This window comes from Telluria sp. RB2R28 (genome assembly GCF_059685835.1).
Genome location: NZ_JCASIK010000004.1, coordinates 513,894 through 569,928, shown reverse-complemented (window position 1 = coordinate 569,928; position 56,035 = coordinate 513,894). Strand labels below are relative to the sequence as shown.

At 60.9% G+C, this 56,035-nt stretch carries 56 protein-coding genes and 3 tRNA genes (2 of these 59 only partly in view); 29 read left to right on the top strand and 30 right to left on the bottom strand.

What is annotated here, in order from left to right:
• The 4 genes from AC56LV_RS18125 to AC56LV_RS18110 all read left to right on the top strand — a co-directional run.
• On the top strand, nucleotides 1–604 hold the 3' portion of the coding sequence (locus tag AC56LV_RS18125; RefSeq protein WP_499559658.1) for a M48 family metallopeptidase. Its footprint begins 491 nt before the window's first position; the window shows 604 of its 1,095 coding nt (coding positions 492–1,095); the start codon falls outside the window, past its left edge; the stop codon is at nucleotides 602–604.
• 83 nt (nucleotides 605–687) lie between these two features.
• On the top strand, nucleotides 688–1,683 hold the full coding sequence (locus AC56LV_RS18120; protein WP_499559656.1) for an XdhC family protein: 996 nt from the start codon (nucleotides 688–690) through the stop codon (nucleotides 1,681–1,683).
• Between the two features lie 84 nt (nucleotides 1,684–1,767).
• The gene (locus AC56LV_RS18115; protein ID WP_499559654.1) at nucleotides 1,768–2,688 is read left to right on the top strand and encodes a DMT family transporter; all 921 of its coding nucleotides are present in this window, start codon (nucleotides 1,768–1,770) and stop codon (nucleotides 2,686–2,688) included.
• Entirely contained in the window at nucleotides 2,685–3,611 is a 927-nt protein-coding gene (locus AC56LV_RS18110; RefSeq protein WP_499559652.1) for a DNA-3-methyladenine glycosylase family protein, read from the top strand. Before AC56LV_RS18115 ends, AC56LV_RS18110 begins: the two co-directional genes overlap by 4 nt.
• On the opposite strand, the gene AC56LV_RS18105 is transcribed toward AC56LV_RS18110, so the two are convergent.
• A complete protein-coding gene (locus AC56LV_RS18105) occupies nucleotides 3,608–4,021 on the bottom strand; it encodes a T6SS immunity protein Tdi1 domain-containing protein (RefSeq protein ID WP_499503506.1) in 414 nt (137 codons plus the stop codon). The two genes, AC56LV_RS18110 and AC56LV_RS18105, sit on opposite strands and share 4 nt — an antisense overlap.
• 176 nt (nucleotides 4,022–4,197) lie before the next feature.
• A tRNA-Met gene (locus AC56LV_RS18100) sits at nucleotides 4,198–4,274 on the bottom strand.
• Nucleotides 4,275–4,456: 182 nt separating this feature from the next.
• Here AC56LV_RS18100 and AC56LV_RS18095 point away from each other — a divergent pair.
• The 4 genes from AC56LV_RS18095 (at nucleotide 4,457) to AC56LV_RS18080 (ending at nucleotide 7,720) form a co-directional block, all read left to right on the top strand.
• Entirely contained in the window at nucleotides 4,457–5,038 is a 582-nt protein-coding gene (locus AC56LV_RS18095) for an NUDIX hydrolase (protein ID WP_499559650.1), read from the top strand.
• 1 nt (nucleotide 5,039) lies between these two features.
• Complete coding sequence (gene aat, locus AC56LV_RS18090) at nucleotides 5,040–5,762, top strand: leucyl/phenylalanyl-tRNA--protein transferase (protein WP_499559648.1); 723 nt, start codon at nucleotides 5,040–5,042, stop codon at nucleotides 5,760–5,762.
• 65 nt (nucleotides 5,763–5,827) lie between these two features.
• On the top strand, nucleotides 5,828–6,556 hold the full coding sequence (locus AC56LV_RS18085) for an arginyltransferase (protein ID WP_499559646.1): 729 nt from the start codon (nucleotides 5,828–5,830) through the stop codon (nucleotides 6,554–6,556).
• A 114-nt stretch (nucleotides 6,557–6,670) separates the two neighbouring features.
• On the top strand, nucleotides 6,671–7,720 hold the full coding sequence (locus AC56LV_RS18080; RefSeq protein WP_499559645.1) for a quinone-dependent dihydroorotate dehydrogenase: 1,050 nt from the start codon (nucleotides 6,671–6,673) through the stop codon (nucleotides 7,718–7,720).
• A 48-nt stretch (nucleotides 7,721–7,768) separates the two neighbouring features.
• Here the strand turns inward: AC56LV_RS18080 and AC56LV_RS18075 are convergent, their stop codons facing one another.
• Genes AC56LV_RS18075 through cysT form a run of 4 tightly spaced genes read right to left on the bottom strand, consistent with a single transcriptional unit; the run spans nucleotide 7,769 to nucleotide 11,562 of the window.
• Nucleotides 7,769–8,698, bottom strand: a complete 930-nt coding sequence (locus AC56LV_RS18075; protein WP_499559643.1) for a CysB family HTH-type transcriptional regulator — start codon at nucleotides 8,696–8,698, stop codon at nucleotides 7,769–7,771.
• Nucleotides 8,695–9,768 (bottom strand): sulfate/molybdate ABC transporter ATP-binding protein, encoded by a 1,074-nt coding sequence (locus AC56LV_RS18070; protein WP_183555813.1) that lies wholly within the window; start codon nucleotides 9,766–9,768, stop codon nucleotides 8,695–8,697. Before AC56LV_RS18070 ends, AC56LV_RS18075 begins: the two co-directional genes overlap by 4 nt.
• A 19-nt stretch (nucleotides 9,769–9,787) precedes the next feature.
• Complete coding sequence (cysW, locus tag AC56LV_RS18065; RefSeq protein ID WP_499503512.1) at nucleotides 9,788–10,693, bottom strand: sulfate ABC transporter permease subunit CysW; 906 nt, start codon at nucleotides 10,691–10,693, stop codon at nucleotides 9,788–9,790.
• Nucleotides 10,690–11,562, bottom strand: a complete 873-nt coding sequence (gene cysT / locus AC56LV_RS18060; RefSeq protein WP_332532473.1) for a sulfate ABC transporter permease subunit CysT — start codon at nucleotides 11,560–11,562, stop codon at nucleotides 10,690–10,692. The genes cysW and cysT overlap by 4 nt, the downstream gene beginning before the upstream one ends.
• Nucleotides 11,563–11,812: 250 nt before the next feature.
• Here cysT and AC56LV_RS18055 point away from each other — a divergent pair, with 250 nt between their 5' ends.
• Nucleotides 11,813–12,781, top strand: coding sequence for an IS1595 family transposase (locus tag AC56LV_RS18055; protein WP_499559641.1), 969 nt, complete (start codon nucleotides 11,813–11,815; stop codon nucleotides 12,779–12,781).
• Nucleotides 12,782–12,850: 69 nt separating this feature from the next.
• Here AC56LV_RS18055 and AC56LV_RS18050 read toward each other — a convergent pair whose 3' ends face one another.
• On the bottom strand, nucleotides 12,851–13,489 hold the full coding sequence (locus AC56LV_RS18050; RefSeq protein WP_499559639.1) for a peroxiredoxin: 639 nt from the start codon (nucleotides 13,487–13,489) through the stop codon (nucleotides 12,851–12,853).
• Nucleotides 13,490–13,552: 63 nt separating this feature from the next.
• Entirely contained in the window at nucleotides 13,553–13,969 is a 417-nt protein-coding gene (locus AC56LV_RS18045; RefSeq protein WP_499559637.1) for a diacylglycerol kinase, read from the bottom strand.
• A 115-nt stretch (nucleotides 13,970–14,084) separates the two neighbouring features.
• Between AC56LV_RS18045 and AC56LV_RS18040 the strand changes: the two genes are divergently transcribed.
• Nucleotides 14,085–14,870 (top strand): IclR family transcriptional regulator, encoded by a 786-nt coding sequence (locus AC56LV_RS18040; protein ID WP_183555818.1) that lies wholly within the window; start codon nucleotides 14,085–14,087, stop codon nucleotides 14,868–14,870.
• A 34-nt stretch (nucleotides 14,871–14,904) separates the two neighbouring features.
• On the opposite strand, the gene pbpG is transcribed toward AC56LV_RS18040, so the two are convergent.
• The 3 genes from pbpG to AC56LV_RS18025 form a co-directional block, all read right to left on the bottom strand.
• Nucleotides 14,905–16,071 carry a D-alanyl-D-alanine endopeptidase gene (gene pbpG, locus AC56LV_RS18035; RefSeq protein WP_499559635.1) on the bottom strand — a complete coding sequence of 389 codons (1,167 nt, stop codon included), beginning with the start codon at nucleotides 16,069–16,071 and terminating at the stop codon, nucleotides 14,905–14,907.
• 166 nt (nucleotides 16,072–16,237) lie between these two features.
• Nucleotides 16,238–16,933: a nitroreductase gene (locus tag AC56LV_RS18030; protein WP_499559633.1), complete on the bottom strand. Its 696-nt coding sequence runs from the start codon at nucleotides 16,931–16,933 to the stop codon at nucleotides 16,238–16,240.
• Nucleotides 16,930–17,856: a DMT family transporter gene (locus AC56LV_RS18025; RefSeq protein WP_499559631.1), complete on the bottom strand. Its 927-nt coding sequence runs from the start codon at nucleotides 17,854–17,856 to the stop codon at nucleotides 16,930–16,932. The genes AC56LV_RS18030 and AC56LV_RS18025 overlap by 4 nt, the downstream gene beginning before the upstream one ends.
• A 323-nt stretch (nucleotides 17,857–18,179) precedes the next feature.
• Here AC56LV_RS18025 and AC56LV_RS18020 point away from each other — a divergent pair, with 323 nt between their 5' ends.
• A complete protein-coding gene (locus tag AC56LV_RS18020; RefSeq protein ID WP_499559629.1) occupies nucleotides 18,180–18,752 on the top strand; it encodes a phasin family protein in 573 nt (190 codons plus the stop codon).
• A gap of 75 nt (nucleotides 18,753–18,827) precedes the next feature.
• Here AC56LV_RS18020 and AC56LV_RS18015 read toward each other — a convergent pair whose 3' ends face one another.
• The 7 genes from AC56LV_RS18015 to ltrA form a co-directional block, all read right to left on the bottom strand.
• Nucleotides 18,828–19,574 (bottom strand): ABC transporter ATP-binding protein, encoded by a 747-nt coding sequence (locus AC56LV_RS18015; RefSeq protein ID WP_499559628.1) that lies wholly within the window; start codon nucleotides 19,572–19,574, stop codon nucleotides 18,828–18,830.
• Nucleotides 19,574–20,344: an ABC transporter ATP-binding protein gene (locus tag AC56LV_RS18010; protein ID WP_499455313.1), complete on the bottom strand. Its 771-nt coding sequence runs from the start codon at nucleotides 20,342–20,344 to the stop codon at nucleotides 19,574–19,576. Before AC56LV_RS18010 ends, AC56LV_RS18015 begins: the two co-directional genes overlap by 1 nt.
• A complete protein-coding gene (locus AC56LV_RS18005) occupies nucleotides 20,341–21,552 on the bottom strand; it encodes an ABC transporter permease subunit (RefSeq protein WP_183555825.1) in 1,212 nt (403 codons plus the stop codon). The genes AC56LV_RS18010 and AC56LV_RS18005 overlap by 4 nt, the downstream gene beginning before the upstream one ends.
• Before the next feature lie 12 nt (nucleotides 21,553–21,564).
• Entirely contained in the window at nucleotides 21,565–22,494 is a 930-nt protein-coding gene (locus tag AC56LV_RS18000) for a branched-chain amino acid ABC transporter permease (RefSeq protein ID WP_258835419.1), read from the bottom strand.
• Nucleotides 22,495–22,724: 230 nt separating this feature from the next.
• Nucleotides 22,725–23,684, bottom strand: coding sequence for a 4-hydroxy-3-methylbut-2-enyl diphosphate reductase (gene ispH / locus AC56LV_RS17995; protein ID WP_499559626.1), 960 nt, complete (start codon nucleotides 23,682–23,684; stop codon nucleotides 22,725–22,727).
• A 9-nt stretch (nucleotides 23,685–23,693) separates the two neighbouring features.
• Nucleotides 23,694–24,146, bottom strand: coding sequence for an FKBP-type peptidyl-prolyl cis-trans isomerase (locus AC56LV_RS17990; protein WP_258835421.1), 453 nt, complete (start codon nucleotides 24,144–24,146; stop codon nucleotides 23,694–23,696).
• Between the two features lie 137 nt (nucleotides 24,147–24,283).
• Complete coding sequence (gene ltrA / locus AC56LV_RS17985) at nucleotides 24,284–25,987, bottom strand: group II intron reverse transcriptase/maturase (protein WP_332532485.1); 1,704 nt, start codon at nucleotides 25,985–25,987, stop codon at nucleotides 24,284–24,286.
• A 1,174-nt stretch (nucleotides 25,988–27,161) separates the two neighbouring features.
• On the opposite strand from ltrA, the gene radC reads away from it, so the two are divergent.
• From radC to AC56LV_RS17965, 4 genes are all read left to right on the top strand, one after another.
• Nucleotides 27,162–27,833, top strand: coding sequence for a RadC family protein (radC, locus tag AC56LV_RS17980; RefSeq protein WP_499559624.1), 672 nt, complete (start codon nucleotides 27,162–27,164; stop codon nucleotides 27,831–27,833).
• A gap of 210 nt (nucleotides 27,834–28,043) precedes the next feature.
• Complete coding sequence (gene rpmB, locus AC56LV_RS17975; protein WP_183555830.1) at nucleotides 28,044–28,280, top strand: 50S ribosomal protein L28; 237 nt, start codon at nucleotides 28,044–28,046, stop codon at nucleotides 28,278–28,280.
• 13 nt (nucleotides 28,281–28,293) lie between these two features.
• Complete coding sequence (gene rpmG, locus AC56LV_RS17970; RefSeq protein WP_005665735.1) at nucleotides 28,294–28,461, top strand: 50S ribosomal protein L33; 168 nt, start codon at nucleotides 28,294–28,296, stop codon at nucleotides 28,459–28,461.
• Between the two features lie 86 nt (nucleotides 28,462–28,547).
• Nucleotides 28,548–30,146: a DUF418 domain-containing protein gene (locus AC56LV_RS17965; RefSeq protein WP_499559622.1), complete on the top strand. Its 1,599-nt coding sequence runs from the start codon at nucleotides 28,548–28,550 to the stop codon at nucleotides 30,144–30,146.
• A 211-nt stretch (nucleotides 30,147–30,357) separates the two neighbouring features.
• Here AC56LV_RS17965 and AC56LV_RS17960 read toward each other — a convergent pair whose 3' ends face one another.
• From AC56LV_RS17960 to AC56LV_RS17940, 5 genes are all read right to left on the bottom strand, one after another.
• Nucleotides 30,358–31,569 (bottom strand): DesA family fatty acid desaturase, encoded by a 1,212-nt coding sequence (locus AC56LV_RS17960; RefSeq protein WP_499455318.1) that lies wholly within the window; start codon nucleotides 31,567–31,569, stop codon nucleotides 30,358–30,360.
• A gap of 103 nt (nucleotides 31,570–31,672) precedes the next feature.
• Nucleotides 31,673–33,043 carry a mechanosensitive ion channel family protein gene (locus AC56LV_RS17955; RefSeq protein ID WP_499559620.1) on the bottom strand — a complete coding sequence of 457 codons (1,371 nt, stop codon included), beginning with the start codon at nucleotides 33,041–33,043 and terminating at the stop codon, nucleotides 31,673–31,675.
• Between the two features lie 12 nt (nucleotides 33,044–33,055).
• Nucleotides 33,056–34,381 (bottom strand): RsmB/NOP family class I SAM-dependent RNA methyltransferase, encoded by a 1,326-nt coding sequence (locus tag AC56LV_RS17950; RefSeq protein WP_499559618.1) that lies wholly within the window; start codon nucleotides 34,379–34,381, stop codon nucleotides 33,056–33,058.
• A 43-nt stretch (nucleotides 34,382–34,424) separates the two neighbouring features.
• Complete coding sequence (gene purN, locus AC56LV_RS17945) at nucleotides 34,425–35,054, bottom strand: phosphoribosylglycinamide formyltransferase (RefSeq protein ID WP_499559616.1); 630 nt, start codon at nucleotides 35,052–35,054, stop codon at nucleotides 34,425–34,427.
• A 64-nt stretch (nucleotides 35,055–35,118) separates the two neighbouring features.
• Entirely contained in the window at nucleotides 35,119–35,646 is a 528-nt protein-coding gene (locus AC56LV_RS17940) for a barstar family protein (RefSeq protein ID WP_229424794.1), read from the bottom strand.
• A gap of 274 nt (nucleotides 35,647–35,920) precedes the next feature.
• Here AC56LV_RS17940 and AC56LV_RS17935 point away from each other — a divergent pair, with 274 nt between their 5' ends.
• From AC56LV_RS17935 to AC56LV_RS17880, 12 genes are all read left to right on the top strand, one after another.
• On the top strand, nucleotides 35,921–36,466 hold the full coding sequence (locus tag AC56LV_RS17935) for a glycine zipper 2TM domain-containing protein (RefSeq protein WP_183555835.1): 546 nt from the start codon (nucleotides 35,921–35,923) through the stop codon (nucleotides 36,464–36,466).
• A gap of 128 nt (nucleotides 36,467–36,594) precedes the next feature.
• Nucleotides 36,595–37,377 (top strand): spermine/spermidine synthase domain-containing protein, encoded by a 783-nt coding sequence (locus AC56LV_RS17930; RefSeq protein WP_499559614.1) that lies wholly within the window; start codon nucleotides 36,595–36,597, stop codon nucleotides 37,375–37,377.
• 16 nt (nucleotides 37,378–37,393) lie between these two features.
• Entirely contained in the window at nucleotides 37,394–39,190 is a 1,797-nt protein-coding gene (gene tfpB / locus AC56LV_RS17925) for a type IV pilus assembly ATPase TfpB (protein WP_499559612.1), read from the top strand.
• Between the two features lie 72 nt (nucleotides 39,191–39,262).
• Nucleotides 39,263–39,338: transfer RNA gene (locus AC56LV_RS17920), tRNA-Lys, on the top strand.
• 792 nt (nucleotides 39,339–40,130) lie between these two features.
• Nucleotides 40,131–40,814, top strand: coding sequence for a hypothetical protein (locus tag AC56LV_RS17915; protein ID WP_499559610.1), 684 nt, complete (start codon nucleotides 40,131–40,133; stop codon nucleotides 40,812–40,814).
• A gap of 21 nt (nucleotides 40,815–40,835) precedes the next feature.
• Nucleotides 40,836–41,132, top strand: coding sequence for a putative phage abortive infection protein (locus AC56LV_RS17910; RefSeq protein WP_499559608.1), 297 nt, complete (start codon nucleotides 40,836–40,838; stop codon nucleotides 41,130–41,132).
• Nucleotides 41,129–42,400, top strand: coding sequence for a hypothetical protein (locus AC56LV_RS17905; protein WP_499559606.1), 1,272 nt, complete (start codon nucleotides 41,129–41,131; stop codon nucleotides 42,398–42,400). Before AC56LV_RS17910 ends, AC56LV_RS17905 begins: the two co-directional genes overlap by 4 nt.
• A 599-nt stretch (nucleotides 42,401–42,999) precedes the next feature.
• A complete protein-coding gene (locus AC56LV_RS17900) occupies nucleotides 43,000–43,320 on the top strand; it encodes a hypothetical protein (RefSeq protein WP_499559604.1) in 321 nt (106 codons plus the stop codon).
• Nucleotides 43,321–43,523: 203 nt separating this feature from the next.
• A complete protein-coding gene (locus AC56LV_RS17895; protein WP_499559602.1) occupies nucleotides 43,524–44,240 on the top strand; it encodes a hypothetical protein in 717 nt (238 codons plus the stop codon).
• A gap of 51 nt (nucleotides 44,241–44,291) precedes the next feature.
• Nucleotides 44,292–44,367, top strand: a tRNA-Lys gene (locus tag AC56LV_RS17890).
• 69 nt (nucleotides 44,368–44,436) lie between these two features.
• Nucleotides 44,437–45,045, top strand: coding sequence for an IMPACT family protein (locus tag AC56LV_RS17885; protein WP_499559601.1), 609 nt, complete (start codon nucleotides 44,437–44,439; stop codon nucleotides 45,043–45,045).
• 142 nt (nucleotides 45,046–45,187) lie between these two features.
• Entirely contained in the window at nucleotides 45,188–46,408 is a 1,221-nt protein-coding gene (locus AC56LV_RS17880; protein ID WP_499559599.1) for an MFS transporter, read from the top strand.
• A gap of 13 nt (nucleotides 46,409–46,421) precedes the next feature.
• Here AC56LV_RS17880 and AC56LV_RS17875 read toward each other — a convergent pair whose 3' ends face one another.
• From AC56LV_RS17875 to AC56LV_RS17845, 7 genes are all read right to left on the bottom strand, one after another.
• A complete protein-coding gene (locus AC56LV_RS17875) occupies nucleotides 46,422–47,333 on the bottom strand; it encodes a choice-of-anchor A family protein (protein WP_499559597.1) in 912 nt (303 codons plus the stop codon).
• Nucleotides 47,334–47,444: 111 nt separating this feature from the next.
• Nucleotides 47,445–48,284, bottom strand: coding sequence for an HDOD domain-containing protein (locus AC56LV_RS17870; protein ID WP_332532504.1), 840 nt, complete (start codon nucleotides 48,282–48,284; stop codon nucleotides 47,445–47,447).
• A 192-nt stretch (nucleotides 48,285–48,476) separates the two neighbouring features.
• A complete protein-coding gene (locus tag AC56LV_RS17865; RefSeq protein ID WP_258835449.1) occupies nucleotides 48,477–48,884 on the bottom strand; it encodes a cell envelope biogenesis protein TolA in 408 nt (135 codons plus the stop codon).
• A gap of 88 nt (nucleotides 48,885–48,972) precedes the next feature.
• Nucleotides 48,973–50,595 (bottom strand): methyl-accepting chemotaxis protein, encoded by a 1,623-nt coding sequence (locus AC56LV_RS17860; RefSeq protein WP_499559595.1) that lies wholly within the window; start codon nucleotides 50,593–50,595, stop codon nucleotides 48,973–48,975.
• Between the two features lie 174 nt (nucleotides 50,596–50,769).
• Complete coding sequence (locus AC56LV_RS17855) at nucleotides 50,770–52,212, bottom strand: efflux transporter outer membrane subunit (RefSeq protein WP_499559593.1); 1,443 nt, start codon at nucleotides 52,210–52,212, stop codon at nucleotides 50,770–50,772.
• A 27-nt stretch (nucleotides 52,213–52,239) separates the two neighbouring features.
• The gene (locus tag AC56LV_RS17850) at nucleotides 52,240–53,856 is read right to left on the bottom strand and encodes a DHA2 family efflux MFS transporter permease subunit (RefSeq protein WP_499559591.1); all 1,617 of its coding nucleotides are present in this window, start codon (nucleotides 53,854–53,856) and stop codon (nucleotides 52,240–52,242) included.
• A 7-nt stretch (nucleotides 53,857–53,863) separates the two neighbouring features.
• The gene (locus AC56LV_RS17845; RefSeq protein WP_499559589.1) at nucleotides 53,864–55,003 is read right to left on the bottom strand and encodes an HlyD family secretion protein; all 1,140 of its coding nucleotides are present in this window, start codon (nucleotides 55,001–55,003) and stop codon (nucleotides 53,864–53,866) included.
• A gap of 114 nt (nucleotides 55,004–55,117) precedes the next feature.
• Between AC56LV_RS17845 and AC56LV_RS17840 the strand changes: the two genes are divergently transcribed.
• Together AC56LV_RS17840 and AC56LV_RS17835 are read left to right on the top strand one after the other, a co-directional pair.
• Nucleotides 55,118–55,765, top strand: coding sequence for a TetR/AcrR family transcriptional regulator (locus AC56LV_RS17840; protein ID WP_499559587.1), 648 nt, complete (start codon nucleotides 55,118–55,120; stop codon nucleotides 55,763–55,765).
• 136 nt (nucleotides 55,766–55,901) lie between these two features.
• Nucleotides 55,902–56,035, top strand: partial view of a hypothetical protein gene (locus AC56LV_RS17835; protein ID WP_499559585.1) — the 5' portion only. The gene runs 52 nt beyond the window's last position; only the first 134 of its 186 coding nucleotides appear in the window; its start codon is at nucleotides 55,902–55,904; the stop codon falls past the right edge of the window.

Here is a 56,035-nt window from a genome sequence, read left to right as displayed (position 1 = left end):
CGCCGTGTTCGGCCCGATCATGGCCAAGCAGGCCAGCCTGCCACTGTCGATCGAGCGCAGTGGCAAGCCGCGCGACCTGACCATTCCTGTCACGCGCGCCTGCGCCTTTGCCATTGAACTGGGCAACGCCGACAACATCAACGCGTACGCCGACGGCAGCCGCGTGATGGTCACGCGCGGCATGCTGGGTTTTGCGCAGAACGACGACGAACTGGCCTACGTGGTGGCGCGCACGATGGCGCACAATATGCTGGGCCACGCGGCCACGCAGCGCAATGCGGCCACCATCGGCAGCATCATCGACAACCTCACCGCCATCACGCCGGATACCTCGATGCTGATCGGCAGCGGTGGCATCAGGGCGATGCCGGCGGCCGACGACGTGGCGGCCGATCGTCTCGCGGTCTACCTGCTGGCGCGCGCCGGCTACCGCTACGAGGGTGCATCCGCATTCTGGAAGCGCCTGGCGGCGACCTACCCGGCCAAGGTCCTGAATGGCTACACGGCCAACCACCCGGCCACGCCGATGCGCATGGCGGCGATCGACAAGGCCGTGGCGGAAGTCAAGGCCAAGCAAAGCGCAAAGAAACCGCTGGTGCCTTGACGTCTGGCCTGCGCGCCGACACGTGCGGCGCTTTTTTTGTATGATTGTCCATCTTATTCACCCGCCCCGGCGACACGAACACCATGGACAGCATCGACCTCGACGTACTGAAAACCTGCGCCGCCTGGCTTGACGGCGGCCAGCGCTGCCAGCTGGTCACGGTCATCAAGACCTGGGGTTCCAGCCCACGCCCGGTGGGCGCCACGCTGGCCATCTGTGCAGACGGCCAGGTGGTCGGCTCGGTCTCCGGCGGCTGCATCGAGGACGACCTGATCGCCCGCGTGCGCGACAACGGCATCGAAATCACCCTCCCCGAAATCATCAGCTACGGCATCAGCGCCGACGAAGCGCACCGCTTCGGCCTGCCCTGCGGCGGCACCATCGAGCTGGCCATCGAACCACTGTCGGTCGACAGCGGCATCAAGGAGCTGCTCGCGCGTCTCGGCGAGGGTGAACTGGTCGAGCGCAGCGTGCAGCTGTCTACCGGCGCCGTCACGCTCGCCACGGCGCAGGCCACGGCCATCCAGCGCGTCGAGGATGGCGTGCTGCACACGCTGCACGGCCCGCGCTGGCGCCTGTACATCATCGGCGCCGGCCCGCTGTCGCGCTTCCTGGCGCAGATCGCCGCCGGCATGGATTACCGCGTCACCGTGTGCGACCCGCGCGAGGAATACCGCAGCGGCTTTCACATTCCTGGCGTGACGCTGGTGCATGCGATGCCCGACGATCTGGTGATCGACGCCAGGCTCGATGCACGCAGCGCCGTCGTGGCGCTCACGCACGACCCGAAGCTGGACGATCTGGCGCTGATGGAGGCGCTCAAGTCCGAGGCCTTCTACGTCGGCGCGATCGGCTCGCGCGCCAACAACGCCAAGCGGCGCGAGCGCCTCAAGCTGTTCGACCTGACGGACGTTGAACTGGCACGCCTGCATGGGCCGATCGGCCTGTACATCGGCAGCAAGACCCCGGCCGAAATCGCGGTGTCGATCATGGCCGAAATGACGGCCGTGAAGAACGCGGTGCCGCAAACGTTACTCATGCCGCATGCGGCCGCGCTGACGCTCGCCAGCGCCGCCTGATATCGATGGCAAGAAGCGGTTGGCACATTGCTGCCGGCCCTGCCACAATGGTCAGCTTAACAACTGGCCATTTTTTTCGACCTCATGAACACCGCGAACATGCTGCGCCTCGTTGCGCTGGCCGCCATCTGGGGCGGCTCCTTCCTCTTCATGCGCATCGCCGCGCCCGTGCTCGGTCCGGCCGTGCTGATCGAATACCGGCTCGCGCTGGCAGCCGTGTTTCTTGCGCTGGTGAGCTGGGTGCTGCATCTGCGCGGTCGCGGCGCGCCGCTGAACGTGCGGCGCCACTGGCAGCATTACCTGATTCTCGGCCTGTTCAACTCTGCCCTGCCTTTCCTGCTGTTCGCGTTTGCGGCGCGCACGCTGTCGGCGTCGGTGCTGGCGGTGCTCAACGCCACCGCGCCGATGTGGGGCGCGCTCGTCGGCGCCGTGTGGGCGCGCCAGCACGTCACGCGCCGCAGCGCTCTCGGCCTGCTGCTGGGCACCGCCGGCGTCGCGCTGCTGGTCGGCTTTGATCATGTGGCCGAACGGCCCGGCGCGGGCCTGGCCGTGGCCGCGGCGCTGATCGCCGCCTTCAGCTACAGCGTCGCCAGCCAGTACACGAAGTCGGCCGCCGCCAGCAAAGGCGGCGTGGCGCCGTTCGCCAATGCGCACGGCTCGATGTGGGCCTCGGCCCTGCTGGTGCTGCCGCTCGTCGCGTTCTTCCCGGCGCCGGGCGAGCCGACCGCTGGCATCATGGCCGCGGTGGTGACGCTGGGCGTGGTCTGCAGCGGCATCGCCTACATCGTCTATTTCAAGCTGATCGAAGACGTGGGCGCCACGTCGGCGCTGACGGTCACGTTCCTCAGCCCCGTGTTCGGCATCCTGTGGGGCGCGCTGTTCCTGCATGAGGTGATCGGCTGGCACACGATCGCCGGTTCGGCGATCGTCCTGCTCGGCACGGCGCTGGTGACCGGGTTCAAGCCGGCCTGGCGGCGCGTGCCAGCGCCAACGGGGCTGCGATGACCGCATCCCATGCGATTGCCCTGCCGCCCGGCTACCGCGTCGCCGACGTGCTGGCGTTCCATGGCCGCGATCCCGAGCGCGTGGCCGAGCAGGTCGACGCCGATGGCTTGCGCAAGGGCGTGCTGCTCGGTGGCGTGCCGACGCTGCTCGACATCCGGTTCGGGGACGGCGCAGCGCACTGCCGCGTGACGTTTGACGGGCCAGTCACGCCGGATGTCCAAGCACGGACGCACGAGGCGCTGCTGAACGTGCTGGGCTTACGGATCGACCCGGCTGCATTGGGCGCGGCCGTGCGGAATGACCCGTGGCTGGGGCCTGTCGTGGCGCGCCAGCCGGGGCTGCGCATCGTGCAGTCGGCCACAATCTTCGAGGCGCTGACCTGGGCCATCATCGGCCAGCAAATCAACCTGACATTTGCCATCGCACTGCGCCGCACGCTGACCCAACTGGCGGGCCGCGCGCATTCGTCAGGCTTGTGGTGCTATCCGGAGGCGCTAGATGTGGCCCGGCTCGACATCGGTGAACTCACGGGCCGCAAATTCTCGAACGCCAAGGCCGAGACGATCCTGCGCGTGGCGCGCATGGTGGTCGATGGCAGCCTGGTGCTCGAGCGACATGCTGGCGTGGAGGATATTTCCGGCTCGGCAAGCACCGATGTCAGCGAAAAACTGCTGGCGATCAAGGGCATCGGCCCCTGGACCGTCAATTACGTGCTGCTGCGCGGCTATGGCTATCCCGATTGCTCGCTGGAAGGCGACGTCGCGGTGCGCGCCGCGCTGCACAAGCTCTCGGGCAGCGCAGCCCGGCCAACGGTAGCGGAAGCCGAGCGCATGCTGGCACGCTACGCACCCCATCGCACGATGGCAGCGGCCTACCTGTGGGCGAGCCTGGCCGACACGCCAGCGGCAGACGAGCAGGCTTAGTTCCAGCGCGGCAAACCATCGAACTGCTGCGCCCCCTCGCCCGAAAACCGGATCAAGGCCGCCAGCGGCGCGATGGCCAGGTTATCGCACCCATACTTTCCGCCCAGCGCACTGGGAATTTTAAGGCAGTAGGTGCGCCCGTCGGTGAGCGGCCCCAGTGCGGCTTCGGCAAGGCATACGGCCTCGGGCATGTACCAGTCGTTGAGAAAATCCTGGTTGTACGACAGCGCATCGAGCGCAGCGCGATTGCTGGCGAGCGGCTCGCAACAGAGTTCGTGCGGGCGAAGGCACCAGAACCGGTCGTCCTCGTCGCGGATGATGAGATTGCCGAAGGCATTGGCACCGAGCACTTCCACCGCGCTCATGCCGACCCAGCCCCAGGATTGGTTGATGTCGTCTACATCGATCATGACTTGCCCCTGACTTGTCGTCCGTTGGAAGTTGGACCGGGCAAGCTGCCGTGCATTGCAGCAGAGGCGCATGACGTTGCGTTGGATCGAGGCCGTTACAGCCAAGCAAGAACCTCAATGACGAGACCAGAAAAACGAAAAGCCGCTGATTCTTTCGAATCAACGGCCTCTAATCTTGGTTGCGGGGACAGGATTTGAACCTGTGACCTTCGGGTTATGAGCCCGACGAGCTGCCAGACTGCTCCACCCCGCGTCTGTGAAATGAATTATACGCCCCCGTGCGTCATTTAGCAAATCCGATCCTCAATGCATGGCTTATTGAAGAAACTTATATCTCGGCCGAGCGCGGGAGCGCCCGCTGCGAACGCGCCCCCTGCCCCTACCGACGCCGCATTCGGTGTACAGTATTGCCACGACCAACCTGCCCTATTCACCATGAAATTCTGCTCCGAGTGCGCCCACCCTGTCGTGCTGGCCATTCCCGAAGGCGACAACCGGCCGCGCTACGTGTGCACGCACTGCAACACGATCCATTACCAGAACCCGAAGCTGGTCGTGGGTTCGATTCCCGTATGGGAACGCGATGGCGAACTCCAGATCCTGCTGTGCAAGCGCGCGATCGAGCCACGCTACGGGTACTGGACGCTGCCGGCCGGGTTCATGGAAAACGAAGAGACCACCGAACAGGCGGCGCAGCGCGAAACCGAAGAAGAAGCCGGTGCCAATGTCGAGCTTGGCCCGCTGTTTTCGCTGCTCAACGTCGCCCATGTGCATCAGGTCCACCTGTTCTACCTGGCACGCCTGCGCGACCTCGACTATGCAGCAGGCATTGAAAGCCTCGACGTCCAACTGTTTACCGAAGCTACTATCCCCTGGGATGACCTGGCTTTTCCCACGATCCGCACGACGCTGGAACTGTTCTTTGCCGACCGGATCAAAGTGCGCGAGGGTGGCGACTTCGGCTTTCACAGCGTGGCCGTGAACCGCCCCATGATGGCCCCACGCGAACCGGACTGACATGATTCCCTGGCTCGAGATCGACACGCCGTTCCCCGACGTCTCGAAGGCATTGACGGTTGAAGCGCCGGGCCTGCTTGCCGCCGGCGCCGACCTGTCGCCGGCGCGCCTGCTGCAGGCTTACCGCAACGGCATTTTCCCGTGGTTCTCCGAAGGCCAGCCGATCCTGTGGTGGAGCACCGATCCGCGCATGGTGCTCTATACCGACCAGTTCAAGGTCAGTAACAGCCTGGCGAAAACGCTGCGCAAGATCGAGCGCAGCCGTCTCGATGGCGGGCGCTGGGACGTGCGCTTCGACAGCGCGTTCGACGCCGTGATGCGTGCCTGCGCGGCGCCGCGGCGCGACGGGCCCGGCACCTGGATTTCGGATGAGATCATCGCCGGCTACACGGGGCTGCACGCGCTGGGTTACGCGCACTCGGCCGAAGTCTGGCTCAATGGCGAACTGGTGGGCGGCGCGTATGGCGTGTGCATCGGCCGCATGTTCTATGGCGAGTCGATGTTTGCGCGCGTGTCCGATGCATCCAAGGTCGCGCTGGCCTACCTGGTGGCGTTTCTGCAGCGCCATGGCGTCGAGATGGTCGATTGCCAGCAGGAAACCGGTCACCTGGCGTCGCTCGGCGCGGCGCCGATCCCGCGCAGCCGCTTTCTCGAGCACGTCCACCGCGCGACCGCCAGGCCGGGCATCGGGTCATGGAGAGTAGCGTCACCGTTGCCTGGCTAACGGAATCGCGGCGCGGTTTTCGCTAGAATAGGCGGCAACCCCACGTCGTCCCGAGAGCTCCTTGCATGACGCACCTACACGACCTGCCCTTTGCCACGCTGCAGTTCTACACCACGGCGCCCTACCCGTGCAGCTATCTCGACGCACGCCAGGCGCGCTCGCAGGTCGCGACGCCCTCGCACCTGATCAATGCCGATGTGTATTCCGAGCTGGTCAAGAATGGCTTCCGGCGCAGCGGCATCTTCACCTACCGCCCGTATTGCGACGGTTGCCAGGCCTGCATTCCGGTCCGCGTCCGGTGCGCCGATTTCACGCCCAACCGCACCCAGCGCCGCGCCTGGAAGCGCCATGGCAACCTGGTGGCGATGGTCGCCAACCTGGCGTTCTCGGACGAGCACTACGCACTCTACCTGCGCTACCAGACCACGCGCCATGTGGGCGGCGGGATGGACCAGGACAGCCGCGACCAGTATGCGCAGTTCCTGCTGCAAAGCCGCGTCAACACGCGCCTGGTTGAATTTCGCGAGCCCGATGGGACCTTGCGCATGGTGTCGATCATCGACGTGCTGTCCGACGGCCTGTCGTCGGTCTACACCTTCTTTGACCCGGATGTCGAGAACGCGTCGTATGGCACCTACAACATCCTGTGGCAGGTGAACCAGGCGCACGAGCTCGGGCTGTCGCACGTGTACCTGGGCTACTGGATCGCGCAAAGCCCCAAGATGGCCTACAAGATCAACTTCAGGCCGCTCGAAGCGCGCGTCGACGGGCAATGGGGCGTTCTGGACGCCTGAACCTGTTGCGTGCCGGGTCCCCGGACACAACCGCTAACAATTGCCTTGATACTTCGTTACGTATGTCCCCTCGCCGCACGTTAGAATGACGGGGATACGTCAACCGAGTACCCCATGCCAGACAAAATCCTGTATACCCTCGTTCGTCCCGCATTGTTCTCGCTCGATCCCGAAGCGGCGCACAACCTGACCTTGCCCATGCTGCGTCGCGCAGCAGCGCTTGGCCTGACAGGCGCGTTCCGGAAGCCACGGCCCGATCCGCGCACCGTCATGGGTATCACGTTTCCCAATCCTGTCGGCCTGGCCGCCGGGCTGGACAAGGATGGCGCGTATATCGATGGCCTGGCGGCGCTGGGCTTCGGGTCCATTGAAATCGGCACCGTCACGCCGCGTGGCCAGGCCGGCAACCCGAAACCGCGCATGTTCCGGCTGCCGCGCGCGCGCGGCATCATCAATCGCATGGGGTTCAACAATGGCGGCGTCGACGCGTTCGTGGCCAATGTGCAGGCGTCGCGCTTTTTCCAGGAAAAACAGGGCGTGCTGGGGCTGAACATCGGCAAGAACGCCGATACGCCGATCGAGCGCGCCGCCGACGACTATCTCGAGTGCCTGCGCAAGGTCTACCCATACGCCAGCTACGTGACGGTCAATATCTCGTCGCCGAACACGCAGAACCTGCGCCAGTTGCAGGGCGCGTCCGAACTCGACAGCCTGCTCTCGCAGCTCAAGCAGGAGCAGATGCGCCTGGCCGACCAGCACGGCCACTACGTGCCGCTCACGCTCAAGATCGCACCGGATGTCGACGGCGACCAGATCCGCGATATCGCCAGCGCCCTGCTGCGCCACAAGATCGACGGCGTGATTGCCACCAACACGACGCTCAACCGGCGCGATGTCGAGGGCATGAAGCATGCGCAGCAAGCGGGCGGCCTGTCGGGTGCGCCCGTGTTCGAGCAGTCCAACATCGTGATTCGGGCGCTCAAGACCGAGCTGCGCGATGACATCCCGATCATCGGCGTGGGCGGCATCATGCGCGGCGCCGATGCGCGCGCAAAGATCGCGGCCGGCGCCAAGCTGGTGCAGTTGTACAGCGGCTTGATCTACGCCGGGCCGGGCCTGGTGCGCGATTGCGCGGACGCGCTGCGCGAACAAAAGAAAAAGTAAGCAGCAAAGACTGCCGGCGCCTCAACCCGGGGTGCCGGCCGCGCCACCCTATTCTGCGGTCGCAATCGCCTTTTCGATATCGGCCCGCGTGTAGCCTTGCGCAAAGCGCTCGATGAAGTGAAACGCGTACGAGCGCAGGTACGACCCGCGCCGCACCGCCAGGCGCGTCACGTTCTGCGCGAACAGGTGCGATGCCTCGATCGCGCGCAGTCCCTTGTCGCGGCCCTGGTCGAACGCCATCGACGCCACGATTCCCACACCCATCCCCAGCGACACGTACTGCTTGATCACGTCCGAGTCCATCGCCGTGAGCACGATGTCCGGTGCCAGCCCGGCTTCGAGGAAGGCCGCATCGATATGGCTGCGGCCAGTAAAGCCCTGGTCATACGTGATGAGCGGATGCTCGGCCAGGTCTTCCAGGCGCAGCGGCGAGCTGCTCGCGAAGATCGGATGGCCTTCCGGCGCCACGATCAGGTGGCTCCAGCGGTAGCACGGGAACGACACCAGGTCGGGAAACGCCGACAGGCCTTCGGTCGCGATGCCGATATCGGCCTTGCCCGAGGCGACCCACTGTGCGATGTGTTCCGGCGCGCTTTGCTGCAAGGCGATGCGCACATTGGGGAAAGCGGCGCGAAACGATTGCACGACCTGCGGCAGCGCGTAACGGGCCTGCGTGTGGGTCACGGCCACCGTCAGCGTGCCGCTGTCCTGGCCGGCGAATTCGCGGCTGGCCTGCTGCAGGTTCTCGGCTTCGACCAGCAGCTTTTCGACGATGCGCAGGATGCCCTTGCCGGGTGGCGTGAGACCCGTCAGGCGCTTGCCATTGCGCTCGAAAATCACCACGCCAAGTTCATCTTCGAGTTCGCGGATCTGGCGCGATACGCCCGGCTGCGACGTGAACAGCGCGTTGGCCACGTCGGTCAGGTTGAAGTCGCGCCGGGCCGCTTCGCGCACCGAGCGCAGCTGCTGGAAGTTCATGCGGCGCTGCCCTGGTCGACAAACACTTCAATGCGGCGCGGGCGTACCACCAGCGTGTCACCCTCTTTCAGGCCCAGGCTGGCAAAACGTTCGTTCGGCAGCACTGCTTCGATCATCTGGCCATTGTCGGCGCGCTCCAGGTCGAGCTGGGCCAGCGGTCCGATCGCATGGGCGCGGCGCAGCTTGGCCACGACGCCCGCAGCGCCCGGGGTGTAGCGCTCGACATCGAGGTCGTGCGGGCGCACGTAGCCGATGCCGGCGCCATCGCGCACATCGATGTGCTGCGGCGCCTGGAAGTTGACGTCGCCGCTGGCCAGCACACCTTCGTGGATGCGGCCGTGGAACAGGTTGACGTTGCCCAAAAAGCCGTAGACGAACGGCGACGCCGGATGGTTGTAGACCTGGTCGGGGCTGCCCAGCTGCTCGACGCGGCCCTTGTTCATCAGGACCACCTGGTCGGCCACTTCGAGCGCTTCTTCCTGGTCGTGCGTGACGAAGATCGACGTCACGTGCAGGTCATCGTGCAGGCGGCGCAGCCAGCGCCGCAGTTCCTTGCGCACCTTGGCGTCGAGCGCGCCGAACGGCTCGTCGAGCAGCAGCACGCGCGGCTCCACGGCCAGTGCGCGCGCCAGGGCGATGCGCTGACGCTGGCCGCCCGACAGCTGCGGCGGGTAGCGGTCGGCGATCCAGTCGAGCTGCACCAGCTCGAGCAGCTTTTTCACCTTGTCGCGGATCTGGTCTTCGCTCGGGCGCTCGCTGCGCGGCTTCACGCGCAGGCCGAACGCGACGTTCTCGAACACGGTCATGTGCTTGAACAGCGCGTAGTGCTGGAACACGAAACCGACCTGGCGCTCGCGCACGTGGCGGTGCGACGAATCCTGGCCGTCGAGCAGCACGGTGCCCGAGTCCGGGTATTCGAGGCCCGCGATGATGCGCAGCAGCGTGGTCTTGCCGCAGCCCGACGGGCCGAGCAAGGCGGTCAGTTCACCGTCCGGGAACTGCAGCGACACGTCGTCGAGCGCCTTGAACTGGCCGAAATTTTTACGGATGTGTTGGACTTCAATCGTCATGCGTGGCTCCGGCGGAAATTCAGTGAGGGGCGTCCAGCGAGGCCGACTTGGCCTGGTGCAGACGCCATTCGATAAAGGACTTGATGGCCAGCGTCACCAGCGCGAGCAGCGCCAGCAGCGACGCCACAGCAAAGGCGGCCGTGAAGTTGTATTCGTTGTAGAGGATCTCGACGTGCAGCGGCATCGTGTTGGTCTCGCCGCGGATATGGCCCGAAACCACCGAGACGGCGCCGAACTCGCCCATCGCACGGGCGTTACACAGGATCACGCCATACAGCAGGCCCCATTTGATGTTTGGCATCGTTACGCGCCAGAAGGTCGACCAGCCCGATGCGCCCAGCACCAGCGCTGCTTCTTCTTCTTCGGTGCCCTGCTGCTGCATCAGCGGAATCAGCTCGCGCGCCACGAATGGGAACGTGATGAACACAGTGGCCAGCACGATGCCCGGCACGGCAAACAGGATCTTGATGTCGTGCTCGGCCAGCCAAGGACCGAACCAGCCCGAGGCGCCAAACAGCAGCACGTACATCAGGCCTGCGATCACGGGCGAGATCGAGAACGGCAGATCGATCAGCGTGAGCAGGATGCTCTTGCCGCGGAATTCGAACTTGGTGATGGCCCAGGCGGCGGCCACGCCGAACACGAGGTTCAGTGGCACCGAGATCACGGCGGCGATCAGCGTGAGCTTGATGGCCGAGATCGCATCCGGGTCGATGACCGACTCGACATACACTTCCCAGCCCTTCTTGAGCGCTTCGGTAAACACCGCCGCGAGCGGGATGAACAGAAACAGCGTGAGGAAGACCAGGGCAACGGCGATGAGCACGTAGCTGACCCAGCGCGGCTCGAGCACGCTCGTGTCGAGGCGCTTGCCGCGGGCCGCCGGTGGGCGCGGCGGCGTGACTTTATCCAGAACAGCGCTCATGATTTACCTGCCCGTTTGCGTGTCCAGGCCTGCAGCAGATTGATCGTCAGCAGCAGGATGAACGAGAACACCAGCATCACGACGGCAATCGCGGTGGCGCCGGCGTAATCGTACTGTTCGAGTTTGGAGATGATGAGCAGCGGCGTGATCTCGGACACCATCGGCAGGTTGCCAGCGATAAAGATAACGGAACCGTATTCACCGGTGGCGCGCGCAAAGGCCAGCGCAAAACCGGTCAGCAGCGCCGGCACGATCGTCGGCAGCACCACGCGGGTAAACGTCTGCAGCGGCGGCGCGCCCAGGCTGGCGGCTGCTTCTTCGAGTTCGCGTTCGGCTTCTTCGAGCACCGGCTGCACCGTGCGCACTACGAATGGCAGGCCGATGAAGGTCAGCGCCACCACGACGCCCAGCGGCGTGAAGGCCACCTTGATGCCCCACGTGGCCAGGTATTGGCCGATCCAGCCATTTTGCGCGTACAGGGCGGTCAGCGTGATGCCGGCCACGGCGGTAGGCAGCGCGAACGGCAAATCGACCAGCGCATCGATGAAGCGCTTGCCGGGAAATTTATAACGTACCAGGACCCAGGCGACGATACCGCCGAAGACGACGTTCAGGGCGGCTGCGATCAGCGACGCGCCAAAGCTGAGACGATACGACGCCATGACGCGCTCGGACGTGACAGTGGCCCAGAACTCGGCCCAGGTCATGCTGAAGGTATTGAGGAACACCGCCGACAGCGGGATGAGAACGATCAGCGCCAGGTAAAACAGCGTGAAGCCGAGCGAAATGCCAAAGCCGGGAATGACCCGGCCCGGTGCTTTCGACGACTTCGACGCTGCCGTGCTGCCTGGCATAGCAAGCGATGTCATGCGAGTCCTTATTACAAATTCTTCTATCGGACGCTAATATTCTCACGTGATCTTTATAACGCAAACGAAGCAATCCTTATTTGTATAGACACGAAACGCTATGTAGACATGCGGCGCTTGCATGGTGATATGCGGAAATCTTCGATAGCTGGACAAAAAAAATGGCGCAGTCAACGTTAAATAGAGACTCGCTTTGAACTGATGAGCAGTCCAGTGGTCCAACCCCTGTCCACAGCGTCAGGAGTCGATCATGAAAGCGCCACGTTTCAAGGGCTGGTTTGCAAAACTGCCTTCGCTGAACCAACCCCAGCGCCGGCAAGTGCTCGATGCCCTGCATCCTGCAGCCGGACTCGATCAGGTGGTCGCGCTCATCAGTGAGGTCAGAGCACCAGGCCGCTGTTGTCCCAGATGCAGCAACACACGCTGCTACCGGCACGGGTTTGCCAACGATTTGCAGCGCTACCGCTGCTGTGCCTGCGGCCGCACCTTCAACGACCTCACGGGCACGCCGCTGGCACGGCTCAGGCTCAAGGCCAAATGGCTCGCCTATTCGCATGTGCTGCTCGATTCACTGCCCGTGCGCAAGGCGGCAGACCGGGTCGGCGTACACCGCAACACGGCCTTTCGCTGGCGCCACCGCTTCCTGCACTGGGTCAAGCTCGACCGGCCCGCAGTCCTTAACGGCATCGTCGAGGCTGACGAAACATTCCTGCTCGAATCACAAAAAGGTTCGCGCACGCTCGATCGGCCACCGCGCCGCCGTGGCGGCCATGCGGTCAAACGGGGCATTTCTAGCGAACTCGACTGCATCCTGGTCGCGCGCGACCGCGAGGGACGCACGGTCGATGCCGTCACTGGCCGCGGGGCCCTCACGGCTGCGCAACTCGCCAGTGACTTGCTACCCAGGCTGGATCGGCAGGCGTTGCTGGTCAGTGACAGCCATCCCGCCTACCGCGCCTTTGCACGCAAGCACAGGATCGCGCATGAAACGGTCAATCTGCGCGCAGGTGTACGTGCGAGGCGTCTGGGCAGCCTTGCCATCCATGTGCAAAACGTGAACGCTTACCACTACCGCTTCAAGGCCTGGTTACAGGGCTTTCATGGCGTGGCGTCGCGCTACCTGCCCAATTACCTGGGTTGGCGCTGGGCGCTGGATGGCCAGCGGATCATTTCGCCAGAACAATTCCTCCGCATTGCTATCAGCGTCATCAACAGATAATGCTGACTGCGCCAAAAAAAATGGCCCAGGCATGTGCCTGGGCCATTTTTCTGGGCCGTACAACCTGAATTACTTGTTCGGTTGCGGCGTCATGCGCAAATACGGACGCGGCGCTTCGAAGCCCTTTGGATACTTTTGCTTGATCACGTCAGGATCGGTGACGGTCAGCGGAATGATGACGTCGTCGCCATCTTTCCAGTTGCCCGGCGTGGCGACCGTGTAGCCGTCGGTCAGCTGCAGGGCGTCGATTACGCGCAGCACTTCGTCGAAATTGCGGCCGGTGCTCATCGGGTAGGTGATGGTCAGGCGCACTTTCTTGTTCGGATCGATGATGAACAGCGAACGCACGGTGGCGGTGGCCGACTGTTCCGGGTGAATCATGTCGTACAGCGTCGAGACCGAGCGGTCGGCATCGGCGATGATCGGGAAGCCTACGACGGTTTGCTGGGTTTCTTCGATGTCGCGGATCCAGTCGCGGTGCTGTTCGGCCGCGTCGACCGACAGCGCGATCGCCTTCACATTGCGCTTGTCGAATTCAGGCTTGAGCTTGGCGGTAAGGCCGAGTTCGGTGGTGCAGACCGGCGTGAAGTCGGCCGGGTGCGAAAACAGCACGACCCACGAGTCGCCTGCCCATTCGTGGAAACGGATAGGGCCAACGCTGGATGCTTGCTCGAAGTCGGGGGCGGTATCGCCGAGGCGTAAGGTCATGGTCATCTCCTGTGATTGATCAAACTTGTTCGGGGCGCCATCCGGTACGAATGGCGCGTTGGTCTACATGAAGCGATTGTAGAGGACGACAGCCCAAGTCGCGAACGCCAGCAGCAGCGTCAGTGCGACGGCGGCGCTGCCGATGTCCTTGGCTGCTTTCGACAATGGATGGCGCTCGAGCGAAATACGGTCGACGACCGCCTCGATCGCCGAATTGATCAGCTCGACGACCAGCACCACGATCAGCACGCCGATCATGGCCAGGCGCTGGAAGCCGGAGACCGGCAACAGCAGTGCGATCACGCTGGCCACGACGATCAGCACCACTTCTTGCCGGAACGCCGCTTCACTGCGCCAGGCCCAGCGCAGGCCGTCCCAGGTGTTGCGGCACGCTGCGCCTACGCGCTCGAGGCCGCGCAAGGTCTTGAATTCGCTGATCGGGTTGTCCATCATTGTCCAGTGAGGATGCAGGAACATCATTATGCAGCCTCCCGATCAGCATGTGGCATGCAGGCCCACAATGCAAGGGTGGGTTTGCGCGAGCGTTTCACATCATGGTATAAAGAATGGGCCTACTGCACCGCACAACCATCATATGAAAATGGAAACGCCCCAACCTGCCAAGACCTCGATCCAGGTGATCGAACGCATGACCTCCCTTCTGGACGCCCTGGCCACCTATTCCGACCCGGTCAGCCTCAAGGAGCTGGCGCGCGTGTCGGGTCTGCACCCGTCCACGGCGCACCGGATCCTCAACGATATGGTGGTCACGCGCTTCGTCGACCGTGTCGAGCCGGGCACGTACCGGCTGGGCATGCGCCTGCTAGAACTGGGCAATGTGGTCAAGAGCCGGCTGTCGGTGCGCGAAGCGGCGCTCGACGCCATGCGCGCCCTGCACCGCAAGACGCAGCAGACGGTCAACCTGTCAGTGCGCCAGGGCGATGAGATCGTGTACATCGACCGGGCCTTCTCGGAGCGTTCCGGCATGCAGGTCGTGCGCGCCATCGGCGGACGCGGTCCGCTGCACCTGACCTCCACCGGCAAGCTGTTTCTGTCCGTGGACGACGTGAAAGCCACGCGCGCCTACGCGACCCGCACGGGCCTCTCCGGCCACACGCGCAATTCGATCACCGAGCTGGCGCGGCTGGAGCGCGAGCTGAGCCTGGTGCGCTCGCGCGGCTATGCGCGCGACAACGAAGAGCTGGAGCTGGGTGTGCGCTGCATGGCGGCAGGCATTCACGATGACAGTGGCAAACTGGTGGCGGGCTTGTCGATTTCGGCACCAGCCGACCGTTTGCAGGAAGACTGGCTCGATGACCTAGTGCAGACGGCGGCGCGCATTTCGGCGACGCTCGGGTATCGGCCGATGCCGACAGTATGAATAACAAGGGCAGGCACAAGGCCTGCCCCGTTTCTTAGCGCGCCAGACCTGGCGCGCTGGCAGTGATGGTCGATGGCCGGATCGCATCGACATCCATCCGGTCGGGCAGCGACTCGATCAGGCGGCGAATCCGGCCCGCATCGGCCGTGCGCGACATCTTGCCCTTCGAGTCCAGGAACACCATCACCACATTGCGGCCATGAATCATGGCCTGCATCACCAGGCAGCGCCCTGCTTCGTTGATGAAGCCGGTCTTTTGCAGGCCGATATTCCAGTCAGGCAGCGACACCAGGTAGTTGGTATTGCGATAGTGCATCGTGCGGCCGCTGGCCTGCACGGTGGAGTTGGGCGTGGTCGAGAATTCGCGCAGCACCGGGTCGCCATGCGCCGCCATGACAAGCTTGGCCAGGTCACGCCCGCTCGAGACGTTGCGGCTCGACAGGCCGCTGGAGTCGACGTAATGCGTGTCGCGCATGCCCAGTTGGCGCGCCTTGGCGTTCATCGCGGCGACGAAGGCGCTGATGCCGCCCGGATAGTTGCGGCCCAGCGCCGACGCGGCGCGGTTCTCGGAACTCATCAGGGCAATATGGAGCAATTCGCGGCGCGTCATGCTGGCGCCGACCGGCAGGCGTGAGCTGCTGAACTTGTGGCGGTCGACGTCGTCGTCGGTCACGCGCAACACCTCATCAAGGTCTTGCTTGGCGTCCATCACGACCATGCCTGTCATCAGCTTGGTCAGCGACGCAATCGGCAGTGCGACATTGGCGTTTTTCTCGAACAGCACTTCGGCGCTGTTCTGATCGACCACGTAAGCCACATTCGAGCGCAGCGCCAGCGGATCGACGGTGTTGTCGAGGCCAGCCATGTCGCCGACAGTCTTGGCAGCAACGCCGACCGCAACAGCAGCGGCAGCAGTGCGCACCGGCTGGTACGTGACAACGCGCTTGCCGCGCACTGTCTTGACACGGCGGATCATGCGCGGACGGTCGCCTGCGGCGGCGAGTTCCTGGCGTTTGGCTTTTTTGGTGCGTGTGGCCGCGGTTTTGCGCACGACCTTGCGTTTGACTTTTTTCTTGGCGGCAGACGATTTCTTCGCCTGCTCGGTGGCGCCCGCACCCGCGCCTGCGCCGGCACCGGCGGCCTGGACTGGGGAAAAGGCAAATAAAGCGGCAACCACGGCAGCCACAGCAAGTTTGAACATGATGAAGCCCCTGACCCGAACAGATGAGATACGTAGTGAAGTGTAGCGGAACGACGTCCGATCGCAAGCAAAATTCACATTCCGTGCGGCAATAAGCGACTTAATACAACAAGAAGCGCCCAACCATTTTCCTTTTGATATCAACAGGATATTGACGGTATTTACGTTACTCCATGAAGCGGGCGAAGCCATGGCTGGGTTCACGCTCGGTCACCAGCGTGTTCTCGACGCGCTCCGGGTCGGCCCAGCCCAGCGCCATGCCGCAGACCACCATCTCGCTGGCCGGAAGATCAAGTTCGGCACTGATGATCCGATGATACTGCGTGAACGCCGCCTGCGGGCAGGTGTCGAGGCCCCGTGCGCGCGCCGCCACCATGATGTTCTGTAAAAACATGCCATAGTCGAGCCACGAACCCTGCGCCATGATGCGGTCGATCGTGAAGATCAATCCCACCGGCGCGTCGAAGAACGCGTAGTTGCGGGCGTGCTGGGCCGCCATGCCGGTCTTGTTGTCGCGGCCCAGGCCCAGCAGGCTGTAGAGATCCCAGCCGACCTTGCGCCGGCGGTCGATATACGGCGACGTCCATTCGCGCGGGTAGTAAGCGTATTCCTCGGTATGCCCGCGCGCTTGTTCGGGATCGGCATTGACCGCCAGGATCGCATTCGACAGCCGCGCACGCGCGGCGCCAGTGAGCACATACACCTTCCACGGCTGCGTGTTGGTGCCGGACGGCGCTCGCGCGGCAACGTCGAGGATGCGCGCGATCTCGTCGCGTTCGACTGGCTTGTCGAGAAACGCGCGGACCGAGCGGCGCGACGTGATGGCGGCATCGACCGCTTCCTGGCTGGGACTGCTGATCATGGGGATTTTCCTGGTTTCTTGACGACGAAGGCGACGCCGGTCACGGCGACGAGCATCCCGACCAGGCCAAGCAGGCTGAACGATTCACCGAACAGCAGCCAGGCCATGATGGCGGTGGTGGGCGGCGTGAGGTACATCAGGCTCGTCACTTCCGTGGCCTGGCTGCGCCGGATCAGGGTAAACAACAGGAAGATGGCGCCGATCGACAGCGCCAGCACCGACCACACCAGCGCCAGGATGAAGTCGGCGCTCCAGGTGATGCGGCTGAACGCCGGATCAAGGTGTTCCAGCCAGATGGCCAGTGGAATCAGCGCCAGCACCGTGGCGCTGAACTGGATGACGGTGCCGGTACGCAGATCGAACTGGGGACAAAAACGGCGCTGGTACAGCGTGCCGGCCGTGATGCACAGCAGCGCGAACAGGCACAGGGCCAGCGCGACCGGCGACATGCCGGCAACGCCCAGCTTGGCATACACGACGAGGGCCACACCGGACAGGCCCAACAGCAAGCCAAGCCACTGCAGGCGCCGCACGCGTTCGCCGATCAGCGGCGCGGCCGCAGCGGTCAGGATGGGCTGCATGCCGACGATCAGCGCCGTCAGGCCGGCCGGCATGCCCAGGTTGATGGCAGCCCAGACGCCGCCCAGATACCCTGCCTGCAACAGCAAGCCAGCCAGTGCGACGTGCAGGATCTGCCCGCGCGGCCAGGGTGCACGCCAGATCAGCACGATCGGCAACAGCACGGCCAGTACGCCCAGGCAACGCACGATCAGGAAGGTCAGCGGCGGCGCGTAGGGCAGGCCAAATTTGGCGACGATGAAACCAGTGCTCCACAACAGGACAAAAAACAGTGGTACCGGTGACAGCCACGGGGCAGTCGGGACGGGAGCGGTAACCGGCGGCAAAATGGCAGGCTGTGACATGAACGCAGCAATTTCCCGAAAGAAATGACAGGATTAAGATAACGACAAGAGCCGAGTCTAGCACACCGTTTTGGCGCGATTAAACAGCGAAAAAGAATGTTCGTTTGCGGTAAATCAATTGAGCTTTCTCACAGCAAATGCATTCTTGTCACTTCCGTACCACGGATTGTGCATCGCATCAAAATCGCTTGACGCCTCAAACGAAGTGGCACAAAATCTGCCCTGTTGCGGTGCACAAAAGAAGAGTTTCATCGCGTTGCCGAAGAACCTGCCCCATCCCGAGCAATAGTCCATTCACGAAACGTAACATTTTGGAGAGACACATGTTTGCAATCCCTGAGCAGTTTTCGACCGCCACCAAGACCAGCCTGGAGTCGCAGTTCGCCCTGTTTTCGTCGCTGACGTCGAAGACGTTCGAGAGCATGGAAAAACTGGTCGCCCTGAACATCAGCACCGCACGCGCCAGCCTCGAAGAATCGTCGACGCTCACCAGCAAGCTGCTGAGCGCCAAGGATCCGCAAGAATTCTTCTCGCTGGCCGCCACCCAGGCACAGCCAAACGCTGAAAAAGCCATGGCATACAGCCGTCAGCTGGCGTCGATCGCCAGCGGCACCGGTGCTGAATTCTCGAAAGCAGCTGAAAGCCAGATCGTCGAAGCCAACCGCAAGGTGATTTCGCTGGTCGACGAAGTGAGCAAGAATGCACCGGCCGGTTCGGAGAACTTTGTCGCCGCCGTCAAGACCGCCATCAGCAACGCCAATGCCGGTTACGAGCAGTTCAGCAAGACCTCGAAGCAGGCTGTCGAAGCCATCGAAACCAATGTCAACGCTGCCGTGTCGCAATTCTCGGCCAATGCAGCCAAGGCCACCAACGCCGCAACAGCTGCTGCTGCGTAATACTGCAGCATCACCGATCGGTAAAAAAATGGCCGGGACGCGCAAGCGTCCCGGCCATTTTTAGGTGTAAATGGGTTATTCGCCCAGATACGCTGCCTGCACGCGCGGATCGGTCAACATGTCGCGCGCATTGCCGGTCATGGTGACCTCACCTGACTCCATCACATAGCCGCGGTGCGCAGCCTGCAACGCCAGCTTGGCGTTCTGCTCCACCAGCAAGATCGTGATGCCCTGCTGCGATACATCGCGGATCACCTCGAAGATCTTTTCGACCATGATCGGTGACAGGCCCATCGACGGCTCGTCGAGCAACAGCAACGTCGGATGGCACATCAGCGCGCGCGCCATTGCCAGCATCTGCTGCTCGCCGCCCGAGAGCGTCCCGGCCAGCTGGGCCGCGCGTTCCTTCAGGCGCGGGAACACGCTGTACCATTTCTCGATATCGGCGTTGATCCCGGCCTTGTCATTGCGCGTGTAGGCGCCCATCAACAGGTTTTCGTGAATCGACATGCGGGTGAACACGCCCCGCCCTTCCGGCACCATGGCCAGCTTTTGCTGGACCATGCGGAACGACTGCGTACCGCGCAGCGGTTGGCCGAGATAGCTGATGTCGCCTTCAACCTTGCATGGCGGCAGCGTGCCGGTGATGGCTTTGAGCGTCGTCGTCTTGCCGGCGCCATTCGCACCGATCAGCGTGACCAGTTCGCCCCGCGCCACCTGCAGGTCGATCCCCTTGAGCGCCTTGATGCCGCCGTACGCCACCTTCAGACCCGTAATCTGCAGGATCGTTTCGCTCTTCGTTACGTCCATCATTGCGTCCATCAGTGCGCACCTCCCAGATAGGCGTCGATCACGGCCTGGTTCTTCTGGATCTCGGCCGGCACACCTTCGGCGATCTGCTTGCCGTATTCGAGCACCGTGATGCGGTCGCACAAGCCCATCATCAGTTTGACGTCGTGCTCGATCAACAGCACGGTCTTGCCCTGCGCCTTGATCTTGACGAGCAGTTCGCGCAAGCCCAGTTTTTCGGTGGCGTTCATGCCGGCCGCCGGTTCATCGAGCGCCAGCAATTGCGGATCGGTCGCCAGCGCGCGCGCAATTTCCAGGCGGCGCTGGTCGCCGTACGACAAAAACTTTGCCGTGCGGTTGGCGAACTGGCCGATACCGACGAAATCGAGCAGTTCCTGGGCGCGCACACGGATCGCCCGTTCTTCTTCACGCGCCGCCTTGTGACGCAGGATCGCGCCAAGCACGCCCTGTCTGGTGCGCACGTGGCGTCCCACCATGACGTTTTCCAGCGCGCTCATCTCGCCGAACAGGCGGATGTTCTGGAACGTGCGCGCGATGCCGGCCCTGGCCACGTCGTGCGGGGCCGACGGCGAGTACGCCTTGCCGGCCAGCTCGAATGTGCCGCTATCCGGCTGATACAACCCCGTGATCACATTGAAGAACGTGGTCTTGCCGGCGCCGTTGGGGCCGATCAGGCCGTAGATCTGGCCCTGCATGATCCGGATACCGACATCGGTCAGCGCCTGCAGGCCGCCGAAGCGCTTGTTGACGCCAGCAATGTTCAGAATGACTTGTTCGCTCATGTGGTACTCGCTTCTTCGTCGTCACGCGCCAGCGCGGCGTTCGGCCGCTCTTCCTTGTTGGGCGATGGCCACAGGCCGGCCGGGCGCACCAGCATGATCAACACCAGCGCCAGGCCGTACAGCAACTGGCGCAGCACTTCGGCTTCGATGATCACCTTGCCGAACAACGCCTGCTGGGCCGGGTCGACCACGTGGCGCAACACTTCCGGCAGGGCCGCGAGCAGCACGCCGCCCAGCACCACGCCCGGGATGTGGCCAATACCGCCGAGCACGACCATGGCCAGCACGGCAATCGACTCGGTCAGCGAGAACGATTCCGGCGAAACAAAGCCTTGGAAGGCGCCAAACATTGCACCGGCCACGCCGCCGAACGAGGCGCCCATGGCAAAGGCGAGCAGCTTGACGTTGCGGGTATTGATGCCCATCGCCTTGGCCGCGATTTCGTCTTCGCGGATCGCCACCCAGGCGCGGCCCAGGCGCGAGTGCTGCAGGCGGCCCGTGATGAAGATCGACGCGATCACCAGCGCCAGGAACAGGAAGTAATAGGCGTTCACGGACGGCATCGCGTAGCTGCCGATGTGCACGGTGGCGTTGGACCCCGCCTCGCCCGCCAGCGACACCCCGAAGATGCGGATCGGGTCGATCATGTTGATCCCCTGCGGTCCGTTGGTGAAGTTGATCGGGTCATTCAGGTTGTTCATGAAGATGCGGATGATCTCGCCAAAGCCCAGCGTGACGATGGCGAGGTAGTCGCCGCGCAGTTTCAGGGTCGGGGCGCCCAGCAGCGCGCCGCACAGCGCGGCGGACAAGGCTGCCAGTGGCACGATCGCCCACAGCGACAGATGGATGCCGTTTTGCTGGATCTCTGGGCCGAAGAACGCAACGAGCGCTTCGCCGATGGCGGGCGAATAATAGATCACCGATTCCAGCAGCGCGGCGAACTGCGGCGACGAGAACAGGCCGACCAGGTAGGCGCCGACGGCAAAGAACGCGATATAACCCAGGTCGAGCAGGCCGGCAAAGCCCACCACGATGTTCAGGCCAAGCGCGAGCATGATGTACAGCAGCGCGATGTCGATGATGCGCACCCATGAGTTGCCAAATTGCGCGGCAAAGAACGGGAAGATCAAGAGCAGCACGAGCACGATCGCCATGCTGGTGTAGGCCTGGCGCGGCTTGTGCTGGGTGTCGAACGTCAGGAGTGCCATGGTGTGCTCCGGTTAAGCGCGGTCGGCCACGCGTTCGCCCATGATGCCGGACGGGCGCAGGGTCAACACGAGGATCAGCACCACGAAGGCGAAGATGTCCTGGTAGTGGCTGCCGAGGAAGCCACCGGTCAGGTCGCCGATATAGCCGGCGCCCAGCGCTTCGATGATGCCCAGTACGAGGCCACCGATCATGGCGCCATAGATATTGCCGATCCCACCCAGCACCGCGGCGCAGAATGCCTTCAGGCCCGGCAGCACGCCCATCGTGAACGTGATCGAGGCATAGTTGGCGCCCCACATTACGCCAGCGACGGCGGCGAGCGCGGCGCCGATGGCGAAGGTGGCGACGATCACGCGGTTCGTGTCGATGCCCATCAAACCCGCCACGCGCGGGTTTTCGGCGACGGCGCGCATCGCGCGGCCCATCCGCGTGCGCTCGACCAGCAGCACGAGGCTGCCCATCGCCAGCGCGGCCAGCACCAGCAGCAAGACCTGGGTCTGAGAAATCATGGCGCCGCCAATCATGATCGGTTCGGACGACAGCAGCTGCGGGAACGGCAACGGGCTGCGGCCCCAGATCATCATCGCGAAGGTTTGCAGCAGGATCGAGATGCCGATGGCCGTGATCAACGGCGCCAGGCGCGGCGCATTGCGCAGGCGCCGGTAGGCAATGCGTTCGATCAGAATATTGACCAGCATGGTGACGGGAATGGCGCCAAGGATCGCCAGCGCCAGCTGTACATAGCCAGGCAGGCCAGGCACATAAGCTTCAAGCAATTGCAGGATGGTCAGGCCGATCATTGCGCCGATCATCAACACGTCGCCGTGGGCGAAGTTGATCAGGTTAAGGACGCCGTACACCATCGTGTAGCCGAGCGCGACCAGCGCATACATACTGCCGAGCACGAGCCCGTTCAGTAGTTGTTGGATAAAGGTTTCCATCGTTCCGCCTGTTGTGCAATAACAAAAAACGGCACGCCGGGGTATCCCGACGTGCCGCTCAAGGTCTGAAGCTGCTGCTTTACCGTTGTCCGCGGTCCAACGACGCGCTGGTTAGCACATCGCTATGACAAATCCGAGCGCCGCCATCATAGCTTGGCTGCCGGAAAACTAACAACGGTAAATGGCGGCAGTAGCTAATTTTTGTTTTCTGCCAGAACGAAAAATAATGTTCAGCCTTCGGGGTTGAAGGCCACCTGCCGAACGCCATCCAGGCCTTTCGGCAGCGGGAAAGTGACATTCTCTTCCACGCCTTCGAGGGCGCGCACACTGGCCGCGCCCAGTTGCTTGAGGCGATCGATGACGGCTTGCACCAGCACCTCGGGCGCCGACGCGCCGGCGGTGACGCCAATGCGTTTCTTGCCGGCGATCCAGGTCGGATCGATGGCGGCGGCGTTGTCGACCATATACGCAGGCGTACCCATCTTGTCGGCCACTTCGCGCAGGCGGTTCGAATTCGAGCTGTTGGGGCTACCGACGACGATCACCACTTCGACCTGGGGCGCGAGGAACTTGACGGCTTCCTGGCGGTTGGTGGTGGCGTAGCAGATATCGCCCTTCTTCGGCTCGATGATGTTCGGGAAGCGCACCTTGAGCGCCTCGATGATGTCAGCCGTGTCGTCGACCGACAACGTGGTTTGCGACACATAGGCCAGCAGATCTGGATTGCGCACCTGCAGGTTGTCGACATCGGCAACCGTCTCGACCAGGTGCATGCCTTCTTCGGCCTGGCCCATCGTCCCTTCGACTTCCGGGTGGCCGTCGTGGCCGATCATGATGATCTCGGCGCCGAGTTTGCGCATCTTGGCCACTTCGACGTGCACCTTGGTGACCAGTGGGCAGGTCGCGTCGAAGATCGTCAGGCCGCGCGCTTCGGCGTCGGCCCGCACTGCTTTCGAGACACCATGGGCCGAGAACACCAGCGTGTTGCCAGGCGGGACATCTTCGAGCTGTTCGATGAAAATCGCGCCCTTGGTGCGCAGGTCGGCCACCACATAGGCGTTGTGGACGATCTCGTGGCGCACATAGATCGGGGCGCCGAATTGGGTCAGGGCGCGCTCGACGATTTCGATGGCGCGGTCCACGCCGGCGCAAAAGCCGCGCGGCTGGGCAAGCAGAATTTCGTTTTCCATAGTCTTCCTTTACAGCACCGAAATCAGTTTCACTTCGAACTGGAGCGCCCGGCCAGCCATCGGGTGGTTGAAGTCGAACAGGGCCGAGTCATCGCGCATGTCAAGCAGCACGCCGGCAAACCGGCCGCCCTTCGGCGCATTGAATTCGACCACTTCGCCGACCAGGTAGTCGGCGCCTGGCACCGAATTTTCTTCCAGGGTCGCTTTCGACACCGACTGGATCAGTTCGGGGTTACGTTCACCGAACGCTTCCTGCGCGCTGAGCTCGAAGGTCTGGTGCGTGCCTTCGGGCAGGCCGATCAGGCGCTCTTCAAGGAACGGCGCGAGCTGGCCCTGGCCGAGCAACAGCGTCGCCGGCGTGCCGTTGAAGGTGGTGATCACATCAGAACCACCGGCAACAGCCAGGCGGTAATGCAGTGTCAGGTACGAGGATTCATTGACGACAGGAGCAGCGTTGGCCATGTTCTTTGCGACGTTTCGTATGAGTGCGGGCAGCCCCGGTGGGGGAGGGTAGGAAGGGCCTGTTACCAGAACCCCTCCCCCCTAAGAACCGTGCTTGCGACTTTCACCGCACACGGCTCAAGCATAATAAAAAGTTCCTATGCAGGAACCGGCTTAACAACTTGCAAATTTCGGCTATGCACTTGGGCATGGCAATTCGGGTGCAATAATACGCGATTTCCAAGGGCCTCGGAGCCACCCGCCACACGGTACTCTATGTGGTGGTCGTGCCATCCAGTTTCCATGTCCATCTCATACCCACACAGGGCACAAGTGCCGCGTTGGTGCATGAACAACGTCGCCAACTCTTTCCGGTAGCGCATGTTCTTCAACATGCGTTCCTGGCGGAGGGTCTCGCCGTACACTTCCCATTGCGGATCATAGGGATGAAATTCCCCCTTTATTTTCTTATGACGCTCAATGGTTGTTCCCGCGAGCGAGTACAGTTCCATTACCGCTTTATTGCCGTCCTTCGTTTGAACGTCCGCAGCAAACACCCAGTTTCGATCACCGACTGACCGCCAATATTTCTTGCGAATCCAGTCGGCACTCTTGTTGGGATGTCTGCGCTTGGCCCACCGCATTAGCCGCCACCAGAGCAGTGACTCCATGCGCGAGAACGTTTCCTTGGCAACAACGGGACTATGGTACTGCGCCCAGCCCCGAAGCATCGGATTCAGCATTCGGATCAGATCCTGGTGCTTCACCATGAGATTTTCGCCGATGAACTTTGCTAGCTTTTCATAGAACGCTTTCACGTTCTTCTTACTTGGCTTGATGAGCAGTTTCCCCTCGTACTTCCGGAAATTCCACCCAAGGAAGTCAAAGCCTTGGTCAATGTGCACGATTTTGGTTTTGGCCAGAGACAGTCGCAGTCCTCGTGTTGCAAGGAAAGCTTCTATCCAAGGCCGGATTTCCGTGTCCAGCAATTCTTGCGAAATGCCGGTCACTACGAAATCGTCCGCGTATCGTACGACACCAACTTTCAGTTTTTCGGCTTTCGACTTACCGACCAGCGAAACGAGATGCTTAGTAAGTTCCGCCTCCAGTCCATTCAGCGTCCAGTTTGCCAATGCAGGGCTGATGATGCCACCCTGCGGAGTTCCTGCTGTGGTTGCCAATAATTGCGCCCGGTCTACTACCCCGGATTTCAACCACTTACGAAGGATCGTCTTGTCCATGCGGACGTTTCCGATCAGCCAGTCGTGATTGATATTGTCGAAGAAACCTTCGATATCCGCATCCAATACCCATTGTGCCGAGGCTTTCCGACACGTCTGGAGGAAGATTTGAGACATCGCGTCCGCAGTTGAGCGATTCTTCCTAAACCCATACGAGTTCGGGTCACTCACTGTTTCCAGGACTGGATCGAGTGCCAGCAGATGCAGCGCTTGCATAGCTCGATCCTTCATGGTGGGAATGCCCAGAGGACGCTCCTTTCCATTAGCCTTGGGAATATAGACCCTCCGTAGTGGCAAGGGCCGATACCGACGCTTCTCCAACTGCGCAATCGCTGCAAACTTCTGCAACGGCGTGTCCCATAACTGCCGATCCACGCCTGCGGTACGCTTGCCTTGATTCTCCGTCACTCGTTTAACTGCCAGCGCTTTCGCACTGAACGAGCGGGTCAGCCACCGTTGCAGGGATTTTACCCTGCGCCAGTTGCCTTCCTGTGTTGCCTTCGTTAGACGAATCTGCATGACTCTTACGTTTTTCTGGACACGTCGCCAGTCGATGGCGGCCCATTCAGAGGAAACGTCCAAGGGCGCAGAATCGACGGAATTGCGATCGATTACTTTCATTGCTGACCTCGTCGTAGTGGTACCCGTCGAGGACGCAATTCTCCCCGAAGGGAAAACTGCATCCCTTCGGGGTGTTGTAGAAAATAGAACTACTTTTTGTCTATGTAGGTCGCTAGCGACTATTACACCTGATGGAAGTCTGCACGCTTTCACGTCGGGACAAATCTTGAATCCCTATCCGATCCATTACAGACCGACCTTCGCTTTTTCCATCCTCCCATACCCGCTCCGTCATGGGCTCCCCTTCGGTCTCCCTTCGAGTTGCTTGCCTGCCTCGGAACTCTGAGACAGGCGGCGAATCGGGCTTACCACGTTCCCTGCGATATCCGCACGGCCTTACTGCACCGTACATGACTGTTTAGGGTCTGACTCTCCCCCGGTGGTTTGGCAACGACGTATCCCCAGTTTGCAGAGGGATATCCAACCACACACCGTTTTGGTTCAGGCCAACAGCAGCTTGGGCCTGTCAATAGTCACGAGGGTTCAAACGTCAGTTCACATTACATTACCCATGCAGCCTCACCTCGCCCCTGACCACCTCTCTGCTGGCAGTTCACGCTCTCGCACTCGCGTGGAGGACGTCATTCTCATGAGGGATACTTTTCCGTTGGAGCTTCAAATCGACCCCGTTACCGGGGAAGCATGTCCAAGTGGGTGACGGATGGTCGTACATCTGGTCACAGCCTTCCCCGTCCGGAGAAGGTGTGACAAGACATCGCAGAACTTGCACGATCACACTGACTCATCTTGCTAGATATGGCTGAATGCCAGCTTTCGATTCCTTAGGAGGAACTTGCTAAAACTTCTGATAAAATATTTCAGTAGTTGTCGCAGAGAAACAACACTCTATCCGCTTTTTGGGCAGAAATCTGGTCAGAGCGCATCCGAATCGTTCGATCCGAGTGTGTTCATCTCAGAATTCCAAGAATTGTTTTCTTTCGATTTTATCTCTAAATTGCGGACGCAATTAGGGTGCCCTCGGTGTTTAGATGCCAGTCCCGGGTGATTTAAGCATATAAATCAAGGACTTACCGAATGGCTTGCAGGGTGAGTACAGCTTCTACTATCTGCCGCAAAGGCGGCGATCGCGACCACGTGTCGCACGCAAACCGCTATTGTAAGCCACGCGCGCAGCTTGCGCCCGGGCTGCCTCTTTTTTTGGCGAGGAATCACGATGGGAATTTGTGACTGGCCCGAGCAGGACCGCCCCCGCGAGCGCTTGCTGCGCGACGGCCCGGGGGCATTGTCGGACACCGAATTGCTGGCGATCTTCCTGCGCGTGGGCGTGGCCGGGAAAAGCGCCGTGACGCTGGCCGGCGACACCCTCACCCACTTCGGCTCGCTGCAGCGGCTGCTGCATGCCGATGCCGGCGAGTTCGGGCGACTGCACGGGCTCGGGCCAGCCAAGTATGCGCAGCTCCAGGCGGCGCTCGAACTGGCACGGCGCGCGGTGGCCGAACAATTCCGGCGCGAGGCGCTGTGTTCGCCCGAGGCCGTGCGGCACTATCTGCGCAGCCACTTCGCGCTGCGCACGCATGAATCGTTCATCGTGCTGTTTCTGGATGTGAAGAATCGCCTGATCAATTGCGATGAAATGTTCAGGGGCACGCTCACACACACCAGTGTCTATCCCCGCGAAGTCGTCAAGGCGGCCCTGCGGCGCGATGCAGCGGCCGTGATCCTGGCGCACAACCATCCTTCAGGCGTGGCCGAACCCAGCGACGCGGATCTGCGGCTGACGAGCGCGCTTACGCAGGCGCTGTCACTGGTGGAGATCCGGGTGCTGGACCATTTTGTAGTGGCCGGCAGCCATGTGCATTCGTTCGCCGAGAATGGGCAGTTGTGACGGATTTGCCACCGGCGCCTGGCCTGGTCATTGGCATGAATTACATCGCGTAAACAGGGGCTTACCCGTGTAAATGTGCTCGAATCCTCGATTGTTAAATTTTTTTGTTAGATCAATTAACTATTGTTTTTCGCAAGTGATTGATTCCGCTTCATTTTTCGCGCTATACTCTCGTTTTTCCAGTCCTGGAACATATTTAAGGAGTGCACTATGGCACGTGTTTGCCAAGTAACCGGCAAGGGTGTGATGGTTGGTAACAACGTCTCCCACGCTAACAACAAAACGAAGCGTCGTTTCCTGCCGAACCTGCAGAATCGTCGTATCTACGTCGAATCGGAAAACCGCTGGGTTTCGCTGCGTTTGTCGAACGCCGGCCTGCGCCTGATTGACAAGCTCGGCATCGATGCCGTGCTGGTCGACATGCGTGCTCGTGGCGAAAAAGTTTAATTAGGGAGCTATCATGGCAAAAACTGGCCGCGACAAAATCAAGCTGGAATCGACTGCAGGCACGGGTCACTTCTACACCACCACCAAGAACAAGCGCACGATGCCGGCGAAAATGGAAATTACCAAATTCGACCCTAAGGCACGTAAGCACGTGATCTACAAAGAAACCAAGATCAAGTAATCGATCCTGTTGTCTTTCAAAAAGCCGCCGGCGCAAGCCTGGCGGCTTTTTTTATGGCCCGACACTGTCCGCGTTACCATGGCGGAATGACCAGCTCGTCCCTGCCCTCCCTATCTCCCGCCAACGACCGCCTCGACGCCCTCGATGTACTACGCGGCTTTGCGCTGATCGGCATCTGCATCGCCAACGTCGAATTTTTCAACCGGCCCGTGGTCGAATCCGGACAAGGCATCCCCGCCGGCCTGCACGGCCTCGACTGGCTCGTGGCATTCCTTGTCGCGTACCTGGTCAGCGGCAAGTTCTGGACGATCTTTTCGCTGCTGTTCGGCATGGGCTTCGCGCTGATGCTCGAGCGCGCCCGCGTGGCCGGGCGGCCATTCGCGCCAACCTACGCCCGCCGGGTCGGCGTGCTGCTGGCGATCGGCTTGTTGCACCACACCCTGCTGTGGAGCGGCGATATCCTCATCAGTTATGCGGCCGGCGCGCTCGCGCTGATGCTCGCCCTGCTGGCGCCGGCGCGGTTGCTCGTCATCGCCCTCATTGCCTGCATTGCGCTGTCCCAGGTTCCGGGGCTGGGCCTGCTGGGCTGGCTGCTCGCACCCGTCGTTCTGGCATCGCTGGTCGCGCTGTACCTGCGCGCGCGGCAAGCCTGGCTGTTTCCACTGGTGACGATCGGCACCGGTCTGCTGATGTTGCTGGCGGCACTGCTCGCCGCATCGGGCAGCAAGGGCGACGACACGACGATGCTGACCGCGGTGGGCGCCATTTTCACGGGCCTTGGCCTGCTCGCCTGCTGGCGCGGGCCGACAGAACAAAAGCCGCTACGCATCGGCGTCCAGATCGTGCTGCTGACCTATTGCCTGATTGCGGTGGAAGCCGGCATGCGGCACTTTGCGCCTGCCGTTGGACAGACGACAGTCGTGAGCAGCACCGGTAGCGTTAGCAGTGCTGATGACGAGTCGGTGCCCGCCGCCGATGGCCGCGTGTTGCGCTACCGGGAACAAATCGCACGCAGCACCGAAGAACGCGTCGTGCTGACGCAGGGCAGCTATCCGGATGCGGCAGTGATGCGGTTCAGGCAGCTCGACGAACGCATGGTGGACGAGGTCGGTTTTTCGGTGTTGCTGGTCGGGGTGTTCCTGATCGGCGTCTGGTTCGTGCGATCGGGTGTGATCGCACACGCAGCAGAGCACAAGCCGCTGTACCGACGACTGGTCATCGTTGGCATCCCGCTGGGCGTCGGGCTTGGCCTGCTTGGCAGCCTGATTGCGACGGGCCGGCCGCCTGGCATCGACGATGGTGGCCATGATCTTGCCCACGCCCTGCTGTCGCTGGGCAGTCTGCCGGCCGCGCTTGGCTATATTGGCGCCGTCATGCTGATGCTGCAAAGCCGTGGTGCCCTAGCACGGGTCCGCCTGCTGGCACCGTTCGGACGCATGGCACTGAGCAATTACCTGATGCAATCGCTCGTGTTTTCACTGTTGTTTTATGCCCACGGAATGGGACTCTGGGGCATAGCGCGGACGGCGCAGGTAGGCATCGCGCTGGGATTATGTGCGCTGCAGATCGGTTTGAGTTACTGGTGGCTGGCGCGTTTCCAGTACGGCCCGGTCGAATGGGTCTGGCGCGCGCTGACGTATCTGAGCTGGCCACCGATGCGCATGAAAAGCCGGGGTCAGGTCTGACATTCGGACACGATCTCGACAGTTAAATAGTCGGGTAGTCGAAAATAGCTGGAACTGCTACCTGCTAACGATGGGCGAGACACCACAAGAAGTGGCTAAGGCTGAGGTCGTGTCCGAATGTCAGACCTGACCCCAGCTGTGGTGTGCGGGAGCGGTCAAATGCAAAACGGCTCCCGAAGGAGCCGTTTCTTTTTAATCCGCTGATACCGAATCAGGCATAGGTACGCAGACGCAGTGAAAAGTCTTGCAGCGCCTTGATGCCCGACGCCTCGGCGCGGTTGCACCAGTCTTGCAACTGATGCAGCAACTGATCGCGGGTGTGATGCGAACGTTCCCAGATCGCGCCCAGTTCCACGCGCATATTGTGCATGGTTTCCAGTGCTTTGCTGTGCTGGAACAGCTCGACCAGTTGCTCTTTCTGCGACAGCTCCAGCTTGGCCGGTTCACGCTGCATTAGCTTGCGTGAGCTTTTCAGGAAGCGCGTTTCCAAGCCACTTGCATGCTTGCGCTGCTCGAATTCTTCATGGAACGCGTGACGCACCGATTTCGCATACTTGGCCATCACGTCGTAGCGGTTGGCGATCACCGATTGCAGCGTATCGAAGTCGGCCTGGTCCTTGTTCTTGGCCAGCTTCGGCTTCGGTGCCACTTTCTTGACCTTGGCCAGTCCGACCATTTCGAGCATGCGGATATAACCCCAGCCCAGGTCGAACTCGTACCACTTGCTCGACAGCTTGGCCGACGTGGCATACGTGTGGTGATTGTTATGCAGCTCTTCGCCGCCAATCAGAATGCCCCAAGGGAAGATGTTGGTCGCGGCGTCGCTGCAATCGAAATTGCGGTAGCCCCACCAGTGGCCGAGACCATTGATGATGCCGGCAGCAGTGATCGGAATCCACATCATCTGCACGGCCCACACCGACAAGCCGATGATGCCGAACAGCGCAATGTTAATCACCAGCATCGCGACCACACCCATCATGCTGCGGCCGGTGTACACGTGGCGCTCGATCCAGTCGTCCGGGGTGCCATGGCCATACTTGTCCATGGTTTCCTGAACCTTGCTCTCAGCGCGGTACAGCTCGGCGCCTTCGAACAGCACCTTGCGGATGCCGCGCGTTTGCGGGCTGTGCGGATCTTCTTCGGTGTCGCACTTGGCGTGGTGTTTACGGTGGATCGATGCCCACTCCTTGGTGACCTGACCAGTGGTCAGCCACAGCCAGAAGCGGAAGAAGTGACTTGGAATCGGATGCAGGTCAAGCGCGCGGTGCGCCTGATGGCGGTGCAGGTACACAGTGACGCTGATGATGGTGATGTGCGTGACCACCAGCGTGTACAGAACGACTTCCCATGCCGAAAAATCCAGCAGGCCGGTCGACAAGAACGACAGCACAGCGTGCAAAGTGTCGTTAAAGAAATTCATTCAGTCTCCAATGCAGGGCTTGTATGACGTCGATCAGGAAGATCGCACATGCATAACCCTTGCATTTTACGTGTTTCTACTGCCGCACGGCAGCAGCACGCCTTCAATTTTTGCCTAAATCCGCGCCAGTCTGTTTTACGCCACCTTCGGTAGCGTCTGACGCCCCCTCCGGGGTGCGCGCCATCATCGACGTGATGTGCGCATCGAGCAGGCGCGTGTCCATCGAAGGATGGCCGAGCTTGATGGCGCCCGTATGCACCAGCGCGTAAATCTTGCGGTTGACTTCCGAGATCGGCCCGCCCTGCCCGTTTTCCGGGTCGCCCAGGAAGAACCCGACTTCCAGCTCGTAGCCATCGGCGACAAAGGCAGTGAGCAATACATTCGGCGCGGGCGTCTCGAGCACGCGGTCAACGCCTCTCGGTTGCTCTTCCAGCAACGGCATCACGACCGCCAGATCGCTGTCGTACGACACGACCAGCTTGGTGACGGCGCGCACGTTCTTGTTCGTCACCGACTGGTTCAGCACCACGCCAGTGATCAGCATTTCGTTCGGCAACAGGGTCTGCGTACCGTCGGCGCTACGCAACACCGTGTAGCGCGTATTGATGCGCGAAACTTTGCCGGAATACTTGTCGAGCGTGATCGGATCGCCAATTGCCAGGCTGCGCTCGAACAGGATGATGAAACCAGACACATAATTACTGGCAATACGCTGCATGCCCAGACCCAGACCCACACCAAGCGCGCCACCGAACACCGACAGCACGGTCAGATCCAGCCCCGCCAGCGACAGACTGAACAACACAGCAACAAGGATCAGCGCAGCACGGCCCACGCGCGCCAACGCGACGCGCAGCGACGAGTGCATGCGCTCGACATGCATCAGCCGCTCTTCGAGCGCGGCGCCGGCCCACAGCGCCAGGATCATCAGCACGACGATCGACACGATGCCCTGCAACAGGTCGAGCAGCGAAGTTGATTTCGCCCCCACCGGCAGCATGGTCGTCTCGAGCGCACGCAACACGTCTGGCAGGATGCCGGTCAGGTGCAGCGCCACGATGATCCAGGCAGTGAAGGCGAACACGCGCTCGAACGTCTGCAGCGCCTCGCCCACCTGGCCACGGCGCGCAAATGCACGGCGCAGCAGGTAGAAGAAAGTGCGGATGACCGCCAGCGACACGAACAGCGGCAGCGCCACACGCAGCAGGTTCACGGTCTGGAAGTGTTCCAGGATGACCTTGCTCAGCGACAGCAGCGCCACAGTCAACAGCGGCCCAAGCACACGGGCAACGCCGCCCAGGCCGACACGCATCAAGCGACCCTGTTCGTCGCGGTTCTTGAGCAACGACCGCCCGATCAACCCTGCCAACCCCCATCCCGCCGCCACGCAGACGACAAGGGCAATCGCCTGCCACAACAGGGCCGGGTTGCGGATGTCGACAATCATGACATTCCAGAGGTCGGACAACGGCATCGCAGGGTTTCCTTATTCTTCGTCGGTGGCCGTCACATCGGCGTCAAGATCGGCGTCTGCCTTGACTGGTGCCGCCTTGACCAGCGCCTTGCGTTGCAGCACGGCGGCGAAGAAGCCATCGGTTTGGTGCTTGTGCGGCAAGAGCTTGAGGTACTTGTCCATCTCGAGTGGAATCTTTTGCTCGGCCAGCACCTGGCTCATCGGCACCAGATCGAAGTCCGGATGCGTTGCCAGGAAGCCTTCGACGATGACGTCGTTTTCTTCATTCAGCAGGCTGCAGGTGGCGTACACGAGGCGGCCACCGTTCTTGACCAGGCGCGCAGCACCGTCCAGAATCGCGGCTTGCTTTTCCTGCATCTCGGCGATGGCGCCCAGTTGCTGACGCCACTTGACGTCCGGATTGCGGCGCAAGGTGCCCAAGCCCGAGCATGGCGCATCGACCAGCACGCGGTCGATCTTGCCAGCCAGGCGCTTGACCTTGGCATCGCGCTCGTGCGCGATGAGCACCGGATGCACGTTCGACAAACCGCTGCGCGCCATACGCGGCTTCAGTTTGGCCAGGCGCTTTTCGGACACGTCGAACGCGTACAGGCGCCCGGTGTTGCGCATCAGTGCGCCCAGTGCCAGCGTCTTGCCGCCAGCGCCGGCGCAGAAGTCGACCACCATCTCGCCGCGGCGCGCGCCAACGATCTGCGACAGCACCTGGCTGCCCTCGTCCTGCACTTCGATCGCGCCTTCCTTGAACAGAGGCAGATTCTGCAGCGCAGGCTTTTGCTTGACGCGCAGCCCCAGCGGCGCATACGGCATCGGCTCGGCGACGATCGGCGCTTCGAGCAGCGTGGCGATGACGGCGTCGCGCTCGGCCTTGATCGAATTGACGCGCAGGTCGAGCGGCGCTGGCGTGTTGAGCACGGCGGCCAGTTCCAGGGCTTCGGCTTCGCCGAACTGGGCCACCAGCTTGTCGTACAGCCATTGCGGCAGATTGGCTTGCACCGGACCTGGCAGCAACGTGCGGTCGACTTCCTTGATACGGGTCAGGAAGTGGGTTTCATCTTCGGTCAGGCCACCGATCGAATCGATGCCAGCCGTTTCGGCCAGGCCCAGCAGCGCCAGGCGACGCATCGACGGCGTGCTGCCATGGCCGGCGAAATCGGTGAAGAACGACTTGTTACGCAGCACCGAATACACGGCTTCGGCAATCACGCCACGCTCACGGCCGCCAAAACGCGGATTGTCCTTGAAGAAACGCGACAGGGTGACGTCGGCTGGGGAGGTAAAACGGAGAATCTCGCGCAGGACTTCTTCAGTCTTGGCGACGATCGCTGGAGGCAATCTCATGTAAATCCTTGGGTTGTAAACTGCTTACTTAAAACAATGCGTTTTAAATACTAATGGCGTCAAAGCCAGGCTCGACGATGCGCACCGCACCGTTCTCGACGACCAGACGGTCTTCAACGAACAGGCGCACCGCGCGCGGATAAAGCTTGTGTTCTTCGACCAGCAGGCGGGTAGCCAGCGTGGCTTCGGTATCGCCCGGCAGGACGGGAATGCGTGCCTGCAAGACCGCCGGGCCGTGATCGAGTTCGGCCGTGACGAAGTGGACTGTCGCGCCATGCTCGGTACAACCGGCATCGAGCGCCTGCTGGTGCGTGTGCAATCCCGGAAACAGCGGCAGCAGCGACGGGTGGATATTGAGCATCCGGCCTGCATAATGCTCGACGAACGGCGCCGTCAGGATGCGCATGAAACCGGCCAGCACGACCAGGTCGGGCTCGAAGACGTCGATGGTTTGCTGCAGCTTGGCGTCGAATTCGGTGCGGGTGGCGAACGTCTTGCTGGGCACCACCGCAGTGGGAATGCCGCGCGCCTGCGCAAACGCCAGGCCGCCGGCTTCAGGTTTATTGCTGATGACGGCGGCGATACGGGCTGGCCAACCTTCGGCATCAAGCGCTCGCACGACCGCTTCCATATTGCTTCCGCGGCCCGAAATCAGGATCACGATATTTTTCATAGCCGGCATTGTACCGTAACGACGGGCACCAAATGCTGCCTGAAATGACGACCTTGGCCCTCGCTCAGGCGGTTGGCGGCACCGTCGCGAACGAGTAGAACACGCGGAACGGCACCTTCTTTTCGGCCCAGAATTCGGCCGCATCGCGAAATACGTCAAGCAGGTTTTCGCGCGCTTCCTTGTCGAACTTCTGGGCGCTTGGCAGCTGCTCCAGCACCACGATGAAGCCCGGCTGCGGGCCTGCTTCGTGGACGGTTTCGGTCAGGCATTTGCGCAGCGCATCGAAGTTCTTGCTGCAGGGCTTGGGGAAATAAAATTGTTCGCCGATGCGGGCGCAGACTTGTTGTTTGGTGAGCGTATTGGCGCAATGTGCGTACAGAAAATGATGTCCGAGTTGCCCCGCCTCCTGTTGCAGATCGCCAACGTTAAACGCGCGGATCGCTTGCACAATATTCGGCGCCACTCTCATCAACAAACTCATTTTTTCCTCAAGTTGACCTGTCAATAACGCGCCATCGCGCAACCTGTCGCGACGCCATGGGGCGTTGCTGCCGCTTACCTCGCTGTCGTTGCTATACGCCAATAAGTCCATGATTTGTGTAAGGGTAACGTTTTGTGGTATTGGAAGCAACCCAAATGTGCATTGCGAATAGTCATTTGTAAGAATCGGTACCACCTTGACTGCCTCAAAAACAAGGCAAATCCGGCTGATTCATTCTGGCGTGCCTCGATCGCCTCACCATCGGCTGTTACATTTTGTTGCCACGGGGACTCGATGCGTTTTTGCGATCGGCGTACTATCAAGACTTGAACGAAGACTGTATTTATTGTCTCAACCAACGTCGCACCACTGAACGAGGACCATCATGAAATTCCAAGCCAAACTGATCATCGCAGCCCTGGGTGTGGCCACCCTGCCGCTGGCACAGGCTGCCGACTTTGAAGATTTCGGCCGGGTGGTGCGCGTCGAGCCGCGCGTCGAACAAGTCCGCACCCCGCGCCAGGAGTGCCGTACCGAATACGTCCAAGTGCCGGTGCAGCAAGAGCGCAACGCGGGCGGCACGATCGTCGGCGGTATCGCCGGCGCGCTGCTCGGCAGCCAGATCGGCGGCGGCAACGGTAAAGTGGCCGCATCGGCCGCTGGCGCCATCGCCGGCGCCATGGTGGGCGACCGCGTCCAGAACAATGGCCGTCAGGGCAGCAGCGTGCAGGAACAAGCCGTGCAGCAATGCCGCACCGTGGAAGCCATCGAATCGCGCACTGCCGGCTACAACGTGACCTACGAATACCGTGGCCAGAATTACACGTCGCTGATGCGCAATGACCCGGGCAACCGCGTGCGCCTGCGTGTGTCGGTCCAGCCACTGGACAGCTACGACGACGGCCAGGCTTACAGCCAGTATCAGCGCTAAGATTCGTCATTCAGGAACGACAACGCGGCCCATGGCCGCGTTGTCGTATGCAGGGTGCGGATCGTGGACCGAGCTTGCGCTGTGGGAACGCAACCGCCGATAATAGGGCGATTCCATCAGGCAGTCTTATGCTCATCAAACGCAAATCCATCGAACAGGCCGAATCGTCGCGCCGCCCTTCCCGCAAACCCAAGTACGCGCCCGTCACGCTGTCCGAACAGGAGGGCGTGCGCTATCTGCATTTCGGCACCGAATGGGTCCAGGGCGCCATGCGCATCCGCAAGCCTGACTGGCCGGAACTCGAGTACGCGCAGCAGATGATGGCCTGGATGCTGTTCATCGAGTCGCCACGCGCCATCGTCCAGCTCGGTCTGGGCGCGGCGACGATGACCAAGTTCTGCTACCGCCAGTTTCCCGAGGCAACCGTCACCGCCATCGAACTGAACCCGTCGGTGATCGCCATCTGCAACTCGATGTTCAAGCTGCCGGGCCTGGACGAGCGCCTGACCGTGCTCGAGATGGATGCGCTGGACTTCGTCGAAGACCCGGAGCACCACAACGCATTCGACGTGTTCCAATGCGACCTCTACGACGCCACCGCGCGCGGCCCGGTGCTCGACACGCCCGAGTTCTACGTGGCCTGCGCCAATTGTCTGACCGACGACGGCATCATGACCGTCAACCTGTTTGGCGACCACCCGAGCTTTGCCAAGAACCTCAAGGCCATGAAGTTCGCCTTCGGCCACGTACTGTGCCTGCCCGAGGTGCACGATGGTAATGTGGTCGCGCTGTGCTTCAAGACCCGCCCCAAGCTCGACCAGGCCGCACTGACCGCGCGCGCGGCGCAGATCACCCTCCAGACCAAGCTGCCCGCCGCGTCCTGGGTCAAGGGATTGTTCGCCACCGATTGATTTGCCAAGGGCCACCGTGAACGCCATCCCGCAAAAACCCGCCAGTCTGCGCAAGCTCGACCTGCAATCGATTTTTTCGTGGCTGCTGGCCGACGGGATCGTCGCGAAGGACAACGTCAAGGCCCAATTCGCCCAGGCCCAGGGCATTCTCAAGAATGCACCCGGCTCGATGCACCCGCTCACGGCGGTGGCGCAATGCAAGCTGGTTTCGGAGCTGCCCCCCAATCGCCTGCTCACGCTGGATGTGCTGACCGAATGGTGCGCGGCCAAGGTCGGCCTGCCCTTCATCCGCATCGATCCGCTCAAGATCGATTTCACGAAAGTGGCCGATGTGATGTCGGCCGGCTACGCGGCGCGCTTCAATATCCTGCCGGTGGAAATGACGGCGACGACGCTGGTGGTGGCCACGGCCGATCCGGCGCTGACCGAATGGGAAGCCGAAATCGCGAAAGTCGCCCGGCGCCGTATCGAACTGGTGCTGGCCAACCCGCTCGACATCGCCCAGTATATTTCGCAATTTTTCGCGCTGGCCAAGTCGATTCGCGACGCCAACCGCAGCAGCGGGCAAGACGTCGCGATGCGCAACAACTTTGAGCAGCTGGTCGAAATGGGCAAGGCGAACAAGCAGTTCGACGCCAATGACCAGCACATCGTCAATATCGTCGACTGGCTGTGGGGTTACGCCTTCGAGCAGCGCGCTTCGGACATTCACCTGGAACCCAAACGTGAATTTGCTGTCGTACGGTTTCGCATCGACGGCGTGCTGCACCAGGTGTACCAAGTGCCGGCCGTGGTCATGATTGCGATGACGGCGCGGATCAAATTGCTGGGGCGGATGGACGTCATTGAAAAGCGCCGCCCGCAAGATGGCCGCATCAAAACCCGCACCGCCGGCGGCCAGGAAGTCGAATTGCGCCTGTCGACGATGCCCACCGCGTTCGGGGAAAAGCTCGTGATGCGTATTTTCGACCCTGAAGTCGTCGTCAAGACACTGCCCGAGCTGGGCTTTCCGGCTGACGACGCCCTGCGTTGGGATCGCCTGACCAAGCGCCCGCACGGCATCATCCTCGTGACCGGCCCGACCGGCTCGGGCAAGACGACGACGCTGTACACGACGCTCAAGGCGCTGGCGACGAGCGAAGTCAATGTCTGCACGGTGGAAGACCCGATCGAAATGGTCGAACCAGCCTTCAACCAGATGCAGGTGCAGCCGGGGATCGATCTGTCGTTCGCCGATGGCGTGCGCTCGCTGATGCGCCAGGACCCGGACATCATCATGGTCGGCGAGATCCGCGACCTGCCGACGGCAGAGATGGCGATCCAGGCCGCGCTCACCGGACACCTGGTGTTCTCGACGCTGCACACGAACGACGCGCCATCGGCGGTGATGCGCCTGATTGAACTGGGCGTGCCGGATTACCTGCTCGAGGCGACGTTGATCGGCGTGATGGCCCAGCGCCTGGTACGCACGCTCTGCCCTGCCTGCAAGACGCCCGGTGGCGAATTGAGCGACGATGTATGGGACAGCGTTGGCGGGGCGTGGAAGATTCCCAAGCCTGCGGTTGTGTACCGGCCGATTGGGTGTCCGGAATGCCGGCAGACCGGGTATAGGGGCCGGACCGGGATTTATGAGCTGTTGAGCGTGAGCGAGGGCTTTGGCAAGCTGATGCGGGGTGCGGGCGATCTGGTCGCGCTGCGCCAGCAGAGTGTTCTCGATGGCATGAAGCCACTGCGCATTGCCGGCGCCATGAAAGTGGCTGAAGGCGTGACCACGGCGGACGAGGTGCTGAAGGTGACGTCGGCGTTGTCTTGAGTAGTTCTTCGCAGAAATTTATGCGGTAGGCCTAGCGCGATGCCGGATCGCCCGCTATAATGCTGCCTCCTTGGGTCGTTAGCTCAGCTGGTAGAGCAGCGGACTTTTAATCCGTTGGTCGCAGGTTCGAATCCCGCACGGCCTACCAAGATATCGCAGAGAAGCCCACGAATTCACGTTCGTGGGCTTTTTTGTTTCTGGTCGCTTTCTGGTCGCGAACTGCAACATAGCCCCTCGTCTTCGATACTACAGCGGCGAGATGGCTGGCGTCAGGCTCTCGAAGTCGTCCAGCAAAGATAAAGGCGACGAGGCCGAGGACCTGTACTGGCAAGAAGACTACAGCGGAGCAATTAACAAAAAAAATCTGCTAATAGTCGTCTGCCCTACTGCTCCCTCACGGGTGATGGGTGCAGGGCGTGCAAAAATCGAATCGTTCTCAACTTGCCCATTATCATTGTGCAAAGTGCGCAGAAGGGAGCTGAGAAGCAGGATAGCCCAGAACGTTACGACACATTGCTATCGAAGCCCACCTATCAAGCATCGAAAATCAAAGAATTGTTAACGAGGCAGGTTCGAATCGGGCCGTCGCACAAAAAAAGGGCCACTTTTCCGGGCACTGGGACAAAATGTAGGGCCCCCGTGATCCAACGTAGCTTGCCCTTGCTTTTCCCCGGCTATGAATAATTCAAGCAAATGATCGTGGTGTTGTTATCCTGCTTGTAAATGCGCTATCGCAGCACAGCTAAGTGTAGCGTGTTCAGCCTAGTGAGATTTTGCGTATTTTTCGGGCAAGCAAGATGTTATCCTCCACGTTCCCCGGCCGATTTTATCGATACTGGTCGCTAAGCTCAACGGCTGTTGTACCGCTAATTGAGAAAATTCCGCGCGTCATAAAAAAGTTCACTCTGACGGTTTTGGAAAATCACCACTTAGGTACGTAATGCGTATTCAGATTTTTTCTTTTTTCTTTTTTCTTATCACCTCATCGCTCCTTCACGCGTCAGAGAATAAGATCGCGACGCCAAGAGATGCAGCACAGCCGCAGCGAGAAATCGAATTCCTCAGCTCACAGATCACGGACGCTATTCGAGACGTTGGTCCGCGATGCGCTGCCGCCGCTGTCCCAGCCTGCATGTCAGCAGTTGCGGCGTTGCCGCCCGCAGAAATGGACCAACGCACCATCGATGGTCTTCATGGCGATTATATGGGAGGTGTATTCGGTACGATTGTTTCAGTCGTTGCCATGTTCGCTTTATTTCTTGCATGGAATACATCACGTAAAACCGACTACACCTCGAAAACCTATCAAGTCTTTGCAGAGATGCTTCGCACCCATGAAGAAATTCTATCGTCGATTAAGGTCGGTGAGGCGAAGGGGCGTGATGCAATCGGTCATATACTTAGCGAATTTCATTTTATTTACAAGACAACGAAATCCGTAGCGGGAGCTTCGGGTTGGAATTTACTGCAACGGATAGATATCGCTTACACCTATACCTACTATGGGCCCAAATACCATACGATGAGGGTACTAAGTCAGTACGACAAGCAGTATCTTTCCCTTTTAAATAACGCAATTGCAGTCAAAGCGAGAACAATGAGTAAGCGAACGAAGGGGCGATAATTCACTGGCCATCAAAACCGATTGGCGCATTATTTCCGCAATCTCTATGCAGCTTATTCTTTCATTGAGTCATCCCAACTAACTGTAGAAGAAAAGATTGATCTTGGGAAGGTTTTTCGCTCAAAGCTATCTAATTATGAGCAAGCACTTTTGGTATTAAATATACGCTCTCACCTTGGAAAAAATTGGGAGGCTGGCAGGCTAATTAATTTCTACATGCCGATCAAAAATGTTCCGAAACACTTCTTCGAATTCGACAAAGATTTCGAAATGAAGAAGCAGTTTCCTCGAGTTACTTTTGAATGGGAACAAATATGAAATTTTCATTATTTCAGAAAAGAAACTCTACAAGCAAAAACATTAAAATATTAGCTCCAAAAAATGAAAAAATCGTTCACATAACCGATCTAAAAATGAATAAAATTCTTACCGAAGACGAAATCAAACTATACATTGATGACTATGCAAAATTTCTAAATTTTTTCGATGATAACGTATTTATAACAACTAGCAAATGGGATGGAAGCGATTTTCTGGCGCACCTAGCCTCAAGAATAGAAGCCGCAATAGACTATATTAAATCCTATGTTGGTCGCTCTAAATATATGGATTATTACTTAGAAATTTGCATTGAATATTATAAGAGCTTTCCAGAAATAGTTCGCCTTGCTTTAATGGGGCAACGTTCAAATGCATATTTAAAATTAACAAACGACGTTATCAAAAAAAATTCGGCTACATTCTATACGTTTCACGCATTAACTTATCACCATCTCACACCAAAAGAAAAAGGCGCAGTTTATAGAATGCGTGTAGGCTCGGACGTATACAATGTACCATATTCGACCAAAGACCTTTTTCATATCCCTTTCGAAAAAAGACATTTAATTGGAAATAACCGTTACAGCTTAACGGGTTTTCCATGCTTATATTTCGGAAATTCTGTTTATGGCTGCTGGGAAGAAATGGGAAGGCCGAACATTGAATCATGCTTCGTTGGAAAATTCGATTTAGAACGACATCGCTTCCTCGATTTAACTAGAACTCCTACGCAAGTGAACCACGCTCTACAGCATTGGCAAAGCACCGACGCGCTCATGGCGCCAATAAGCAATGAGCAAGCAAAGAATTTTGAATATCTCTTGTTCGACTATTTGCTTTTGTGGCCAATAATATTCTGTTGCTCAATAAAAGTACATTATCAAAGTGCTGTATTCAAACCTGAATATATTTTTCCACAACTAATGCTGGAATGGATTGTCTCCGATCAACTATCCGCATTTGATGGAATAAAATTCCAGTCTACAAAAGCATCAATGCTTGAAGGAAGCATAAAGGAGGATGTAAAGGATTTAATGGTAAATTACGTAGTACCAGCTCGCCAACTTAAAAGTCATGGATTCTGCTCGGAGAATATAGATAAAATAACCGCATCGGAGCCTATTAGCTACGGCATCACTAAGATTCTCCGTCCTAATCATCAGGCCGCGACTACGGCATCAGGCCCGGCACACTATAATGAAACTATCTTCGGTTTACTAGAAAAGGAACTCGATGGACTTCCTCTTATTCGCATAGTGCCGTGAGGATTCTGGTTATATATACGGATTTGACCGCTGATAATATACAGAATACAAGGCACCAATGAGCTAGAAATACCGATTCTATTATTCTTCTATCGCCACAACTTATTAAGGAGCAACCGCTCCAGTGAGTCGCATCGTGTGGGCGTCAATGACAGCGGCGATGTTGGACAGTATTCATTGGAACCCATTAAAATCTATCGCAGACAATCTGCATCTCATGCTTTACGCGGATCACAAATACAGCCCCTCTATCGGTCTCCGAAAAGGTACTGCTCGAAGTAGCTCTTGAACAAGGAAAATGCGTCGCACATACCTAAATGATCAAGCCAAGCGAATCCCAACTGATCGCGGATAGCAAGGAGGTCGATGAGGCCCTCTCCCGCTGGTCCGACAGAGTTCGATAGAGCATGGATTCAAATGCGATTTCCCTAGAATCAAGGATGCACTCTATCCTCTATCGTTTCGCACAGCTCAACTTCGTATATGAGGAAACCTACCGAACAGTAGCGAAGATTTGGTCCACCGATGAAGGGCTGAGGAAATTTCTTTTCGAGCGCGTAGAAGATAACCCTTTCGACACACTACACTAAGCCGACTTAGTGGAAGATGCGACGTTACTTGCAACAGCATTGAGAATTCCCGACTTAAGAATAAATACTCATGGCTTACGCGGTCGCTCGCCACACCAGAACATATTGCAGGAATCCAACACCAATCAACTCGCCTCAACGGTATTAAAAGAAGCAGCCAAAGCTAAAGAAATAGCGGTTTCAGCACGCGCTTCGTTCAATTCGCTATACAAATTTTACAAAACCACCACTTCTATAGATAGATTTGAAATGATGCGAATCGAGTACAACCACGCCGCCATATCCACGGAACCTCAGCTTTTGCTACACAGTCCTATCAGGATAGACTAATAACTCTCGAGAGCCACTCGCACAGCCAGTTCCGTAACATACACAATCTCCGCATAGATATTAATGTACTCCGGCGAACTCATATTCAGAATTCCTCCATCATCAGCAACAAATCGTGCGTCACATTAAACGTCATTGCAAATTTTTTATTAGAGCATACATACACGTCATCGTAATCCCGACCATGGCATACGAGTGTCACCATGCTTGTCGCGCAGACCAACAGTCCAATGTCGCACAACGTCCACACCCACCACCTCCTGAACATCGCCAACTCAGCCTTTACTGCTAAAGTCTCGCATCTTTACAACCACCGATCCCCCGTGAAAGCCATAACAAAACTCTTCGAACTCGGTTACGTGTTCATCGTCATCCTGTTCTTCGCCTGCGGCATCGGCCTTGTCGTGCTGGCTGGCGTCGAAATCTGGTCTGCCCTCAGCCCTTCCGCCGACACCGTTGCGCGCGAACGTTTCGACCTCATCCTCGAATGCATCGGCATGCTGACCATCGCCGTTGCCGCGCTCGGCCTTGGCCAGACCGTGCTGGAAGAAGAAATCCAACGCGAAGCCAACATCAGCTCGCCTACCCGCGTGCGCCGCTTCCTGTCGCGCTTCCTGATCGTGGTTGTCGTGTCCCTGTCGGTCGAGTGCCTGATCGGTGTGTTCCAGTTCGTCCATGGCAGCCCGGAATACTTGCCGCACGCTGCGTCGATTGGTGTTGCTGCTGCCGCCCTGCTTGCCACCTGGGGCCTGTTCGTCCGAATGAACGTCAGCGCCGAAGAACTTGAGCCGCACGCCATGCACGATGTGCAGGCTGAAGACAAGGTCATCGAAGGCGAAGATGTCTCGGAAGAAGGCGAACAACACGCCGAAGAACAAGGCGACGAGTACCACGCTGACATAGACAAAAAGAAAGAATGAGCGGAAGCACTTGGTAAATCTGCCAAGTGCCGCTATAATCTCGTCTTCTTCGGGTCGTTAGCTCAGCTGGTAGAGCAGCGGACTTTTAATCCGTTGGTCGCAGGTTCGAATCCCGCACGGCCTACCAAAGATTCAACGACAACGCCAACCTTCGGGTTGGCGTTGTCGTTTTCGTTGTCCTTTTACTGCGCGCCCCATGCCCCAGACCATTGCCAGCGCCGTCCACCACGAACTGATCATCAAGAAAAGCCGCTTCATCGCGTGCGTGCAGCCGATGGCTGACCGTGCTGGTGCGCAACAGGTCGTGGCGGCGCTGCGCGCGCAGCATCCTGGCGCGGCGCATGTGTGCTGGGCGTTGCTTGCCGGCGGCCAGTCGGCGGCGGTCGATGATGGCGAGCCGAGTGGCACTGCCGGGCGGCCGATGTTCGACGTGCTGCGCCATCAGGATCTCGATGGCGTGCTGGCCACGGTGGTGCGCTACTTCGGCGGCGTCAAGCTTGGCGCGGGCGGCCTCGTGCGGGCCTATACCGACAGCGTGGCGCAAGCGCTGCTCGGAGCGCCGAAGATCCCGATCATCAAGCTGCGCCAGCTGCGCTGCAGCGCGCCGTATGCGATGGAAGGAATGCTGCGGCGCGAGCTCGATGCGGCCGGCGCCACGCTCGATGATGTAGCGCATGGCAACGACGTGCAGTTCACGTTCAGCCTGCCGGTAAGCGACGCCGACGGCATCCGCGCGCGGTTGGGCGACGTGGGCCATGGCCGCATCGTGTGGCCGCCGGACGACAACGAATCGCTGCCCGCTTGAGCCGGCCCATTCGGGCGCCCTATACCTGTCATCACGACTCGTGAGCGGACGTTTGTTTCTGCAGCCGGTATAGTGACAGACCCAGCCGCAAATTCCTCCGTCGGCAGGGATCATTTTCCACCGCAGTACAACCACCTCCCCTGTGATCAAGAAAAGCCTACTCCCCCTCGCCCTTGGCGGCTTCGGCATTGGCATGACCGAATTCGTCATGATGGGTATCCTGCCCGATATCGCCCGTGGTCTGCAGATCACGATTCCACAAGCCGGCTACCTCATCACCGCCTACGCGCTCGGTGTCGTGGTCGGCGCGCCGACCCTCGTTACCATTGTCGCCGGCCGTCCGCCGCGCACCGTGCTGATCTGGTTCATGCTGATGTTTGCCGTATTCAATGCGATGTCGGCATTCGCGCCGAACTTCGAGACGATGATGGCGTCGCGCTTCCTGGCCGGCTTGCCGCATGGCGCTTTCTTTGGCGTGGGTGCGGTCGTGGCCAGCCGTCTGGCCGAGCCGGGCAAGACGGCGGCGGCGATGGCGATGATGTTTACGGGCCTGACGCTGGCCAACGTACTGGGCGTGCCGCTTGGTACCTGGATCGGCCATGCGTTCGACTGGCGCATGGTGTTCCTGATCGTTGCGGTCATTGGCTTGCTCACCATGTGGAGCCTGTATCAGTGGGTGCCGCCGATAGAGCCAAGCAAACGCACGGGCCTCATGCAAGACTTGCGCATCTTCCGGCACCTCGATCTGTGGCTGGCCCTGGGCATCGTCTCGATCGGCACCGGTGGCTTCTTCGCGTGGTTCAGCTATATCGCGCCGCTGCTGACCGATGTCACGGGCTTCAGCACGGGTGCGCTGCCGCTGATCATGACGGCGGTTGGTGTGGGCATGACGGTCGGCGTGCAGTTTGGCGGCTATCTGGCCGACAAGTTCCATCCGCTGCCAGCCTTGCTGATCCTGATGGTGTCGATGGTGGTGCTGCTGCTGTGCAACGGCCTGATGGCCGAGTCGAAAATTGCGATGGTGGTGCTGGCGTTCCTCACCGGCGCCAATGCGCTGGCCATTGGTCCGCCGGTGCAGGTGCTCCTGATCGAGCATTCGCGCGAAGCCGAGATGCTGGGCTCGTCGCTGGGCCAGGCGGGTTTTAATGTCGGCAATGCGCTGGGCGCCTTGCTGGGCGGGATTCCGCTGACGCTTGGCTTTGCCTACACGGCGCCGCAGTGGGTCGCGGCAGCGATGGCATTATGCGGTGTGGTCCTGACGGCGTTGATGCTGACGCGTCGCCGCTGGAAGGCACGCGAATTGGCCCGGACGGTCGAGCGCATGCTGGGCGAGGCACAGCCGGCGACCTCGCCGCCGGCATAACGGCCAGGTCGATTCAGGCGCGTGCTTCGCGCAGGCGACGCCTGCGCGAAGCGCCAACGCCAGCGACACCTGCGGCGCCGGCCAGCATCAATGCCAGCGTGCCCGGCTCGGACACCTCGTTCGGCGGCACGTTCTTGACGAGCTCGAAGCCCGCCACCTCGACCGACTTGAAATAATGGTTCGAGTTCACCTGGACGCTCGAGTTCCACGTATCGGCGATGACCTGGCCATTGATCACGCCCCAGCCGTTTTCGACGGTGGCATACGGCGCCAGCACGCTGCCGATGATGCCCTTGACGTTGACCGATTCGGCTTCATAGAAGTTGAACAGCACGTTGTAGCCGCTCAATGGGTCAAAGCCGATATTGCCGTCATTGAACCCGCCCTGCTTGCCACCGATATTGAAAATCAGCGTCTGCCCTGCACTCAGGCCAGTCAGCATCCAGTTATTGCCGCCGTTGAAAAAGTCGGCATTCACATTGAACACGTCGACCCCACCCTTGCCGCTGCCGGTGACCTTGTTGGCACTGTACTCGCGTGTGATCGTGCCGGTGGATGCGAGCATGCTCAGGCCGCTGGCAATGTCCCTGAACTGCTGGGCTGCAGCGGCAAAGTCGACAGGGCTGATGGTGGTAGCAGGCGTCTGCGCCGCGTTGTTCAGGGTGGTCGTTCCGCCGGCATAGGTCTTGCCATTGCTGATCGCGCCATTTTGCAGAAACAGATTGCCGCCCGCGGCCACCGCGTAGCCGCCATACGCAGCCTTGCCGTTCTGGTTGACCGCGTAACTAGCGATCGAGACATTGCCGCCCGAAACGATGGCGCCTTCGACGTCGCTTGAATTGGCCGTAAAACTGCCAGCGGTGAAGACATTCGCGCCGCCCATGACCGAACCGATATCGAGCACACCCGCGTGTGCACCGGTCATTGCCAGTAACGCCGTCAGACATACGCCAAGCTTGATCACGATAGTTCCACGTAGAAATTTGTAATGATCAATAGTATCATTTCCAGTCTCGTATTTACACGGAAAATCAGATTACACCAACGAGATGCCACCCATTGCGCGAGCGGTCTCGGCCGCTTCTTCCAGGATCTCGGCCAAGGTGGTTTCATCGAACACGAAGTCGATCGCGTTTTCACCATGCGGCGGCAAGGGCTCGCGCCGGCTATCGAGCGGCGATGGCACCGGTGCATATTGATTGGCCATCAGCAGCGTGTCGAGCAGCGTGCCGGGCGGCATATTGAGCCAGCCGCCGCGCATATCGGCGATGGCGTCGGAGACGGCCGGCGGAATCGACAGCTTCTTCATGACTTCTGCGCTGACCACATCCTCGCACAGCGCGCCCCAGTTGTCGGCATCATCGTCGAGCAGGCCGGGAAATTCGTCGGCCCGCGCCAGCAGGTAGAAAGCGCCCACCTCGTGCACGATGCCGGCAAACAATGCGGTGTCGGGATTGACGCCCGTCACACGCCGCGCCAGCGAATAGGCGATCGCGGCCATGTGGGTCGTGTGCTCCCACAATTGTTCCGCCTTGGCGCGCAGTTGCGGGTCGTTGATGCGGTTGCCGAACTGGCGCACCACCAGGCTCGCGACCAGCGCCTGCAGGCGGCGGTAGCCGATGCGCGTCACGGCGGTGCGGACATTGGTCACGGGCACCGAGCCACCGCCGCCGAATGCCGCTGTGTTGGCCAGGGCAACCGTGCGCGCAGCCAGTTGTGGTTCGGCCAGCACCAGCCTGATGGCCTCATCGATATGGCAATCGGGATTGTCGAGTGCCTGCTGCAGGCGCAGCACGGCATTGACGCTGGTGGGGAACGTGATTTCGCCGCGGACAGCTTGCGCGGCGATATATCCAAAGGCTTCGAGTTTATTCACCGGGCGATTATAGCGCCCGTCATCTGCCCCGCCGGGCGTGTCTGCGCCCGGCATGCCTGGCAGGTGCCAACTGTGGCGTCAAGACCACACGCGCGTCGAATGCAAAAACGTCGTCCGCAGAACCAGTCCGGGGACGACGTTTTCATGACAGGCGCCCGCCGCAGTGAGGTGCGGCCAGGGGCTGGTCAGGAATTACTTGGCCTTGTTGGCGTCGCGTGCTGCATCGCGGGTCGACTTGGCTTGCATTTCGCACTTGTCTTCTGCATCGCCTTTCAGGGCGTCGCATTTTTCGTCAGCCAGGTCGTACTCGGCTTCGATGACGTTACCGCGGGCTTTCATCACGTTGTTGCCGGTGTTGTCGAACTTCATCGCTGCATCGTGTTCGGCCTTTGCGCGCATCAGCTTGGCTTCATCTTCGCAGATGTCTTCTGCGTTGCCGCTCATGGCGTCGCATTTGTCTTTGGCGACTTTGTAGTCGGCCTTGGCCTTGTCCATGGCCGTTTTGTGCGCAGCCTTGTTGACGGTCTGGGCGGCTGCAGGTGCGATACCAACGGCGGCGAAGGCAGCGGCGGTGATCAAGGTGGCGATGAACGATTTCATGGTGAAGTCCCTTATTAGGTTGTTGGTGTAGCTATTAAACGCCATCCTCAACAACCGCTCTGTGCGACACCGTACACTTGCAAAAAAATCAATTAAGCAGCTGCGGTTGATAGCCTGCCGCCTTCGGTGCGGCGTGTGCACCGTCGTTCAGCCGGAAGATGCTTACCAGCTGTGCCAGGCGCTGCGATTCGTCCTCGAGCGTGGCCGCCGAACCGCTGGCCTGCTGCACCAGCGCCGCGTTCTGGCGCGTGGCTTCATCGATCTGCGCGATCGCGCCATTGACCTGCTCGATGCCGGCGTTCTGCTCGACCGTCGCATGGCTGATTTCGGCCATGATGTCGGTCACGCGTTTGACGCCCGTGACGATCTCGCCCATGGTCTCACCCGCGCGGTCGACCAGCACGGCGCCCGCGTCCACACGTTCGACCGAACTGCCGATCAGCACCTTGATTTCCTTCGCCGCTGCAGCCGAGCGCTGCGCCAGGTTGCGCACCTCGGTGGCGACGACGGCAAAGCCACGGCCCTGCTCGCCCGCACGCGCCGCTTCGACGGCGGCATTGAGCGCCAGGATATTCGTCTGGAACGCGATGCCATCGATGACGCCGATGATGTCTACGATCTTTTTCGACGATTCGTTGATCGACGCCATCGTGTCGACAACTTGTGCGACGACCTCGCCGCCGCGCAGCGCCACGGCCGATGCCGACTCGGCCAGGCTGTTGGCCTGGCGTGCATTTTCGGCGTTCTGGCGCACGATGCCGGTCAGTTGGGTGACCGACGTGGCGGTGGCGTGCAGCGTGCCGGTCTGGCGTTCGGTGCGGCTGGACAGGTCGCGGTTGCCGTCGGCGATTTCGGTGGACACGGCGCTGATTGCCAGCGTGCCGTTGCGCACCTGCGAGACGATGCGCACCAGGCTGTCACGCATGCCCTGCATCGCAAACAGCAGGCTCTTGTTGTCGCCCGGACGGATGACGATCGCCACGCCCAGGTCGCCACCGGCAATCGCCGAGGCGATCGACGCCGCGTAATCCGGCTGGCCGCCCAGTTGGCGCAGCAGGCCACGGGCCGTGTACCAGGCCGCCAGCGAACCGGCGGCAATCGCGCCCAGGCACAGCAGCGCCATCCAGCCGACGAAGCCCTTGGCCATCGCACGCGCATCGGCGGCCGCCTCGTTATTCAGTTTTTCTTCCAGGTCGATCAGGCGGTTGATGCTGGCGAGCCAACCGGTAAAGGCCGGTGCAGCCGATTGCGACAGCAGCGCGGCTGCCTCGGCGCCCTGGCCGGCGGCGTGCAGCGCGATCACGCGCTCGATCAGCGGCTTGGTGAGAGTTTCCTGCGCCTTGATGGCGGCCAGCGCGTCCTTCTCTTCGGCGAGCATGTCGGTGCGCTCGGCAAACAGAGCGTCCAGCGGGCCGGCTGAACGCGCGTAGTTGTCGTCCAGCGTCTTGATCAGCGCGATGGGGGTCGCGGCGCCGGCCGGGTCCGCTGCCAGCACCACGTCACGCAAGGCGATCGCGCGGTCATGCACGCTGCCGCGGAAATTGATCGCGTAGCGCTGTTTGACGCTGTTGACGTCATTGATGTAATTCAGCACATTTTCGATGCGCCCCACGCGGCTTGCGCCCAGCGCAACCAGGACAATCATCAGCAAAAAGACGACGCCATAGCCGAAAGCCAGCCGGGCACCGATCGTGAGGTTCTTGTTTTTCATGGGGGAGGTCGAGATCAGTGGGTCGCAAAGAAAACTGTCTGTTTTCTTTCAGCGAGCGCAAATATATCACCCGATATTGCCCATTGGAATCAAATCTGAATCGTGTGCACCTCGTGTGCACCGTTACGCAACACTTGCCCGTGGCCGGTCGTGACAACCACGGGTCGGCGCGTCTCAGCGCACCGTGGCCAGTGCCGCGCCCTGCTCCCAGCCACCGCCCAGGGCACGCGCCACCGCCACTGTTGCCAGCAAGCGCTGGGTGCGGATCTGCGCCGCAGCGCGATCGGCGGCCAGCGTGCTGCGCTGGGCGTCGGTCACGTCCAGGTAGGTCGATACGCCGCGGTCGTAGCGCGCCTGCGCCACCAGCAGCGCGCGCGCCGCCGCCTGCTGCGACTGGGCCTGCACATCGCCCTGCTTGTGGCGCTGTTCGACGTCCGACAGCGCATCTTCCACTTCGCGCAGCGCCGTCAGCAGGCGCGTGTCGTGATTCGCGCGGGCCTCGTCGTAGCGCGCCTGCGCCAGCGCCAGGTTGGCGCGGTTACGGCCACCGTCGAAGATTGGCAGCGACAGGGCCAGCGGCCCGGCCGAGAACTGGCGCGCACCACCGCTGGTCAGGTCGTTCAGGCTTTGCGACGCATAGCCGAAATTACCCGTCAGCGACAGCGCCGGATAGAACGCGCCTTCGGCCACGCCGATCTGCGCATTGGCCGCCTTCAGCTGCGCCACGCTGGCGGCCAGGTCGGGGCGCTGGCCCACGAGGCTGGCCGGCAGGCCCACCGGGATCGATGGTGGCTGCGGCAGTTCGCCCGCCGCCGTCTCGGGCAGCAGCGGCGTAGTGGGCGAAGCACCCACCAGCGTGGCCAGCGCATGTTCGACCAGGTTGCGCTGGCGCTGAACTTCGTGCAGGTCGGCTTCGGCGTTGGCGCGCTCGATGCGGGTGCGCGACACATCGAGCTCGTTCGACAGGCCGGCATTGAAGCGCGCTTCGATCAGGTCCTGTGATTCGCGCCGCGTGGCCAGCGCGTCGCGCAGGATCGCCAGCTCGGCGTCCAGCCCGCGCAACTGCCAGTAGTTCGACGCCACCTGGCCCGAGAGCATCAGCAGCACGCCGTCGCGGTCGATCTGCGCGGCCAGCGCCTGCGCGTCGCTGGCTTCAACGATGCGGCGCACGCGGCCCCACAGGTCGAGTTCATACGAGAACGACGCGGCTACGCTGTAGTTGTTGCCTTCGATCGAGCGGCCACCGAGGGCCAGGCCCTGCGACGTCTCGCTCGACGTGCGTGTGTTGGAGATGCCCGCGCCCACCGACACCGACGGCAGCTGCCCGGCGCGCACAACGCCCAGCTGGGCCTGCGCCTGCAGCAGGCGCTGGGCTGCCGCTTCGACGCCCGGGTTGTCGCGCAAGGCGCGCGTCTCCAGCGTATCGAGCGTCGCGTCGCCAAACACCTGCCACCAAGTGGCCGGCAGGCGCGCGCCGTTCGTGCTGGCGTCGACATGGCGGAATGCCGCATCGGCGGGCGCCGGCGGCGCCTTGAAATCCGGGCCCAGCGTGGTGCAGCCGGCGAACAGGGTGCTGATGGCGATCGCAAGGACGCCGTTAAGTACAGGCTTGAACATGGTTTGTCTCTTCAATTGAATGCGGGTTCAGTGGCCACCGCCGCCACCGCCGGGCGACTTGACCTTGTCGGCCATCCAGATCGCCGCGATGCAGCCGAGCAGGATCATGCCGATGATCCAAAAGCCGTCGTTGTAGGCCATCACGTACGATTCGCGCCGCACCAGGCGGTCGACCACGCCCAGCGCCTGGTTGGCCGCAGCCGCCGGGTCGATGCCCTTGGCGATGAAGGCCTGGGTCAGCATGTCGAGCCGCTCCTGCGTGGCTGGCGCATAGGTCGATACGGCCTCGCCCAGGCGCGCCGAGTGAAAGTGTTCGCGGTTGGTCAGCGTGGTGGCCAGCAGCGCGATGCCCACCGAGCCACCGAGATTGCGCGTCATGTTGAACAGGCTCGAGGCCGAGCCCATTTCGCGCGGCGGCAGGCCGGACATGGCGAAGTTCGACAGCGTCAGCATCACGAACGGCTGGCCGATGGCGCGCACGACCTGCGTCCACATCAGCTGGTCGTAGCCGGTGGTCGCATCCATGTACGAATTCATGATGCACGAGATGCCAAACATGAACAGGCCGAAGCTGCACAGGATGCGGTTGTCCACCTTGGACGACAGCTTGGCCGCGAACGGCATCACCAGCAGTTGCGGCAGGCCGACCCAGGCAATCACTTCGCCGATCTGCATCGGCGTGTAGCCGGCGATCTGGCCCAGGTACAGCGGCAGCAGGTAGGCCGAGCCATACAGGCCCATGCCGATGACTGCCGACAGCGTGGTCGCTACCAGGAAGTTGCGCTGGCCGTACAGCGCCAGGTTCACGAACGGATCGGGCCGCGTAAAGCTCAGCGCGATCCAGCCCAGGATGCCCGTCAGCGACAGCGCGGCGAAGGTCACGATGAAGCTGGAATCGAACCAGTCCTTCGAGTTGCCTTCTTCAAGGAAAATTGTCAGGCAGGCCAGGCCCATGGCCATCAGCCCGATGCCGAGCCAGTCGGCCTTGATCAGCGTGCGGACGTTGGACTTCTCCGAATCCATCCCCCACATCATGCCGGCGATGAGCAGCACGCCCGGCACCCAGTTGATGTAGAACACCGACGGCCAGCCATACAGCTCGGTCAGATACCCGCCCAGCGTCGGGCCCATGGCCGGCGCGAGCGTTGCGGTCAGGCCGAAGATGGCCATGCCGGTGGCGCGCTTGGAGGGCGGCAGGCGCGTCATCACGAGCATCATCGCCATCGGGATCAGCGCGCCGCCGGTAAAGCCCTGCAGCATGCGAAACACGATCATGCTGTCCAGGCTCCAGGCCGCGCCGCACAGCGTCGAGAACACGAGAAACAGTGCAGTGGTGCCCATCATGTAGTTGCGCAACCCGAACGCGCGCGTAAACAGCGCCGTCATCGGGATCACGACGATCTCGGCGCACAGGTAGGCGGTGGATATCCACGAGCCTTCTTCCTGCGTGGCCGACAACGTGCCAAGAATGTCACGCAGCGACGAATTGGTGATCTGGATGTCGAGCACCGCCATGAAGGCGCCCAGCATGCCGGCGGCGATCGCGACCCAGGTGCGCATGTCCACTGCAGCGCCATTCGCGGGCGCGCCCGGCATGCTGCTACCCATCGCGCCCGACGGGGCTGATTTGCTCAAGCTGGTCATGGTGTGCTTAGCGCGCGGCTGCGGTCTGCGTCGGTTTCACGTCCTGGCCCAGCTCGACCTCGGCCACCACCGACATGCCCGGCACCAGGCGGCCCGCGTACTTCTTCACATCCTGCGGATCGAGCGTGATCTTGACCGGCACGCGCTGGACGATCTTGGTGAAGTTGCCGGTCGCGTTATCGGCCGGCAGCAGCGCGAACTGGTTGCCCGACGCCGGCGAGAAGCTGTCCACGCGGCCGACCAGGTGATGGTCGGGCAGCGCATCGACTTCCAGGCTCACGGCCTGGCCCGGCGCAAGGCCACCCAGCTGCGTTTCCTTGAAGTTGGCGACGACCCAGACGTTGTCTTCGACCACTGCCAGCATCGCCTGGCCCGGCTGCACGCGCGCGCCGACTTCGACGCTGCGCCGGCCGATACGGCCCGCCACCGGCGCCACGATGCTGTTATAGGCCAGTTGCTGGCGCGCGTCTTTCAGCTGCGCCTGCAGCACCTTGATTTCGGCCTTGAGCACGTCGCGGCCCGCTTCGGCAGCGCCGATCTGTGCCTGCGCTGCAGCGGCGTTGTCGCGGCGCGCGGCCACATCGGCCACGGCGCCGGCGCGTGCTGCGCTCGACGCATCGACTTCGGATTTCGACACGGCTTTCATCGTGTCGTTGTAGAGCTGGCCGAAACGCTCGGCGTCCTGGCGGGCGCGCAGCAACTGGGCTTCGGCCTGGCGCACCTGGGCGCCGGCGGCGCCGGCCTGGGCGCGCACCTGCAGCAGCTGGGCGTCGGACTGCTTGACCTGCTGCTCCATGCTGGCGATCTGCGCCTGGATCTGCTCGACGCGCACGGCCTGGTCGGCCGGATCGAGCAGCGCCAGCACATCGCCTGCCTTGACCATCTGGTTGTCTTCCACCAGCACTTTTGTCACCACGCCCGCCACGCGCGACGAGACCTGGTGCATGCGGCCGGTGACGTAGGCGTTTTCGGTTTCCACGAAATGGGAGCTGCGATACCACATGCGCCCGCCGGCGCCGATGGCCAGCAGTGCAATCACGCCGACCACGACCAGCACGCGCTTGTTGGGCGGCTTCTTGGCGGCGGGCGCGTCCGCCTTCGGTTGCGCTGCGCTTGCCTGCCCTGCCGTGATGTCGTTCTCTGCCATGGTGCTGCTCCGAAATGAAATGAAATGGATTCGTCGCATTATTCGCCATCAATATGACGAAGTCAAGAAATGAAACGGTTGCATTTCATTTTATTTTGCTCTAGAGTCCAGCGTATGAACACAGCACCGACCTGCACCAAATCCGCCGGGCGTCCCAAGGCAGCCGACATCGAGACACGCAATCAGGAACTGATCGAGGCCGCCGGCCGCCTGTTCCTGAAAAACGGCTACACGCGTACCAGCCTGGAATCGATCGCGCGCGAAGCCCGGGTGGCCGTGCGCACCATCTATGTGAAGTTTGGCGGCAAGGCCGGCTTGCTCAAGGCCGTACTCGCCTCGCGGCGCGAACGCCTGTTTGCAAAGCGCAATATGGAACTCGATCCGCGCCCGCTGCGCACGATCCTGGATGAATTCTCGCGCGATTTTTATGCCTTGCTGGCGGAGCCCGACGCCATCGCACTGCAGCGGGTGGTGATCGCGGAGGCCGGCAGCAATCCGGAGCTGGCGGAAGCGTTTTATGAAGGCGGGCCACGGATGACGCGCGAGATGCTGGCGCGCTTTTTTGCGCGGCCCGATATACGGGTGCAGCTGCGCGATGACGTGCCGCCGTCAATCGTCCTCACGCACCTGCTCGGCTGCATCAACGGCGATCCGATCGGGCGCTTTCTGTTTCCGGATGCCGAGCCGTCGGGCGAGGAAGCCTGGCGCCAACTGGCGGCGCGGATGGAACTGTTTTACAGCAGCGCGCTCAAACCCGGCTGAGCTTTCAGCATGCAGCTTGGTGGAAATGTCGGTGAGCCATCGTACCGACGGTTACGATTAAACTGTGTCATTATGTAAATGTTCACAACGGGTGTCGTGAATTCAAATAAAAGCGGTGTGACCGCGAGGAGAAAGTATGAGCAAGTCGTCCAGATATGAATGGCGTGATCAGGCAGCTGCCCTGCAGGAGCGTATGAAGAGTTTTATTGAAAATCCGGGCGATGACCAGCTGGAAGCAGTCATCGCTGACATGCGTACCTACGCAGAAGC

Bases quoted from the DNA above. Each gene is read 5' to 3' on its own strand.
- AC56LV_RS18120 (WP_499559656.1), top strand. From the start codon at position 688: ATGGACAGCATCGACCTCGACGTACTGAAAACCTGCGCCGCCTGGCTT.
- AC56LV_RS18115 (WP_499559654.1), top strand. From the start codon at position 1,768: ATGAACACCGCGAACATGCTGCGCCTCGTTGCGCTGGCCGCCATCTGG.
- AC56LV_RS18110 (WP_499559652.1), top strand. From the start codon at position 2,685: ATGACCGCATCCCATGCGATTGCCCTGCCGCCCGGCTACCGCGTCGCC.
- AC56LV_RS18105 (WP_499503506.1), bottom strand. From the start codon at position 4,021: ATGATCGATGTAGACGACATCAACCAATCCTGGGGCTGGGTCGGCATG.
- AC56LV_RS18095 (WP_499559650.1), top strand. From the start codon at position 4,457: ATGAAATTCTGCTCCGAGTGCGCCCACCCTGTCGTGCTGGCCATTCCC.
- aat (WP_499559648.1), top strand. From the start codon at position 5,040: ATGATTCCCTGGCTCGAGATCGACACGCCGTTCCCCGACGTCTCGAAG.
- AC56LV_RS18085 (WP_499559646.1), top strand. From the start codon at position 5,828: ATGACGCACCTACACGACCTGCCCTTTGCCACGCTGCAGTTCTACACC.
- AC56LV_RS18080 (WP_499559645.1), top strand. From the start codon at position 6,671: ATGCCAGACAAAATCCTGTATACCCTCGTTCGTCCCGCATTGTTCTCG.
- AC56LV_RS18075 (WP_499559643.1), bottom strand. From the start codon at position 8,698: ATGAACTTCCAGCAGCTGCGCTCGGTGCGCGAAGCGGCCCGGCGCGAC.
- AC56LV_RS18070 (WP_183555813.1), bottom strand. From the start codon at position 9,768: ATGACGATTGAAGTCCAACACATCCGTAAAAATTTCGGCCAGTTCAAG.
- cysW (WP_499503512.1), bottom strand. From the start codon at position 10,693: ATGAGCGCTGTTCTGGATAAAGTCACGCCGCCGCGCCCACCGGCGGCC.
- cysT (WP_332532473.1), bottom strand. From the start codon at position 11,562: ATGACATCGCTTGCTATGCCAGGCAGCACGGCAGCGTCGAAGTCGTCG.
- AC56LV_RS18055 (WP_499559641.1), top strand. From the start codon at position 11,813: ATGAAAGCGCCACGTTTCAAGGGCTGGTTTGCAAAACTGCCTTCGCTG.
- AC56LV_RS18050 (WP_499559639.1), bottom strand. From the start codon at position 13,489: ATGACCTTACGCCTCGGCGATACCGCCCCCGACTTCGAGCAAGCATCC.
- AC56LV_RS18045 (WP_499559637.1), bottom strand. From the start codon at position 13,969: ATGATGTTCCTGCATCCTCACTGGACAATGATGGACAACCCGATCAGC.
- AC56LV_RS18040 (WP_183555818.1), top strand. From the start codon at position 14,085: ATGAAAATGGAAACGCCCCAACCTGCCAAGACCTCGATCCAGGTGATC.
- pbpG (WP_499559635.1), bottom strand. From the start codon at position 16,071: ATGTTCAAACTTGCTGTGGCTGCCGTGGTTGCCGCTTTATTTGCCTTT.
- AC56LV_RS18030 (WP_499559633.1), bottom strand. From the start codon at position 16,933: ATGATCAGCAGTCCCAGCCAGGAAGCGGTCGATGCCGCCATCACGTCG.
- AC56LV_RS18025 (WP_499559631.1), bottom strand. From the start codon at position 17,856: ATGTCACAGCCTGCCATTTTGCCGCCGGTTACCGCTCCCGTCCCGACT.
- AC56LV_RS18020 (WP_499559629.1), top strand. From the start codon at position 18,180: ATGTTTGCAATCCCTGAGCAGTTTTCGACCGCCACCAAGACCAGCCTG.
- AC56LV_RS18015 (WP_499559628.1), bottom strand. From the start codon at position 19,574: ATGGACGCAATGATGGACGTAACGAAGAGCGAAACGATCCTGCAGATT.
- AC56LV_RS18010 (WP_499455313.1), bottom strand. From the start codon at position 20,344: ATGAGCGAACAAGTCATTCTGAACATTGCTGGCGTCAACAAGCGCTTC.
- AC56LV_RS18005 (WP_183555825.1), bottom strand. From the start codon at position 21,552: ATGGCACTCCTGACGTTCGACACCCAGCACAAGCCGCGCCAGGCCTAC.
- AC56LV_RS18000 (WP_258835419.1), bottom strand. From the start codon at position 22,494: ATGGAAACCTTTATCCAACAACTACTGAACGGGCTCGTGCTCGGCAGT.
- ispH (WP_499559626.1), bottom strand. From the start codon at position 23,684: ATGGAAAACGAAATTCTGCTTGCCCAGCCGCGCGGCTTTTGCGCCGGC.
- AC56LV_RS17990 (WP_258835421.1), bottom strand. From the start codon at position 24,146: ATGGCCAACGCTGCTCCTGTCGTCAATGAATCCTCGTACCTGACACTG.
- ltrA (WP_332532485.1), bottom strand. From the start codon at position 25,987: ATGAAAGTAATCGATCGCAATTCCGTCGATTCTGCGCCCTTGGACGTT.
- radC (WP_499559624.1), top strand. From the start codon at position 27,162: ATGGGAATTTGTGACTGGCCCGAGCAGGACCGCCCCCGCGAGCGCTTG.
- rpmB (WP_183555830.1), top strand. From the start codon at position 28,044: ATGGCACGTGTTTGCCAAGTAACCGGCAAGGGTGTGATGGTTGGTAAC.
- rpmG (WP_005665735.1), top strand. From the start codon at position 28,294: ATGGCAAAAACTGGCCGCGACAAAATCAAGCTGGAATCGACTGCAGGC.
- AC56LV_RS17965 (WP_499559622.1), top strand. From the start codon at position 28,548: ATGACCAGCTCGTCCCTGCCCTCCCTATCTCCCGCCAACGACCGCCTC.
- AC56LV_RS17960 (WP_499455318.1), bottom strand. From the start codon at position 31,569: ATGAATTTCTTTAACGACACTTTGCACGCTGTGCTGTCGTTCTTGTCG.
- AC56LV_RS17955 (WP_499559620.1), bottom strand. From the start codon at position 33,043: ATGCCGTTGTCCGACCTCTGGAATGTCATGATTGTCGACATCCGCAAC.
- AC56LV_RS17950 (WP_499559618.1), bottom strand. From the start codon at position 34,381: ATGAGATTGCCTCCAGCGATCGTCGCCAAGACTGAAGAAGTCCTGCGC.
- purN (WP_499559616.1), bottom strand. From the start codon at position 35,054: ATGAAAAATATCGTGATCCTGATTTCGGGCCGCGGAAGCAATATGGAA.
- AC56LV_RS17940 (WP_229424794.1), bottom strand. From the start codon at position 35,646: ATGGACTTATTGGCGTATAGCAACGACAGCGAGGTAAGCGGCAGCAAC.
- AC56LV_RS17935 (WP_183555835.1), top strand. From the start codon at position 35,921: ATGAAATTCCAAGCCAAACTGATCATCGCAGCCCTGGGTGTGGCCACC.
- AC56LV_RS17930 (WP_499559614.1), top strand. From the start codon at position 36,595: ATGCTCATCAAACGCAAATCCATCGAACAGGCCGAATCGTCGCGCCGC.
- AC56LV_RS17915 (WP_499559610.1), top strand. From the start codon at position 40,131: ATGCGTATTCAGATTTTTTCTTTTTTCTTTTTTCTTATCACCTCATCG.
- AC56LV_RS17905 (WP_499559606.1), top strand. From the start codon at position 41,129: ATGAAATTTTCATTATTTCAGAAAAGAAACTCTACAAGCAAAAACATT.
- AC56LV_RS17895 (WP_499559602.1), top strand. From the start codon at position 43,524: ATGCTTGTCGCGCAGACCAACAGTCCAATGTCGCACAACGTCCACACC.
- AC56LV_RS17885 (WP_499559601.1), top strand. From the start codon at position 44,437: ATGCCCCAGACCATTGCCAGCGCCGTCCACCACGAACTGATCATCAAG.
- AC56LV_RS17875 (WP_499559597.1), bottom strand. From the start codon at position 47,333: ATGACCGGTGCACACGCGGGTGTGCTCGATATCGGTTCGGTCATGGGC.
- AC56LV_RS17865 (WP_258835449.1), bottom strand. From the start codon at position 48,884: ATGAAATCGTTCATCGCCACCTTGATCACCGCCGCTGCCTTCGCCGCC.
- AC56LV_RS17860 (WP_499559595.1), bottom strand. From the start codon at position 50,595: ATGAAAAACAAGAACCTCACGATCGGTGCCCGGCTGGCTTTCGGCTAT.
- AC56LV_RS17855 (WP_499559593.1), bottom strand. From the start codon at position 52,212: ATGTTCAAGCCTGTACTTAACGGCGTCCTTGCGATCGCCATCAGCACC.
- AC56LV_RS17850 (WP_499559591.1), bottom strand. From the start codon at position 53,856: ATGACCAGCTTGAGCAAATCAGCCCCGTCGGGCGCGATGGGTAGCAGC.
- AC56LV_RS17845 (WP_499559589.1), bottom strand. From the start codon at position 55,003: ATGGCAGAGAACGACATCACGGCAGGGCAGGCAAGCGCAGCGCAACCG.
- AC56LV_RS17840 (WP_499559587.1), top strand. From the start codon at position 55,118: ATGAACACAGCACCGACCTGCACCAAATCCGCCGGGCGTCCCAAGGCA.